This window comes from Nonomuraea sp. SBT364, from assembly GCF_001083785.1.
GTDB lineage: Bacteria > Actinomycetota > Actinomycetes > Streptosporangiales > Streptosporangiaceae > Nonomuraea.
In genome coordinates this window covers 56,525-113,123 of record NZ_LAVL01000009.1, presented here as the reverse complement: position 1 = coordinate 113,123, position 56,599 = coordinate 56,525, and the positions used below count along the sequence as shown (strand labels likewise).

The window sequence follows — 56,599 nt, the reverse complement described above, 5'->3', positions numbered from 1 at the left end:
GGCGAAGGCGAACCCGGCCAGCGTCGAGAAGAACATCACCGCGACCGAGATCGACCCGGCCACGATGAGCGAGTTCAGCAGCGCCAGCCCGAACGGCACCGTGTCGAAGACCCGCGCCACGTTGGCGAAGAAGTTGCCGCCGGGCAGCAGCGGCGGCGGCACCTGGGCCAGCGCCGAGTTGTGCCGGGAGGCCACCACGACGCTGTAGTAGAGCGGGAACGCCGAGAAGAAGGCGACCCCGGTCAGCGTCAGATAGCGCAGTCTCATACCAGCCCGCCCTTCACCCTGCGGGTCAGCAGGAAGTTGATCCCCGCGACGATCACCACCGCCAGGAACATCAGCCAGGAGGCGGCCGAGGCGTAGCCGAAGTCGAAGGTCGAGTTCGCGAATCCCTGCTCGTAGACGAACAGCGCCAGGGTCTGGAACTGCCGGTCCGGGCCGCCGGTCGCCAGGCCGCCCCCGCTGCCGGTGCTCTGCCCGAACAGCATGGGCTCGGCGATGATCTGCATCGCGCCGATGGTCGAGACGATCACCACGAAGATGATCGTCGGCCGGATCATCGGAATGGTGATCTTGCGGAGCTGCTTGAGGTTGCTCGCCCCGTCGAGCGTGGCGGCCTCGTACAGCTCGCGCGGCACGGCCTGCATGGCGGCCAGGAAGATGAGCGCGTTGTAGCCCGTCCACCGCCACATGATCATCACTGAGAGCGCCAGGTGCGAGGTCGCGGTGCCGGCGGCCCAGTCGATCTGCCCGGCGCCGAGCCCGCCCAGCACCCAGTTGATCAGCCCGAAGTCCCGGCCGAAGAGCTGGCTGAAGATCACCACGACCGCCACCACGCTCGTCACGTTCGGCAGCAGCAGCGAGATCCGGAACAGCGTGGCGAAGCGCAGCCTCTTGTTCAGCAGGTGCGCCAGCCAGACGGCCAGCACGAGCTGCGGCACGGTCGACAGGATGCCGATCGACAGCGTGTTGAACGTGGCGTTCCAGAAGTAGCCGTCGGCCAGCAGCGTCCCGTAGTTGCCCAGCCCGATGAAGGTCTGGGTGTCCGACAGCAGGGTCCACTCGTGCAGGCTCACCCAGGCCGTGTAGACCAGCGGGAACAGCCCGAACGCGCAGAACAGCAGGAAGAACGGGGCGACGTAGGCGTACGGCGACACCCTCGTGTCGAGGGTGTGCCGCACACCGCGCCTACGCCGTCGCGTGACCGCGAGGGGAAGCGTGCTCATTTGATCTTCTTGACGTCCTCGAGCACCTGCGCCCACGCCTCGTCCGGGGTCTGCTTGCCCTGCTCGACGCGGCCCAGGCCGTTGCCGATCGCGACGCGGACGTCGGCCTCCTTGGGACCGAGGTGCTGTGGCTTGAGCGCCTTGGCGGCCTCGGAGTAGATCTTGCCGATCGGGGCGTCACCGAAGAACGGCTTGGTGAAGTTCTGGATCGACGGGTCGTCGTAGAGCGACGGGATCGACGGGAACGTGCCCTCCTCCTTGAAGACCTTGGCCTGGTTCTCCTTGGAGGTCAGGAAATTGATCAGCTCGGCGGCTTCCTTCGGGTGCTTGCTCTGCTTGGGCACCATCAGGTGGGAGCCGCCGCTGTTGCCCGATCCGCCGGGCACGGTGGCGATGTCCCACTTGCCGGTCGCGTCCTTGGCCTGCTCCTGGATGAACCCGGTCATCCAGGCCGGGCAGATGATCGTGGCGAACGAGCCCTTGGCGAAGCCGGTGTTCCACGGCGGCGAGAAGGCGGCCAGCTTGGCCGTCAGGCCCTCGGCGGTGAGCTGGTTGGACAGGTCCCAGGCTTTCTTCACGTCGGGGTTGGAGTCCACGATGATCGTGTCCTGGGCGTCGTAGAGCCCGACCGGCGCCTGGTTCACCATGGCGCGGAAGATCTCACCGGGGGAGTCCACGAACTTCGCGCCGGCCACGTCGGCGGCGGCGAACTTCTTGCCCGTGGCGATGTACTCCTCCCAGGTGGGCCAGAGCGCCGACACCTCGTCGCGGTCCTCGGGCAGCCCGGCCTTCTTGAACAGGTCCTTGCGGTAGCACATGGCCAGGCCGCCGACGTCGGTGCCCAGGCCCAGCACCTGGCCGCCGTCCTTGCTCAGGCCCTGCTGCCACTTCCAGTCCAGGTAGTCGCCCTGCCGCTGGTCCAGGCCGTACTGCTTGAGGTCGTTGAACTTCTGCGGCTGGGCGGTGAAGGTGCTGACGTAGCCGACCTCGACGGCCACGACGTCCTCCGCGCCGGCGTTCGTGGCCAGGCGCTTGACCAGGTTGTTGTGGTGGTCGTTGAACTGGGTGACGTTCTCGACGATCTCGATGTTGGGGTGGGTCTTCTTGTATTCCTCGTAGAGGGGCTTGAAGCCGAAGTCACCGAAGAGCCCGACGGTCAGCTTGATCTTCTCGGTCGGCGCGGCCGCCGGCGTTGCGGTGTCGCCGCCGCCTCCGCAGGCCGTGAGGCCGAGCAGCGATGCGGTGATCAACGGAATGATCCGCCGGATACGAGGGGTCATGGAACTCTCCACGGGTTCGGGCCAGGGGGTAGGTGAGAGAGCGCTCTCTCACGAGAGTCGTGGCCGTCGCCCGGGTCTGTCAACGACGTATCGGTAACGATCGCTGTTATCAAGAGAGCGATCTCAGGACTGGGAGAGCTCCCACAGCCGGGTCGCGGCGCGCTCCCGCCAGCTCGGCTCGGCGACCAGGTCGAGGCAGCGCCGGAAATGCTCGCGCGCCTCCGCGCGCAGGCCCCGGCGCAGGGCCAGCTCGCCCAGCGTGTAGCAGGTCAGCCCCTCGCCGTACGCGTCACCGGCCGCGACGAACATCTCCCGGCACCGCTCCAGCGTGGTGACGGCCAGGTCGAGGCGGCCCAGCGCGCCGTACGCCTCACCGAGCCGGCGCAGCGCGATCCGCTCGTTCGGCCCCCAGCCCTGCTCGCGGGCGAGCCTGATGCTCTCCTCGTAGTGCCGGATCGCCACCTCGATCTGGCCCTTCTCGAACGCCGCGATGCCGAGCGCGCGCCGGAACTTCGCCCCGTACTCGCCCAGGGAGCGCTCTCTCAACAGGTCAAGGGCGCGCAGGCTCACCGATTCGGCCGCGTCGTGCTCGCCGCGTTCGAGGTGGCCCCCGCTCAGCGTGATCAGGCTCTGCAGCACCCCGTTCGCGTCGCCGAACTCCTCGAACCGGGCCGTCGCCTCGGTGGCACGCACCAGCGCGCTGCCCGTCGCACCGGACATCAGGTCGTAGGCCGCCAGCCCGATCAGCGCGTACGCGGCCGCGTGCCGCTCGCCGCGCTCCTCGAAGTGGCCGAGCAGCAGGCGCAGCTCGGGGCCGGCCGCGTGGAAGTGGCGGCGCTCCAGCGCGAGGTCGGCCAGCAGCAGCCGGGTCAGCATGTCGGTCCCGGTGCCGGCCGTCCGCCGGACCACGCCCTCCAGCAGGCGGACGGCCTCGTCGATGAAGGCGTGCGCGACCAGGAAGGGCGTGAGCCGGTGCGCCAGTTCGGCCGCCGTCTCCGGCTCGGCCAGCTCGACGGCCGTCTCCAGCGTCTCCCGTTCGGCCAGCAACCAGGCGCGCGCCTGCTCGGCCGCCCCGCCGTCCGGGGGATGCGGGTCCATCGGCGGGATGTTGGGCGGCGGGTAGGTGGCCGACGCGACGCGGACCCGGTCCACGCACGCGGTGACGAACCCGGCCAGCGCGGCGCGCCGCGCCTGCTCGCTCTCCTCCGCCCGCGCCCGTTCCCCGGCGAAGGCGCGCAGCAGGTCGTGCATGCGATAGCGGGGCTGGCCGCTGCCGTCGACCTCGTTCGCGGTGATCAGGCCGGCCAGCGCGAGCGCCTCCACGGCCGCCTCCGCCTCCCGCAGCGGGACGCCCATCAGGGCGGCCACGGACCAGTCGGCGGAGCTCTCCAGCCCGGCCAGCCCCACCAGCCGGAACGCCCGCCGCGCCGGCTCGGGCAGCACCTCGTACCCCATCGCGAAGTGGGTGCGCAGATCCTGCCCGGCCAGCGCGAGCTCGTCCAGCGGCGCGCCGGGTTCGGCCAGCCGGGCGGCCAGCGCCTTCAGCGGCCAGGCGGGCCGGGCGGCCAGTCTGGCCCCGGCGATCCGGATCGCCAGCGGCAGCAGCCCGCAGGCCAGCAGGATCGTGCGCGCCGCCGCCGGATCGGCCCGCACCCTGGCCCCGCCAGCCACGCTCTCCAGCAGCTCCCGCGCCTCGTCCTCCGAGGGCGCGCCGAGCTGGATCGTGACCGCGCCCGGCAGCGCTGTCAGCGGTCCCCGGCTGGTCACCAGCACCGCGCTGCGCGGCGTCCCGGGGAGCAGGTCCCGTACGTGCGGGCCGTCGGCGGCGTCGTCCAGGACCACGAGCACGGCCCGGTCGGCGAGCAGGGAGCGGAACAGCGTGGCCCGTTCCTCGGCGCTCTCGGGCATGACGCCGCCGTCCACCCCCAGCGCCCGCAGCAGCTCGGCCAGCAGCGCGCCCGGCTCCCTGGGCGCCGTCGACGCGCCGGACAGCCGCAGGTAGAGCTGGCCGTCGGGGTAGTGCGGCCGCAGGAGGTGCGCCGCGCGGACGGCCAGGGTGCTCTTGCCGACGCCGGGCGGCCCGGTGATGGCGGCGATGGGCAGCACCGTGCCGTCGGCGGGACGCAGCGCGTCCAGGAGCGTTTCCAGTTCGCGGGCCCGCCCGACGAAGTCGGCGATGTCCGCGGGAAGCTGGCAGACCACGCCCTTCCCCGGCCGGGCGGCCTGCGACGGCTCCGCGCCCGGACTTGCGGCCGCCGACGGCCGCGCGCCCGGTTCGGTGGCGTGTGACAGCTCCGGCCAGCCGGTGCGCGGTGGCGGGGGTTCGTCGCCGGACAGGATCGCGGACTGGAGACGCCGCAGGTCCGGGCCCGGTTCGAGGCCCAGCTCGGTGACCAGGGCGTCGCGCGCCTGCCGGTAGGCGTCCAGCGCCTCGCCCCGCCGCCCGGAGCGCCACAGCGCCAGCATGAGCTGCTGCCACCCCCGCTCACGCAGCGGCTGCTCGGCCGCGAAGGCGCGTAACTCGCCGATCACCTCGGCGTGCATGCCCAGCTCCAGTTGCGCCTGCGCCCAGTCGGACCGCGCCTCGGCCAGCCGCTCCTCCAGCTCCGCCAGCCGGGCGGCCATGACCGGGCCGAGCGGGGCGTCCTCGGCGGGCCGCCCGCGCCACAGGGCGAGCGCCCGCTCCAGCCGGGGGGCGGCCGCCGCCGGATCGGGCTCCACCCGGGCCAGCCGCACCTCGTCCTCGAAGACGAGCAGGTCGACGTCGTCCCGGGCGGCCTCCAGCACGTAGCCGGGGGCCTTGGTGAGCAGCCGGGTGCCGACGGGCAGGGCCCGGCGCAACTGGGTGATGTGGGTCTGCACGTTGGCGACCGCCGAGACGGGCGGTTCCTCCCAGAGCGCGGCGATGAGCCGGTCGCGGGACACCGTGGAGTTGACGTGGAGCAGCAGGGCGGCCAACGCCGCACGCCGCTTGCCGCTCAGATGGATCTCCCGCCCGTCCGCGTGAACCACGACGGGGCCGAGGATGCCGAACGTCGCTGTCGCCAAACCCCTCCGTTCCCTGTGTGGCTGGTATGTGGCGATTCTATGGCGAAGGGGAGAACGATCTATCTCGAACCAGCGCAACGGAAGGAGTTCCCCATGAAGATCGAGGTCCGCAAGGTCGAGGCCGTCAAGGCCACCGGCTTCGCCGTCTGAGCCGAGTGCTCCTGCCGGGTGGGAACGGGAGTCTCCGTTCCCACCCGCTTTTTCGTCTTCGAGGAGGGGCTGTGCGGATTGCGCTGAAGGAATGCGTGTGGGAGTCGCAGGGCGGTGACCTGTTCGTCATCACCGATCCCCGCGAGGTGGTGACGCTGGCCGACGAGGAGGGCCAGGTGGCCGCGCTCTTCGCGGCGCTGGAACGCGGCCCGTGCACGGCGACCGAGCTGCGCGAGCGGCTCGCCGGAGCCGGTGTGGAACTCGCCGAGGCCGACGTCCGGGGCGCCGTCGAGGCGCTGGACTCGCTCGGCCTGGTCGAGTGCGAGGCCGACCGCACGCTCGGCGACCCGGACCTGGACGCCAGGCACTTCTCCAACCTCGCCTTCTTCGGCACGTACGCCAGGCTCGACCGGCCGCGCGCGGAGTTCGTCTCCCGGCTGCGGCGCTCGCACGTGCTGGTGCTGGGCGTCGGCGGAGGCGGCTCCTCGGTCGTGCAGGCCCTGGCCGGGCTGGGCGTGGGCCGCCTCACCCTGGTCGACAGGGACGAGGTCGAGCCGCGCAACTTCGCCAGGCAGTTCCTCTACCACCACGCCGACATCGGCCGTTCCAAGGTCGAGTGCGCGGCCGCGTGGGTGCGCGACTTCGACCCGGAGATCGAGGTGCGCCCGGTGGAGCGCTGGATCTCCGGCCCCGACGACCTGAAGGACCTGCTCGACGGCGTGGACCTGATCGCGGGCGGTCTGGACGGGCACCCGGACGCGAACCTGTGGATCAGCGACGCCGCCGTGCGGGCCGGGGTGCCGCTCGTGGTGGGCGGGATCACCCGCTCCGAGGTCGTGTACTACTCGGTGTCACCGGGCCGGAGCGCCTGCGTGCGGTGCGACTGGAGCGACCGGCCCTCGGCGGACGAGGCGGGCAGCGGCGGCTTCGTCGAGCGCAACCGCGACCGGCTGGCCCTGAGCAACACGCTCATCGGGCCGCTGGCGATGCAGATCGGCTCGCTGGTCGCCTACGAGGCGCTGCGTTACCTGACCGGGTTCGAGGAGCCGAGGGCGGCCGGCACGTACATCAGGCTCGACCTGCGTGAGGGCCTGGTGCCGGCGCTGGACCCGTTCACCCGCGACCCCGACTGCCCGGTGTGCCCGAAATGAGCGGTCAGACGGTCGCGCTGCGCCCGCTCAGCCTGGTCGAGGAGGGTGACGAGGTCCTCGTCGGCGACCCGGAGACCGGCACGTTCGTGGCGCTCCCGGCGGTCGGCGGCGTGGTGATCGCGGCGCTGCGCGACGGCGCGAGCGTCGAGGAGGCCGCCCGGCGCGCCGAGGAGTTCGCCGGCGAGCCGGTGGACGTGCCGGCGTTCGTGGAGGCGCTGCGCGAGCTGGGCTTCCTCGACGAGGGCGAGCGGGCGCCGGTCGCGACCGCGCCCGTACAGGGCCGCCGCTGGCTGCGCGGCGTGCCCGCGTGGGTCGCCAGGCCGCTGTTCGGCCGCGTGGCCTGGACGCTGTACGGCCTGGCCGCCGTGTTCGACGTGGCGATGCTCGTCCTCGTGCCGTCGCTGCGGCCGATGCCCGCGCAGGACGCCTTCGTCCTGGACGACGTCGGGCTGAGCTCGGTGCTGCTGTACGCCTTCCAGCTCGCCCTGGTCGCGGTGCACGAGTGCTGGCACTGGCTGGCCGCCCGGTCGCTGGACATCCCGGCGCGGTTCGGGGTGGACCGGCGGATGGCGTTCCTGGTGTTCGAGACCGATCTGTCGCAGCTGTGGTCGGTGCCGAGGCGGCAGCGGTACGGCCCGTTGCTGGCCGGGCTGGCGGCCGACGCGGTGATGCTGGCCGTGCTGCTGGCGGGGCAGCTCGTCGTGACGTCGCCGCTGCTCGCGGCCTGGGCGTTCGTGCTGCTGTTCCAGATGGCCTGGCAGTGCATGGTCTTCCTGCGCACGGATCTGTACGCGGTGCTGGCGACCTGGCTGGGCTGCAAGGACCTGTGGCGGGTGAAGTCGCTGATGCTGCGCCGGGCGTTCGGCCGGCTGACTCCCGCCGAGGAGGCGGAGCTGGCCGGGGCCGATCCGGCCGACGTGCGGGCCGGGCGCTGGTTCCGGTGGGTGTGGCTGGGCGGGCTGCTGGTCGTGGTGGCCTGGCTGGCCTACTTCGTGCTGCCGGTCGTCTCCGGGCTGCTGGCGTGGACGGCCGCCGAGGTCGCGGCCGGGCCGGGGACGTGGGGGTTCTGGTGGGCGCTCGGCTGCGCCGCCGTGACGCTGGGCCCGTGGCTGATCGTCGGCGCGCTGGCCGTGAAGGAGAGGACTGCCCGGTAGTGCTCATTAGGTAAGGCTGCCCTAATATTACTTAGGCTTTGCTTACCTAACATGGGAGTCGACTGTGGCATCCTCCATCCGCACGAGCCTGATCGCGCTCCTCGCCGCCGTGAGCCTGGCGGCCTGCGGGTCGGGCGGGGCGCCCGCCGAAGGCGGCCAGGCGGCGCCGGCGAAGGCGCAGACGCGCACGGTCCAGCACGACGCGGGCACCGCCGAGGTGCCCGTCGCACCCAAGCGCGTCGTCTCCGTCAGCGTGACGATGACCGGTCACCTGCTCGCCCTGGAGGCGCCGGTGGTCGCTTCGCAGGCCACCGCGCCCGGCCCGATCACCGACGGCAACGGCTTCTTCAAGCAGTGGGCCGACGTGGCCGCGCAGCGCGGTGTCCAGGTGCTCTACCAGGGCTTCGAGCCGGACCTGGAGAAGGTCATCGCGGCCAGGCCGGACCTGATCGTCGGCGCGGCCACCGGCGCCGACAGCGCGGCCAAGGTCTACGACAAGCTCCAGGCCATCGCGCCGACCGTGCTGTTCCGCCACGACAACCTGAGCTGGCAGGACCTCAGCGCCAAGCTCGGCCGGGCCCTCGGCCTGGAGGCGGGCGCCACCGAGCTGGTCGGGACGTACGACGCCCGGGTCGCCGAGGTCAAGGGCAAGATCAAGGCGCCGGAGCAGGAAGCGGTGCTGGTGCGCGACAACAACACCGACATCCCGGTCTTCACCGACAAGTCCGCGCAGGGCGGCCTGCTCGCCTCCCTCGGCTTCGCCATCCACCCGATCGACGCGTCGATGGCGGCCGAGTCCAGCAAGGAGGGCGGCGGCCGCACCGACATCGTCAACGTCGCCCAGGAGAACGTGGTCAAGGCGTTCGGCGACAGCTCGATCTTCTTCGTCTCGCACAGCCCCGAGCAGATCGCCGCGACCAGCGCCAAGCCGCTGTGGAAGGACCTGCCGGCCGTCACCGGCAAGCGCGTCTACGACCTGGGCCTGGACTCCTTCCGGATCGACTACTACAGCGCCACCAACATCGTGGACCGCATCGAGCAGCAGTTCTCCTGATGCGCGATCTGCCTCCCCGGGTTCCCAGGCCCGCGCCGCCGCAGGTCGTGCCCACCCCGCCGGTGGACGGCACGACCTCGCCGGTGATCACCGAACCGGTCCCCGGCCACCGCGCCGTCACGTTCCTGTGGCGGGGCCCGGCCGAGGAGGTGCGGGTCCGGGCCAACAAGCTCACCCACCAGACCGACGCCGCCCTCATGGAACGCGACGGCGACCTGTGGCACCGCACCTACCTGGTACGGCCCGGCTGGCGCTCGTCCTACCTGCTGACCGTCGACGGGCAGGACGTCCCAGACCCGCTCAACCCGCACCGCTGGCGGGGCTTCTCGATCGCCGAGACCCTCCCGCCGTCCCCCTGGCTCAGCCCGGGCGAGCCGCGCCACCGCCTGTCCCGCCTGCCGCTCGGCTGGCGCTACGATCCGGTACGTCCCGCCGCCGCCGGCCTCGTCATGCTGGACGGCGAGCACTGGGTGGACGACCTGCCCGTCATCCTCGACAACCTGATCGGGGCGGGCGCGATCCCGCCGGTCACCGCCTGGCTCGTCGAATCGGGGCCGGACCGGGCCGCCCGCCTGACCTGCGACCCGGCCTTCACCGACGCCCTGCCGTACGACGGCCGTACCGTGATCGCCGGGCAGAGCTTCGGCGGGCTGGCGGCCGTCTACGCCGCGCACCGGCACCCTGACCGGTTCGCGGCGGCGCTGTCGCAGTCCGGGTCGTTCTGGTGGCCCAACGGCCCGGAGCCCGAATGGCTGACCGGCCGGCTCGGGACGCCGCCCCGGGTGCACCTGCAGACCGGGACGCTGGAGTGGGCGCTGCACGGCCCTGCCGAGCGGATGCGGCAGGCCCTCGGCGACGCGGGCACGCACACCTGGTTCGAGGGCGGCCACGACCGCTACTGCTGGCGCGCCGAGCTGGCCGGCGGCCTGATCGCCCTGCTCGGCTGACCGCTACGACCGCCATTCGCGGTAGAGGAGCCAGGCCAGGTAGATCCCGCCGAGGCCGCCCGTCAGGACGCCGACCGGGAGCTGACCGGGGGTCGGCAGCCGCTGGACGAGCAGGTCCGCGGCGGCCAGGAGCAGGGCGCCCATCGCGGCGGACGAGCCGACCCCCGGCCCGGGCGCCCGCGTGACGCGCCGGGCGAGCTGCGGCGCGGCCAGCGCGACGAAGCCGATGGGCCCGGCGCTCGACACCGCCACCCCGGACAGCCCCACCGCGACCAGCAGCAGCACCAGCCGCAGCCGCTCCACCCGGACCCCGAGCGCCCCGGCGGCCGAGTCGCCCATCTCCATGAGCGCCAGCGCCCGGCTGAGCGCCAGGGCGACCGGCAGCCCGATCGCCAGGGCCGCCGCGACCGGCCAGACCTTCTCCCAGCCGGTCCCGGCCAGGCTGCCGATCAGCCACACCTTGGCCCCCTGCGACTCGTACAGGTCGGCCCTGGTCAGCAGGTAGGCGATGAGCGACTGCAGCATCGCGGTGACGCCGATGCCGACGAGCACCAGCCGAGTCCCCTTGACCCCGCGCTGGAACGACAGCACGTACACCAGCAGCCCGGCTCCCAGCCCGCACGCCAGCGCTCCCAGCGAGATCGCCTGCGTGCTGGCCGTGCCGAGCACGAGGAGCATGAGCACGGCCCCGGCGGCGGCGCCGGCGTTCACGCCGATGATGTCGGGGCTGCCGAGGGGGTTGCGCGACAAACTCTGCACCACCGCGCCGCCCACCCCGAGGGCGGCCCCCACCAGCAGCGCGAGCAGCACCCGGGGCGCCCGCAGCGAGTAGACGACCATCTCGCTGGTGGCGTCGCCCTGGCCGAACAGCGTGCGCAGCGCCTCGCCGACGCCGACGGCCGAGCCGGTGCTCAGCCCGAACAGGCCGACCGCGAGACCGGCGGCCGCCAGGCAGAGCACCACCACGGACGCGCGCGGGTGCACCCGCACCGCGATCCCGGACAGCCGTACCGTCTTCACGCCGGGATCGCCTTCCGCCTGCGCAGGAGATAGATGAAGATCGGCGCTCCGACGAACGCCGTCACGATGCCGCTCTCCAGCTCGGCCGGCCGGACGACCACGCGCCCGAGCACGTCGGCGGCCAGCAGCAGCGCGGGCGCGAGCACCGCCGAATAGCCGAGCACCCACCGGTGGTCCGGCCCGGTGAAGGCGCGCACCGCGTGCGGCGCCATCAGCCCGATGAACCCGATCGGGCCCGCCGCCGCCGTGGCCGCGCCGCACAGCAGCGTGATCGCGATCCCGGTCAGCAGCCGGATGCGGCCCAGCCGTACGCCCAGCGCCTGGCCGGTCTGCTCGCCGAGCGCGAGCGCGTTCAGCCCGCGCCCGAGTCCCAGCGCCAGCAGCGTCCCGGCCAGGACGAACGGCGCGACCTGCTCGACCACGGCGAGCGAACGCCCGGCGAGCGCCCCCACGTCCCAGAACCGCCACTGATCGAACACCCCGGCGTCCAGCGAGAGCACGCCGTTGATGGCGGCGATCAGCGACGCGCTGACGGCGGCCCCGGCCAGCACCAGCCGGGTGGGATGGTGCGCGCCCAGCGCGTACACGACGACCGCCGCGATCAGCGCCCCGGCCATCGAGAACCACACCCAGGTCGACATGTCCGACGCGCCGAAGAAGAGGATCGAGCAGACCACGGCCAGCGAGGCCCCGGAGTTGACGCCGAGCAGCCCGGGGTCGGCCAGCGGGTTGCGGGTCAGCGCCTGCATGAGTGCCCCGGCCAGGCCCAGCGCCGTGCCGACGCAGATGCCGAGCAGCGTGCGCGGCACCCGCAGCTCGTGGATCACGGCGGCCGTCTCGCCCCCGTCGGGGTGCCAGAACTGCTGCCATACCTCGCCCAGAGGGATCTCCTGTGCGCCGATCGCGAGACTCAGAACGCTCATACACAGGAAAACTGCACTCAAGACCACAAGTCCCGTCAAGCGCATGAAATCCCTCTCTTTAGGCAAGGCTTACCTTATCTTGAACGCCGAGCCGTCTCGCTCTAGATTAGGCAAGCCTTACCTAAGGAGTGAGATGGAGTTTCGGGGGAGTCATGCTCTCGTGACCGGCGCGGGCCGGGGCATCGGCGAAGCCGTCGCGTCCCAGCTGGCCGGGCTCGGCGCCGCCGTCACCGTCGTCGACGTGGACGCCGGGCCGGCCGGACGGGTCGCCGCCCGGCTGCGCGACGCCGGACACCTGGCCACCGCGCGGCCCGCCGACGTCAGCGACGCCGCCGCCGTCGAACGGGCGGTCGCCGAGGCGGAGGCCGAGTTCGGGCCGCCGGGCATCCTCGTCAACGTCGCCGGCGTGCTCGCGCTCGGCCCGGTGCTGGAGTTCGGCGACGCCGACTGGCAGCGGCTGTTCGCGGTCAACGCCGACGGCGTCTTCCACACCAGCCGCGCCGTCGCCCGCCGGATGGTCGCCCGGGGCGACGGCGTCATCATCACCGTCGGCTCCAACGCGGCCGGCGTGCCCCGCGCGCACATGGCCGGCTACGCCGCCTCCAAGGCCGCCGCGACCATGTTCACCAAATGCCTGGGGCTGGAGCTGGCCCCGCACGGGATCCGCTGCAACGTGGTCGCGCCCGGCTCCACCGACACCGCCATGCAGCGCGCCATGACCGCCGACCCGATCAAGGGCGCGCCCGAGATGTACCGGCTGGGCATCCCGCTCGGCCGCATCGCCGACCCGGCCGACGTGGCCGACGCGGTCGTCTTCCTCGCCTCCGACCGGGCCCGCCACATCACGCTGCACGACCTGTACGTGGACGGCGGGGCCTCACTGTGAAGGACAAACCCATGGACGAGTTCTTCCTCGCCTCCCCGCGCGGCACGGTGCTGGCCGGCGGGTCGTACTTCGCGGTGCCCCCATCGGCCCGCAAGAACGCGCTCGCCGACCTGCCCGCACGGGCGAGCGGCGCGCTCGGGGTGGCGCTGGCGGCGGGCCACACCGCGCCGGTCGTGGTGGGGGCGATCCCGTTCGCGCCGGACGCCGACGCCGGCCTGTTCGTCCCCCAGTGGGTACGGCACGGGCCGCCGCTGCGGGCCGGCGCCCCGGGGCCGCCGCTCCCCGCCGACCCGGCCGGCACCGAGCAGATCCCGCCGCCCCCGGTCTACGCCGAGGCGGTACGGCTGGCCGTGAAACGGCTGCGGGCCGGTGACCTGGACAAGGTCGTGCTGGCCCGGTCGCTCACCATCCCGTTCGAGGGCGACCTGGCGCCGCTGGTCGAGGCGCTGGCCGAGCGCGACCCCACCGGTTACACGTTCGCCGCCGCGCTGCCCGGCGGGCGCACCCTGCTGGGCGCCAGCCCCGAACTGCTCGTCTCCCGCTCGGGCCGGACCGTGGTGGCCAACCCGCTGGCCGGTTCGGCGCCGCGCGGCGCGGACCCCGGCCACCTGATGACCTCGGCCAAGGACCGGCGCGAGCACGCCCTGGTGGTGGACGCCGTCGCCGCCGCGCTCCGGCCGTACTGCAGCACGCTGTCGGTGCCCGAACAGCCGTCGCTGGTGCCGACCGCCTCGATGTGGCATCTGTCCACCCGCATCGCCGGCGAGCTGGCCGACCCCGCGACCACCTCGCTGGAGCTGGCCGCCGCCCTGCACCCCACCCCCGCCGTCTGCGGCACCCCCACGGACGCCGCCAGGCAGCTCATCGCCGAGCTGGAGCCGTTCGACCGGGGCTTCTACACCGGCCTGGTCGGCTGGCAGGACGCCACCGGCGACGGCGAATGGGTGGTGGCCATCCGCTGCGCGGTCGCCGACGGCACCGCGCTGACCCTGTACGCCGGGGCGGGCATCGTGGCCGACTCCGACCCCGACGCCGAACTCGCCGAGACCTCCGCCAAGTTCCGCACGACGCTGGGAGCGCTGCATGTGGCCCGATGACTACGCCGCCCGCTACCGGGCCGCCGGCTACTGGACCGGCCAGACCTTCGGGGACTGGCTGCGCGAGCTGGCCAAGGAGCACGGTGACCGGGAGGCGGTCGACAGGCTGACCTACGCCGCGCTGGACGCCCGCGCGGACCGGCTCGCCGCCGGGTTGCACGGGCTGGGGCTGCGGCGCGGCGACCGCGTGGTGGTGCAGCTCCCGAACGAGCCGGTGTTCTTCGAGGTGATCTTCGCGCTGTTCCGGCTCGGCGCGCTGCCCGTCTTCGCGCTGCCCGCCCACCGGCTCAACGAGATCACCCACCTGGTCACGCACAGCGAGGCCGCCGCCTACCTGACGACCCGGGCGCTGGAGGTCGCCGCCCCCGCGCCCCGCGTCCTGCACGCCGACGCGCTGCCGTACGAGGACCCGATCGACCTGGACGGGCCGCGCCCCGACGACGTGGCGTTCCTGCAACTGTCCGGCGGCAGCACCGGGCTGCCGAAGCTGATCCCGCGCACCCACGACGACTACCTCTACAGCGTGCGGGCCAGCGCGGAGATCTGCGAGCTGTCCCCGTCCACGGTGTACCTGTGCGCGCTGCCCGTGGCGCACAACTTCCCGATGTCCTCGCCGGGCGTCCTCGGCGTGCTGCACGCGGGCGGGCGGGTGGTGCTGGCGCCGAGGCCGTCGGCGGAGGTCGCGTTCTCGCTGATCGAACGGGAACGGGTGACGATCACCGCTGTGGTGCCGCCGCTGGCGCTGCTGTGGCTGGACGCCGCCGGGCGCACCGGCCGCGACCTGTCCAGCCTGGAGGTGCTGCAGGTGGGCGGCGCGAAGCTGGCCGCCGAGACCGCCCGCCGGGTGCGGCCCGAGCTCGGCTGCCGGCTCCAGCAGGTGTTCGGGATGGCCGAGGGGCTGGTCAACTACACGCGCTCCGACGACCCGGACTTCATCGTGGAGACCACCCAGGGCCGGCCCATCTCGCCCGACGACGAGATCCTCGTGGTCGGCGCCGACGACAGGCCCGTCGCCCCCGGCGAGGTCGGCCACCTGCTCACGCGCGGCCCGTACACGATCCGCCGCTACTACCGCGACTCCGACCCCGGCGCGTTCACCCCCGACGGGTTCTACCGGACCGGCGACCTGGTCCGCCTCACGCCCACCGGCCACCTCGTCGTCGAGGGGAGGGCCAAGGAGGTCATCAACCGGGGCGGCGAGAAGGTGTCGCCCGAGGAGGTCGAGAGCCACCTGCTGGCACACCCGCGGGTCCGGGACGCGGCCGTGGTCGCCGTGGCGGACCCGTACCTGGGGGAGCGCAGCCACGCCTTCGTGCTCCATCGCGGGCCCGTCACCGTGGCCGAGGTCAGGGCGTTCCTGCGGGAACGCGGGCTGGCCGCGTACAAGATCCCCGACCGGATCGAGTTCGCCGGCGAGTTCCCCGTCACCGGGGTCGGCAAGACCAGCAAGAAGGACCTGCGAGCCGCGCTGCGCGCGCGTGCGGAAGGAGAATCCTGACATGGGACTGCCCGTCATCGAGCCGTACCCGCTGCCGACGCGACCGCCCGAGGGCCGGGTCGGCTGGCAGCTCGACCCCGGCCGTGCCGCGCTGCTCGTCCATGACATGCAGAACCACTTCCTCGCCCCGTTCCGGGCCGCGCCCATCCCTGAGGTGATCGGCAACATCCAGCGGCTGCGCGAGCACTGCGCCGACGCCGGGATGCCGGTGCTGTACTCGGCCCAGCCGGGGGCGCAGCGGCCCCAGCAGCGCGGGCTGCTGACCGACTTCTGGGGGCCGGGGCTCGGCGCCGAGCCGTTCGCGGCGGCGATCGTGGACGAGCTGAAGCCGGAGGACCCGGGCGCCGTGCTGACCAAGTGGCGCTACAGCGCCTTCGTCCGGACCGACCTCGCCGAGCGGCTGGACGGGCGCGACCAGCTCATCCTGGTCGGGGTCTACGCGCACATCGGGGTGCTGACCACCGCGCTGGACGCGTTCATGCGCGACATCCAGCCGTTCGTGGTGGCCGACGCCGTGGCGGACTTCTCGCTCGGCCATCACGAGTCGGCGCTGGACTACGCCGCCTCGCGGTGCGCGCGGGTCGTCAGCACCGGGCAGATCGTGGGGGGCTCGTGAGCGACGAGGAGTTGCGTTCGTACCTGGGGGAACTGCTCGGCGAGCCGCCCGGTCCCGACGACGACCTGCTGGAGCTGGGGATGGACTCGATCCGGCTGATGGCCGTCGCCGACCGGCTCGGCGCGGACTTCGCCGACCTGGCCGAGCGGCCCACGCTGCGGGCCTGGGGAGAGCTGATCCGTGGCTGAGCCGCTGACGGCCGCGCAGCACGGCATCTGGACGGGGCAGGCGCTGTCGCCGGGGAGCCCGATGTACAACGCGGGGGAGTACGTGGACATCCGGGGCTCTCTGGACGTCCGGCGCTTCGAGGCCGCGCTGCGGGAGGTGATCGGGGCGGCTCCGGCGTTGCATGCCGTGTTCTCCGAGGCTGGACAGGTTGTCCGGGTGGTGGACGGGTGGCCGTTGCGCCGGGTCACGGTGTCCTCCGTGGAGGAGGCCGAGGGGTGGATGCGGGAGGATCTGGAGGTCTGCGCGGATCTGGCCGCCGGGCCGCTGTTCGCGCAGGCACTGATCCGGGTCGCGGAGGATCGGCACCTCTGGTACCAGCGGATTCATCACATCGCGGCTGACGGGTACGCGTTCTCGCTGCTGGCCAGACGGGTGGCGGACGTGTGTTCGGGGCGTCCCGGCGGATTCGGGTCGTACGGGGCCGTGCTGGAGGAAGCGGCCGTTTACGAGCACGGTCTGGCGGCCGGCGACCGGTCCGGGAGGCTGGAGCGGTTGACGGGCCAGCGGGAGCGGGATCGGCGCTACTGGGAGGAACGGTGTGCCGGGATGCCGGCGCCGCCGCTGACGGCCCCGGCCGCGCCGGTGAGCGGCGAGGTCCATCGGCGCACCGCGAAGCTGCCCGGCCGGGTGCCGCCGGAGGTCGCCGTCGCCGTCACCGCGGCCTACCTGCATGCCCGGACCGGGGCGCCCGAGGTCGTGCTCGGGCTGCCGGTCATGAACCGGCTCGGCTCCGCGGCGCTCAAGGTGCCGTGCATGGCCATGAACATCGTGCCGCTCCGGGTGCCCGTCTCGCCGTCGGCCACCCTGTCCTCGCTGGCCGCGCACGTGGCCGGGGAGATCAGGCTCGGCCGGCCGCACCACCGCTACCGGTACGAGTGGCTGCGGCGCGACCTGGGGCTCGTGGGCGGTGACCGGCGGCTGTTCGGGCCGGTGGTGAACGTGCTGCCGTTCGGCTACGACCTGCGGTTCGGGGAGGCTCGCGGGACCGTGCACAACGTGTCGGCCGGGCCCGTGGAGGACCTGTCGATCGCCGTGTCGGACCGGGGCGGGCCGTGCGCGGACTTCGACGCCAGCGCCGCCGCCTACTCCCGCGAGGAGCTGGACGCCCACGCCGACGCCTGGCTCTCCCTCCTCCAGGAGCTGACCGCCGACCCCGGCCAGCCACTGTCCCGCGCGTGGACCCCGCCGCCCGGCGTCGTCGGCGGCGCCGCGCCCGCGGGCACCGGGCCCGCGGTGCTCGACGGTGGGCCGTTGCCGGTGCCGGCCGTGCCCGTCGCGCACCTGATCGCCGCCCAGGCCGCCGCCACCCCCCATGCCGTCGCGGTCGAGCAGGCGGGCCGGCGCCTCACGTACCGGGACCTGCTGACGTCGGCGAGGAGCTTCGCCGACGAGATCGCCGGGGCGTCCCTGGTGGCGATCATGCTTCCCCGGGGCTTCGACGCCGTCACCGCCATCGTCGGCGCCATCCTGAGCGGCGCCGCGTACCTGCCGCTGGACCCCGCCTGGCCGCAGTCCCGCATCGACGGCATCCTCGCCGCCGCCCGCCCCGGCGTCCTCGTCACCGCCGCCGGGGTGGAGCGGCTGGAAGGGGCCCGTTCGGGCCCCGGGCTCGCGTACGTCATGTACACCTCGGGCTCCACCGGCCGCCCCAAGGGCGTGGCCGTCGGTCAGGAGGCCCTGGCCCACTTCGTCGCGGGCGCCACCAGCGTGTACGGGATCGGTGCGGACGACCGGGTGCTGCAGTTCGCGCCGCTGCACTTCGACGCCTCGGTGGAGGAGATCTTCCTGACCCTGTGCGCCGGGGCGACACTGGTGCTGCGGACCGACGAGATGCTGCAGTCCGTCGGGCGGCTCCTCCAGGCGTGCGCCGACCTGGGCGTGACGGTGCTCGACCTGCCGACGGCGTTCTGGCACGAGGTCGCCTACGCGCTGTCCACGGGGACCGCTGGATTGCCGCCCGGCGTCCGCACGGTGATCATCGGGGGTGAGGCGGCTCTGCCGGAGCGGGTCGCTCGCTGGCACGCCGCGGTGCGCGGCTCCGCACGCCTGTTCAACACCTACGGCCCCACCGAGGCCACGGTCGTGGCGACGGTGGCGGAGCTCGTCCCCGGGGATCCCGACGTGCCCATCGGCAAGCCCCTGCCCGGGGTGCGGGCGGCGGTCGTGGACGGTGAGCTGGTGCTGATGGGCGGCGGGCTGGCCCGCGGCTACCTGGACGCGCCGTTCGACGGTCATGAGGGTGAGGCCGCCTACCGCACCGGTGACCGGGTCCGGCTCCGGTCCGATGGGCAGTTGGTGCATCTGGGGCGTATCGACGACGAGTTCAAGATCAGCGGGCACCGGGTGGACCCGGGCGAGGTCGAGTCCGCCCTGCTCCTGCACCCCGGCGTCCGCGAGGCGGCGGTGGTGGGGCAGGTGCTCGACGGCGGAGCCAAGCGCCTGGTGGCCCACGTCGTCCCGGTCGAGCCGGTCCCGGCGGCCGATCTCCGGCGGCACCTCGCCGGGCTGCTGCCCGCGGCGGTGATCCCCTCCGCTTATGTCTTCGCCGCCGCCCTCCCCAGGACCACCTCGGGCAAGATCGACCGGTCCCTCCTCCGGGAGACGGCGGCCGAGGCGGCCCCCCAGGGCGGCGACGGCCTGGAGCGGGTGGTGATAGGCGTGTGGGAGGAGGTCCTGGGAGCCACCGGGATCACCCCGGCCGACGACTTCTTCCAGCTGGGCGGCCAATCGCTGCAGACCATCCAGGTCGTCAACCGGCTCGCCGCCGAACTGGGCCACGACGTACCGGCGACCCTGCTCTTCCGCCACCCGACGGCCTCGGCCTTCGCCGCCGCCCTCCCCACGCGTACCCCGACCACGCCCGCCCCGGCCGAGGCCGCCTCACCCGCGACCGCCACGGCGGAGTCCGCCGGTACGAGCGTGCCGGCGCACGTCGCGGACGCCGTGCTCCCCCCGGAGGTCCGCCCCCGCGCGATCCCCTCCACCCGGCCGCCGACGTACCTGCTCACGGGCGCGACCGGCTTCGTGGGCGCACACCTGCTGTCGGAGCTGCTCAGCGCCACGGACGCCCGCATCGCCTGCCCCGTCCGAGCCGCCGACGAGCCCGCAGCCCTCCGACGCCTGGCGGACGCCCTGGCGGCCCAGGACCTGCCGGAGATCCCCCGAGGACGAGTCCTCCCCATCCCCGCAGACCTCACCCGGACCGAACTGTCCGGCGACTACCAGGCCGTCTACCACAACGCCGCCGTCGTGAGCGTGACGCGCCCGTACAGCAGCATGCGCGCCGCCAACGTCACCGCCACCCTCGACCTGCTCCGCCTGGGAGTCCCGTTCCACTACATCTCCACCCTGGCCGTTGCCGCCCCAGGACCGGACGTGCCCGAGGAGTACGTCCCCCCGCATCCCGGCCTGCGCGACGGCTACACCCAGTCCAAGTGGGCGTCGGAAGAGCTCGTCCGCCAGGCGGCGGAACGCGGCCTGCGCGCCGCCGTCTACCGCCTGGGCCGGGTCGCGGGCGCGCACGGTCACGTCAACCCGGGCGACCTGTTCTGGCGCATCGTCCGAGCCGCCGTCCTCGCCGGCGCCCGCCCCGACCTGGACCTCGCCGAGCCCTGGACCCCCGTGGACTACGCGGCCCGCGCCGTCGTCACCCTCTCGCGCACGGGCTCCACCGGCGTCCACAACCTGGCCCCGCTCCCGCCCATCCACCTCGCCGAGGCCATGGACTGGATCGCGCAGGACGGCTACGACCTGCCGGTCGTCCCGCTGCCGGACTGGGTACGCCGGGTCAGGGACGGCGACCCCGAATCCGCGGCCACGGCCACCTTCTTCGACCTGACCACCGGACCGCCCCCCGCCATGGGACACATCCACGCGGAACGATCGGCAGGGATCGCCTGCCCGCCCATCGACCGCGACACGATGCGCCGCCACCTCGCCCACTGCCGGGCGACCGGCCTCCTGCCTCCGAAGGGAACCGCATGCTGACCAGCACGTCCCGGGTGGAAACCGACCGCGCCTCCCGCTACCTCGTCCAGCTCTGCAAGCACTTCGCCCGCAAGGTGCCGGCGGAATGGACGGACGAGAAGGGCACGGCCACGTTCGACTGGGGCACCTGCGCCCTGCTGGCCCGGCCGGACGCCCTCCACCTGGCCATCGAGGCCCCGGACGAGGAGAGCCTGGACCGCGTACGGTACGTGGTCACCGACCACCTGGAACGCTTCGGCACCCGGGACAACCTGACGGTCGTCTGGTCCGCTTAGCCGGGCACGGGCTGCGACACGGTCGCATCAGGGACGTCCCTGATCTGTACGGTCCCCATGCCATCAATGGTGCCCGCGAACGGCCTTTGTGCATGATCCCTAAAGGGGAAGGTGGGGGCGGAAGGGGTGGATGCCCGGCTCGACGAAGGAGTAGTCGCGCGCTTCGGCGACCAGGCCGTCTTCGTCGAAGCGCAGCAGCGTGATGCCCGCGATCGCCAGCGGCCCGTCGGCGTAGTGGCTCTGCGCCCAGTACTCCACCGCCGCGTGGCCGTCGGTCACCAGCGGCTCGCCGAAGCGGCACACCGTCGGCTCGACCTCGTCCTTGAACACGTCCTCCAGGTAGCGCCGCAGCCCGTCCCTGCCCTCGTGGACGGGACGGAAGGGGGAGGCCCAGTGCAGGCCGTCGGGAGCCTGCAGCGCCACGATGGCGTCGGCGTCCTTGGCCGGCCACGCCTCCTGCCACACCCGCGCCCACCGCCGAGCGGCCTCCATGACGTCCATGCGTGATTCCTTCCGTCGAGTTCGGAGGGCACCGACGCTACTTGGGGAACTCTCAATGCTCCTCAAGGAGTTCGGCAGCGGCCTTGGAATCCATGACATTGGACCAGGCTTGTTCGGCAGGGAGCAGGTCACGTCCGGGCAACGCGTACTCAGGAAACCAGCCACCCGGATCGCAGCCGGGAACCCGTTCAAGAATCATCGCAGTCAGGTTGACCGGAACAGAGCCGGTTATCCGGATAGCCACGTAGGTCTCATTGCCGTCGTCGCCGCGTATCAGGACGCCGAGCCGGAAGCCCGGGTAGTCAGCGGTGTGCTCGTGACCGTCCTGCAGAGAGCCGCGGGCCAGATCACGGATCTCGGTATTGAGCCGCAGAATGAAGCGCGTGGCGGCTTCGAGCCGATAGCGATCGTGATCGTCGTCATTCGGAAGCAGATGGCGACTGCAGGTGGAGGTAGTGAGGCGCTGGTCGTGCTCGCTGTTGTAGCGCGATCGAGCCGCCTTCCCGCGGCTTTCCAATCTGGCGTAGAAGTCATCGCTGGAGCCGTCCTCACGACTGCCGGCAGCAACCAACCAGCTCCGGACCTCATCGTCGGGTCCGCTGGTCCAGACGGCGCCGCGCCAGCGCCGCACTTTCACCTTGAACAGGACGACGTCGTCAATGGCGCGGATGCGCTCATGCGTGGTGCCGGGCTCGGCGAACTGCTCAGATGCCTTATCCAGCAGGGGGTGGGTGATCGAGTCCAAGGAAACCTGGGCGGATGGGAGGGGCAGACCCAGGTCGTTGCGCAGGGCGCGGATGGTGGGGCGTACGCGCCGCACAGGAGTCATTCCTCCCAGTCGCCCGTACCACCGAGTTCGCTGATGCGCTCGGGGGGCAAATCCGTGAGCAGGGACACGCTGGAGCTCAGAGAGCCGTCCAGCACTTTCATCGACTCGAGCATGCCGCGGCGGATGTTCTCCCGCTGCTGTTCCAGATAGACGCGGACGGCGGCCGCGACAAGGTCCTTCTTTGTCACGCCGAGGAAGTGGGCGCCTTGGGAGATGAGCTCGTCGGTCGCTGGGTCAACTTTCAGAGGCGATTGACGCTGCGGTGCGTGCGGTGGAGCCATGGATACCATGATACCCAAGTACCTCAGGCGCAGCCGTTGAGAGTGCCCTTCGGGCGCCCTTCAGGAGATGATCAGCTCCGCCTGCCGCGAGTCCTGGGACTTGCCGGCCGGCCACAGGTACGTCCCGGGCCGGCGGCGCTCCAGGCGCAGCGAGCCCACGGTGAACCGGCACACCTGCTCCTTGACCCACGCCGCGACCCGCCCCCGCAGCACCAGTTCCTTGGGCGAGTCGTCGTACCGGACGAACTGGATGACGCCGTCGCGGCGGCCGATGCTGACGCACTGGATGAGGTAGCGGAACCGGAACGGCCGGGCCGGGCGCCCGGCGGCGCGGGCGTTGACGACGTCGGCGGCGTGCGCGGCGATCGGCATCCCGACCGCGCAGGACATGCGGGACTCGCCGGCGCCCGGGATGGGGACGGCCGCCGCGTCGCCGACGACGTAGACGTCCGGGTGCGACACCGACCGCATCGTCGCGTCCACCAGCGCCCGGCCCCGGGAGTTCACGGCCAGGCCGGCCTCGGCGGCGAGCGCCGGGACGGTGAACGAACCCGCCCAGACGATGACATCGGCGGAAATGTCGCCACCAGATGTGTGGACGGTCCCCGCCGACACGCCCGACGCGCGGACGCCGTACCTCGTCGCGACCCCGAGCCGGGCCAGCGCCCGCGCGAGGTGCCTTCGGCCGCGCGCCGACAGCCTCGGCTCCGCCGCCGACACCAGCGTGACCTTCCACGCCGGGTACGCCTCGGCCAGCTCGGCCGCCATCTCGACGCCGGTCAGCCCACCGCCGACCACCGCCACCTCACCCCCGGTCGCCGCCCCACCGACGGCCGCCGTTCCGCCGGCGGCCGCCACCGCGCCTGCCCCTGTCCCTGTCCCTGTCCCTGCCGTGAGCCGCGTCCGCAGGGCGGCGGCCGACTCGGCGGTGTAGGCGTGCTCGGCCACCCCGGGCACGCCCACGTCGGTGCGGCTGCCGAGCGCGTACACCAGCGTGTCGTAGCCGAACTCCCGCCCGTCCTCCGTGCGCACCACGCGCGCCGACGGATCCAGCCCGGCGACCCGGGCGACGACCGTCTCGATGCCGGTGCCGCGCGTCAGCTCCGCCAGCGGCACCCGCACGGTCGGCCGGCCCGCCGCCAGCTCGTGCAGCCGGATTCGCTGCGTGAAGTGCGCGTCGGCGCTGATCAGGGTGATGTGATGGGTCCGGTCCAGCCGCAGCGCCGCTGTCAGACCCGCGTATCCCGCTCCGATGACCACGATGTTCATACAAGGGAGACGCCGGTGCGGGACAGGACGTCTGAGTGAGGCGTGTCACACGTCCCGCAGCTTGGCGGGATTGCGGACGACGTCGACCCGGACGACGCGGCCGTCGGCGACGCGGAAGGCCATCACGCTGTCCGGGACCCCGTCGGCGTCGCGCACGACCACGCCGGGCGCCCCGTTGACCTCGCGGAACTCGGCCGTCATGCCGTCGAACCAGCGCTCGACCAGGCCCTGGACCAGCTTGGCGACGCGCCCGGAGCCCACGACGGGGACCATCGCGGCCGTGACCACGCCCCCGCCGTCGGCACGCCACTCCACGTCCGGGTCGAGCACCTCGACCAGCCCCTGCAGGTCGCCCGAGGTCGCCGCCGCCGCGAACGCCTCCACCACCTTCAGGTGCGCCGCGCGATCGGCCGTCCCGCGCGGCGCGTACTCCTGGACCCGCGCGCGGGCCCGCGACGCGAGCTGCCGTACGGCCCCGGCGCTGCGCCCGAGGATCTCGCCGATCTCCTCGAACGGCACCGCGAACGCGTCGTGCAGCACGAACGCCGTCCGCTCGGCCGGGGACAGCCGTTCCAGGACGGCGAGCAGGGCGAGGCTGATCGAATCGTCCAGGGTCGCCCGGTCCTCGGGCCCCAGCTCGGTGACGACCGGCTCCGGCAGCCACTCGCCGACGTAGGACTCCCGGCGGGCGCGGGCCGACGTCAGCAGGTCGTAGCAGATCCTGCTGACGATCGTGGTCAGGTAGGCGCGGGCGTCGGTCACGGCCTGCTGGTCGGCCTGCCGCCAGCGCAGCCACGTCTCCTGCACGGCGTCGTCGGCGTCGGTCACGGTGCCGAGGATCCGGTACGCGACGGCCCACAGATGCTCGCGGTGCTCCTCGAACATCAGCTCAGCACCCGCCCCACCATCCGCGCGTACATGCGCCCCGGGCTCGGGGTCTGTGCCAGAAAGCCCGGCAGCATCGGCAGCGACACCGCGAACGGCTCCAGCAGCCGGTAGAGCTCGTCGGCGTCGCGGGGCCGGTCGCCGGGCTTCTTCTCCAGCAACTGCCCGAGCAGCGCGCCCAGCCCGGCGGGCACCCCGGGGACGGCCGGCGGCCGTTCCTTCACCTGTTTCTCGAACACCACGTAGTCGGTGGGCCCGGTGAACAGCTGCCTGCCGGTCAGCATCTCGTGCATCACGCAGCCCAGCGCGTAAAGGTCGCTGCGGGGCTCGGCGATGCCGTGCTGGATCTGCTCGGGTGCCATGTAGGCGGGCGTGCCCAGGATCTGGCCGATGCGGGTGAACGTCGTCACGTCGGCGTCCCGCAGCATCGCCAGCCCGAAGTCCAGCACCTTGACGCTGCCGTCGGGGCACAGCATCAGGTTGGTCGGCTTCAGGTCACGGTGGCAGATCGACAGTGCGTGCGCCGCCGACAGCACCGCGCACGCCTGGGCGGCGATCGCGGCGGCCCACGACACCGGCAGCGGCCCGTGCTCGCTGACCACGTCGGCCACCGTGACGCCCTCGATGAACTGCATCACCTGGAAGAGCCGCTGCTCGTGGGTGCCGAAGTCGTACAGGACGGGCGCGCCGGGGTGCTCCAGCCTGGCCAGGATGCGGGCCTCGCGGATGAAGCGGCGCTCCAGCTCCTGGTCGGGGCCGCTGGGCAGCCTGAGGAGCTTGACCGCGACGCGGCGGTCGAGGTGACGGTCGTGGCCCGCGTAGACGGCGCCCATGCCGCCCTGGCCGAGGGGGAGGTCGTCGAGCTCATAGCGGTCGCCGATGACCATAGTCCCCCTCCCGCTGCCTTCCGGGAAAAACTACACCGTCACGACTGCGGGTGCAGGTGGCCGCCGGTGAGCCCGTCGAGGCCCAGCCGGATCAGCGCCTGGCCCAGCGCGGACGTCTCGCGCAGCGCGTCCTCCAGCACCGCGAGCTGCCTGAACGCCTCGCCGTACGCGCGCTGATCCTTGAGCGAGAGCCTCGGCAGGCGGGTGCGCCGTACGTCGAACCTGCTGGAGCCGGTCGTCGCGCGGCTGCCCGCCGCCCGCAGGAACCCGGCGAGGAAGTCGGCGTCGAGCCGCCGCGAGTCCACCCGGTAGAGCGTGAGGTGCGGGCCCAGCACCATGCCGCCGCCGGTCATCACGCGCACGCTGGAGTAGGAGGCGACGACGTCGCCCGGCTCGATCGCCACCAGCCCCTTCTGCGCGGTGGTCAGGCTCGACGGCGACGTGTCGCCTGCCACGTCGTCGGCCGTGAGCACGGGCACGTCACCGCCCTCGGCGGCCATCCGCGGCGGCGCCTGGAAGACGGTCACCAGGCCCTCCTTGATCAGGTCGCCGATCGTGGTGGCGGGCTGGTCGAGCGGCTCGTCGAGCACCTTGAGGTCGGGCGGCACGGCGGCGGCGGCCAGGAAGCGGTCGCGGGCCTCGGCGAACGCCCGGCCCAGGTCGTCGCGGCGCTGGTGGCGGGCCGGGGTCATGTCGACCTCGTCGGCCAGCAGGTCGATGATCCGCACCGCCTGCCCCGAGCCGTCGGCCAGATAGGCGCGCCAGGCCGGCTCGACGGCGGACATGTCGGCCACCGCGTCGAGGATCAGCACGTCGGACGGTGGGCGCTCGCCGGTCGCCGGGCGGCGCAGCAGCCACAGGTCGGAGCCCGGCAGCGCGATCACCGCGCGCAGCGCGCCGGCCCTGAGCAGGTTGGCGCGGATGCGGCGGCCGGCCTTGCGGCTGGCGGCGGCCGGGGGCATGAGGATGGCCACCAGGCCGCCCGGCTTGACGTGGGTCAGGCAGTGCTGGACCCAGGCCAGCTCCGGCTCGCCCCGGGGCGGCAGCCCGTACTCCCAGCGGGGATCGCCGACCAGTTCCTCGTAACCCCAGGCCCGCTCGTTGAACGGCGGGTCGCAGAGCACGGCGTCGGCCCGGTCGCCGGGGAAGCCGTCGTGGCGCATGGCGTCGCCCGCCACGACCGTCGCCTCGACGCCGCGCAGGCGCAGCCGGGCGGCGGTGATGGCGGCGGACGCCTCGCTCATCTCCTGCCCGAGCGCCCGGACGCCCCCGGCGGCCAGCAGCAGCGTGCCGACCCCGCAGGCGGGATCGAGGACGAGGGGGCCGCCCTCGCCTGCCGAGACCAGGCGGACCATCAGCTCCGCGATGTCGTCGCGGGTGACCGACAGCTGCCGGGAATGGGCCTCCAGATAGCGCTCCACCAGGAACTCGTACGCCGTCAGGGCCCCGTGCCGCTCGGCCAGCTCCGACACGAGCGAGGCGGGCTCGGGCTCCAGGTCGCTCTCGCCGGTGGTCAGCAGGGCCCCGGCCTGCGCGACGACCTCGCCGAGCCGCAAATCGCCCGCCGCTTTCAGGCGTTGCCATGCCCGATCTCCCAGGGAGACCTGGTAGGACTTCCCATAGCGGCGCAGCCACTCCTCGACCTGAGGCAGCGAGAACAACGGCTGGTTGGCGGTGCCGCCGATGGGGGCAGGGAAGTCGTCGTGGCGGCGGCGCCAGTTGCTCACCGCGGCACGCCCGACACCGGCGAGCCGGGCGATGTCCCCGGCGTTCAGGGTCGGGTCGTGGCTCATGGGGCCCAGACTAGTTCAATGGAGTCTTCAGCGCATCTGCTTGTGAAGTCTTTCAACCAGTGATTTACTGCAGGTATGAAGCACAACATCCGCTATGCCGCCGGATCAGACGTGGGCCGCCGCAGGGAGCAGAACGAGGATTCTGGCTACGCGAGCGGCCGGTTGCTCGTGGTGGCTGACGGGATGGGCGGACACGCGGCGGGCGAGCTGGCGAGTTCGGCGGCGATCGCGGTGATGCGCGAGCTGGACGTCACGCTTCCCGAGACGGGCACCGACCTGGAGGCCGCGCTCGAAGGCGCCGTGCACGAGGCCGCGCGCAGACTGGTCGAGCTGGCCGACATCGACCCGGCGCGCAGGGGGATGGGCACCACGGTGACCGCCATGCTGTGGGACGGCTACCGCTTCGCGCTGGCTCATCTCGGTGACTCCCGCGGCTACCTGCTTCGCGATGGTGCTCTCTACCAGATGACCAAGGATCACACACTTGTGCAGTCGATGGTGGACGAAGGCCGCATTACGGAGGATCAAGCCGCAGTGCACCCCCGCCGGTCGATGGTGCTGAGAGTGCTGGGCAGCGAGGGCAGGGCGGAGCCCGACATGGCGCTGCGCGAGGCCGACCCGGATGATCGCTACCTCCTCTGCTCCGACGGGCTCACCACCGTGCTCGGGCCCGAGGTCCTGCACGAGGTGCTGACCACGGTGGCAGACCCGGCGGCGGCCGTCCAGAGGCTGATCGATCTTGCCAACGAGGGCGGTTCGCCCGACAACGTGACGGTCATCGTGGCCGACGTGGTCGCGGCCGGCGCGGGCGACACGCAGGTCTACCGGGTGGGCGCTGGGGCATAATCCGGACACCTGTCCCACCAGCCACAAGACCGTTATTTCCCCTCATGGCTAGACACTTTCGGAATGCTGTGCGCGTGGTCGTGATGCCGCTATTACAGTCCATCGTGATCTGCCACATTTCTGGGGGGAGTCGAGCTGGACCCGATCGCGGAAGAGTTACTCGCCACCGTCCGTAAGGAACTCGGCTACCGGGAGAAGTCCGGCCAGCACACCAAGTTCGGCCACTGGTATGCCGGACACGTAGGGGATCCGCAGTACAAGAACGCCGCCTGGTGCGACATGTTCATCGCCTGGGCCGCCGACAAGGCGGACATCGGCGCATACGTAGGCCAGTTCGCCTGGACACCCTCCCACGCGGTCTGGTTCATCAAACAGGGCGCCTGGACGCGCGAACCCGAGCCCGGAGCCCTGGTCTTCTTCGACTGGCGCGGCGGTGACAGCTACAAGGGCGTCGACCACGTCGGGATCGTCGAACGCGTCGAAGGCAAGAAGATCCACACGATCGAGGCCAACGTGGACCGCGTCTGGCTCAAGCGCAAGGTTCGCGAGACGGACAAGGTCGTCGGCTACGGGCTGCCGCGCGTCGTCAAGGCCAACGCCGAACTGAGCGAGATCCGCACCACCCAGCAGCCGTTCCCCCTCCGTGAGCGCCGCGAACCGCCGGCCGCCTCGCCGCTCGACGCCCTGGGCGGGCCGCTGGCGCTGCTCGCCGTCATCATCGTGACCACCGTGGTGGTCGCCTTCCGCGTCGCCGGCCGCCGCGGTGGCCACCGCCGGCTCACCCGCCCGTGGAACGCGCCAACCGCCCCGGAAAGCCCCCGGTCACCGGCGGGGGGGGGGGGGGGGACGGGCGAAGCCCCGTACCACCCGGAGCCCGAGGCCCGGCGGGCGCGCGTGCCCGTGGGCGCGGCCCCGGCCAAGGGCGGCCCCACCCGCCGCAGACCGTACGACCCGAGGACGTAGGGCGTCCGGGCGGAGGTCAGGGGGCTTCGGCGCAACCTGTCGCCGAGAGGGTGCCGTTCCAGGAGAAGGCCGTGCGGCAGACGTAGTCACCCGCCGCGGCGCCCGAGAAGACGCTGACCGCGACGTCGACGTACCCGGCGCCGGTGCAGCTCCAGGCGTTCAGGGCGCCCTCCTGTGAGCCGGGTTCGCCGAAGAAGCACGCGTGCGATCCGGCCGCCTGCGCCGGGCTCGCGAACGAGAGCGAGGCCAGCCGTGCGGCGGCGGCGACGGGGACGAGGCGATGGACGCGCATGCCCCGACGGTACGAGCGGCGGCCGGGCCGGTGAAGGTGCGTCCGTCACCACTACGTGTGTGTTTTTCACGTTTGGCGGAGCTCACTCGCCGAGTTCGATGACCACCTTCACGTCCTGGCCGCGGTCGAAGGCCTCCGGGGCGCGGTCCAGGGGGAGGCGGCGGGTGATGAGGCGTTCCAGCCAGGCGGCGTCCGCCTGGGAGAGGGCGTCGGCGGCGGCGCGGTAGTGGCGCAGGTTGGCGTTGACGGTGCCGAACACCACGTCGTTCTCCAGCACGATGTCGCGGTTGATCTGCCCCGCGTCGGCGCTGAGGAGCCGGCCGCCGCTGGAGACGCCGGCCAGGCAGACGATGCCCGCGGCCGCGGTGTTGAGCATGGCGTCGAAGACGAGAGGCCCGGCGCCGGTGCATTCGAGGATGATGTCCGGCTTGAAGCCGACGGCCTTCAGGTCACTGGCCGCGTGGTAGGTGGCGCCGAGATCGGCGACGAGCGCGGGTTTGAGGCCGTCCGCGGCGCGGTCCAGGACGTGCACCTCCAGACCGCGCTGATGGGCGAGCAGGGCGGCGAGCAGGCCGATGGGCCCGGCGCCGGTGACGAGGACCGTGCGCGGCTCGAACCAGGCGCGGGAGCCGATGCGTTCGATGTGCTCCCACGCCTTGGCCACCACGGAGGCGGGCTCGACGAGGACGCCGAGGGTGCCCAGCCCGGGGTCGAGCTTGACGGCGTAGGCGGCCTCGACGGTCCAGCGTTCGCTGCCGTAGCCGTCGCGCTCCTTGATGCCGCGTTCGGTGTATTCGCCGTTGCGGCACATGTCGAACTCGCCCCGGGCGCACGCGCCGCACGGCTCGGGGTCGGGGCGGCGGACGACGCCGACGACCAGGTCGCCGGGGGAGTAGGCGGAACCTTCCGGAACCTGGAGCACCCGGCCGAGCGATTCGTGGCCGAGGATCATCGGATCCTCGCGCGGCCAGCCGTACTCGCCGGAGATCAGCTCCCGGTCCGTCCCGCATATGCCCAGCGCCAGGCCCTGGACGAGCAGGTCGCCCGCCCCCGGCTCCGGCTCGGGAACGTCTGTGATGCCGAGCGTGCCCTGCTTGCCCGGCACGAATGTGATCGCACGCATGCCTCACCCCTACCCACCGGGGCGCCTTGGGAATTAATAGGACGTCCTAGTATCTTCGAATCAGGGCCCCACGAAGGAGTGATCAGGCGTGCACGTTCCGGTCAACCCGGTCCGATTCGTGACAGCGGCAGCGCTGTTCGACGGCCACGACGCGGCCATCAACATCATGCGGCGCATCCTGCAGACCCAGGGCGCCGAGGTGATCCACCTCGGGCACAACCGATCGGTGGACGAGATCGTCACCGCCGCCATCCAGGAGGACGTCCAGGGCGTGGCGATCAGCTCGTACCAGGGCGGGCACGTGGAATTCTTCTCCTACCTGGTGGATCTGCTGCGCGAGCGCGGCGCCGGGCACGTCAAGGTGTACGGCGGCGGCGGCGGGGTGATCGTGCGGGACGAGATCGACCTGCTGCACGCGCGCGGCGTCACGCGCATCTTCTCCCCGGAGGACGGGCAGCGGCTCGGCCTGCCCGGGATGATCAACAAGCTGATCGAGGAGTGCGACACCGAGCCGGCCGGCGCCCCGTCGGTCGAGGCCGTGGTCTCGGGCGACCAGGCGGCGCTGGCCAGGACGATCACCCTCATCGAGGCGGGCCGCGCGCCGGCCGGGCTGGTCGAGGGGGTGCGGGCGGCGGGCCGGACGGCGCCGGTGCTGGGCATCACCGGGACCGGCGGGTCCGGGAAGTCGTCGCTCACCGACGAACTGGTGCGCCGGCTGCGTGTGGACAACGACGACAAGCTGCGCATCGCGGTCATCGCCATCGACCCGACGCGGCGGCGCGGCGGCGGCGCGCTGCTGGGCGACCGGATCAGGATGAACAGCCTGAGCCCGCAGACGTACTTCCGGTCCCTGGCCACCCGGGGCGCGCCCAACGAGGTGCCCGCCTGCCTGGACGACGTGATCGCCGCCTGCCGGGCCGCCGGGTACGACCTGGTGGTGGTGGAGACGCCCGGCATCGGCCAGGGCGACGCGGGCATCGTGCCGCACGTGGACGTGCCGATCTACGTGATGACGCCGGAGTTCGGCGCGGCGTCCCAGCTTGAGAAGATCGACATGCTGGACTTCGCCGAGGCCGTGGTGATCAACAAGTACGAGCGGCGCGGGGCCGAGGACGCGCTGCGCGACGTGCGGCGGCAGCTCGTGCGCAACCGGGAGGCGTTCGGCGTCTCCCCGGACGAGATGCCGGTCTTCGGGACGATCGCGGCCCGCTACAACGACGCCGGGGTCACATCGCTGTACCAGTATCTCAAGGAGCTGCTGGTGGACAAGGGCATGCCGGCCGGCCCCGGGCTGCTCGCGCCGGTGCGCGGGCGTACGTCCCAGGCGTCGGCGGCGATCGTGCCGCCGGGCCGGGTGCGCTACCTCGCGGAGATCGCCGAGACCGTGCGCGGCTACCACGAGGAGACCCGGGCGCAGGCGGAGGTGGCCCGCCGCCGCCAGCAGCTCGCCGCCGTCAGCGCGCTCCTCGAGGACGGCCGGCTCGACGAGCTCTCCGCCAGGGCGGAGGCGGAGCTGAGCGACGAGAGCCGCGCCCTGCTGGAGAGCTGGCCCGCCACCAAGGAGCAGTACACGGCCGACGAGCTCGTGGTGAAGGTGCGGGACCGGGAGATCCACACGCCGCTGTGGCGCGAGACGCTGTCGGGCAACCGCATCCCGAGGGTCGCGCTGCCGCGTTACGAGGACCACGGGGAGCTGATCAGGTTCCTGCGGAGCGAGAACCTGCCGGGCAGGTTCCCGTTCACGGCGGGGGTGTTCGCGTTCAAGAGGGACGACGAGGACCCGACCAGGATGTTCGCCGGAGAGGGCGACCCGTTCCGCACGAACCGGCGCTTCAAGCTGCTGTCCGAGGGCCAGCCGGCGACGCGGCTGTCGACGGCGTTCGACTCGGTGACGCTGTACGGGAACGACCCGGACCTGCGGCCCGACATTTACGGAAAAGTCGGTACGTCGGGGGTGTCGATCGCGACGCTCGACGACATGAAGGCGCTCTACGACGGCTTCGACCTGTCCGCACCCAGCACGTCGGTGTCGATGACCATCAACGGCCCGGCCCCGACGATCCTGGCCTTCTTCCTCAACGCCGCCGTCGACCAGGCGCTCCAGCGCTTCCGCGACGAGCACGGCCGCGAGCCCGGGGGCGAGGAGGCCGCCGCGCTGCGGGCCGGGACGCTGGCCACGGTCAGGGGCACGGTCCAGGCCGACATCCTCAAGGAGGACCAGGGCCAGAACACCTGCATCTTCTCCACCGAGTTCTCGCTGCGGATGATGGCCGACATCCAGGAGTGGTTCATCCGCAACGGGGTGCGCAACTTCTACTCGGTGTCGATCTCCGGCTACCACATCGCCGAGGCGGGCGCGAACCCCATCAGCCAGCTCGCCTTCACCCTGGCCAACGGCTTCACCTACGTGGAGGCGTACCTGGCCAGGGGGATGGACATCGACGACTTCGCGCCGAACCTGTCGTTCTTCTTCTCCAACGGCATGGACCCCGAATACAGCGTGCTCGGCCGGGTGGCGCGCCGCATCTGGGCGGTGGCGATGCGCGAGCGCTACGGCGCGGCCGAGCGGTCGCAGAAGCTGAAGTACCACATCCAGACCTCGGGCCGCTCCCTGCACGCCCAGGAGATGAACTTCAACGACATCCGCACCACCCTGCAGGCCCTGATCGCCGTCTACGACAACTGCAACAGCCTGCACACCAACGCCTTCGACGAGGCGGTCACCACCCCGTCGGCCGATTCGGTGCGCCGCGCGATGGCGATCCAGATGATCATCAACCGCGAGTGGGGCCTGGCGCGCAACGAGAACCCGCTGCAGGGCGCGTACATCATCGACGAGCTCACCGACCTGGTGGAGGAGGCGGTGCTGCGCGAGTTCGAGCGGCTGTCGGACCGCGGCGGCGTGCTCGGCGCGATGGAGACCGGCTACCAGCGCGGCAAGATCCAGGACGAGTCCATGCTGTACGAGACCCGCAAGCACGACGGGTCGCTGCCGATCATCGGGGTCAACACGTTCCGCAACCCGGGCGGCGACGAACCCGGGCCGCACAAGCTGGAGCTGGCCAGGGGCACCGAGGAGGAGAAGCGCTCGCAGCTCGACCGGCTGCACGCCTTCCACGAGAGCAACCGGGCCGAGGCCCCGGCCGCGCTGGCCAGGCTGCGGGAGGCGGCGATGTCCGACGGCAACGCGTTCGAGGTGCTGATGGAGGCGGCCCGGGTCTGCTCGCTGGGGCAGATCACCGACGCGCTGTTCGAGGCGGGAGGCCAGTACCGGCGCAACGTCTGAGTGGCGGGCTCGCGCCAGGGCGGGTTCTCGCCAGCGGAGGAATATTCCGGATCTACCGGCATTGCCGGTAGATCCATCTCATGCCCCTCAACAGGAAGCTCCCCGGCGTGCTCGCCGTCGCTCTCGCGGCGAGCGCGCTGGCCGCCCCGCCGGCGGCGCACGCGGAAACACCACCGGAGCCCGCACCTCAGGGCTCCGGGCACACCGTCACCCTCCTCACCGGCGACCGCGTCCATTACGTGGACGGCCCCGGCGACCAGGACGTCGTCACCGTCGAGCGCCCCACCGGCGCGCAGGGCGGCGTCCAGGTCCAGCGGTCCGGCGGCGACACCTACGTGCTGCCGGACGAGGCGCTGCCGCTGGTCGCGGCCGAGCGCCTGGACCTGCGGCTGTTCAACGTCAGCGACCTGGTCGAGATGGGCTACGACGACGCCCGCGTGCCGGGTCTGCCCGTGATCACCACCTACGAGGGCGCGGCCCCGCGCTCGGCTCCCGCCGGGGCCGAGGTCGTGCGCCCGCTGCCCAGCGTCGGCGGCGCCGCGCTGCGCGTGGGCAAGGACCCGCGCCCGTTCTGGAACGCGATCGCCGGTGGGCGCACCAGGCTGGCCGGCGGCCTCGGCAGAATCTGGCTGGACGGCAAGGCCAGGGCCTCGCTGAAGGAGAGCGTGCCGCAGGTCGGCGCACCGCAGGCGTGGGCCGCCGGGTTCGACGGCACCGGCGTCAAGGTCGCCGTGCTCGACACCGGCATCGACACCGCGCACCCGGACCTGAAGGACCAGATCGCCGAGACCACGAGCTTCGTGCCCGGCGAGGAGGTCACCGACGTCAACGGCCACGGCACGCACGTCGCCTCCACGGTCGCGGGCACCGGCGCGGCGTCCGGCGGCGCGAACAAGGGCGTCGCGCCCGGCGCCGACCTGGTGATCGGCAAGGTGCTCGCCGACGACGGCTACGGCCAGGACTCGTGGATCATCGCGGGCATGGAGTGGGCCGCGGCCCGGGCCAAGGTCGTCAGCATGAGCCTGGGCAGCGACATCCCCGACGGCGGCGACGACCCGATGGCGCTGGCGGTGGACAACCTGTCCAAGCGGACCGGCGCGCTGTTCGTGATCGCGGCGGGCAACAGCTACGGCGAGGGCACGATCGGCGCCCCGGGTTCCGCCGCCTCCGCACTCACCGTGGCCGCGGTGGACAAGTCGGACAACCGTGCCGACTTCTCCAGCATGGGGCCGCTCTACAAGACCTACGGGCTCAAGCCGGACCTGTCCGCGCCCGGCGTGGCGATCAACGCCGCGCACTCGTCGCACCACACCGGGTCGAGCGGGCCGTACTGGAGCCTGGACGGCACCTCGATGGCCACCCCGCACGTGGCCGGGGCGGCCGCCATCCTGGCCCAGCGGCACCCGGACCGGACCGGGCAGCAGCTCAAGGACACGCTGATGAGCTCGGCCAAGGAGCTCGCGTACACGCCGTACGAGCAGGGCGTCGGACGGCTGGACGTGGCGGCGGCCGTCGGGGCCGCGGTGACGGCGACCGGCTCGGTGCCGGCCGCCTTCTTCGACTGGCCGCACGCGGCCGACGACCCCAAGGCCGAGCGGAAGATCGTCTACCGCAACGACGGCGACGCCGACGTGGCGCTCGACCTGGCGGTGACCGGCTCCGGCGCGGTCACGCTGTCGGCGCCGAAGGTGACCGTGCCGGCGCGCGGCACGGCCGAGGTCACGCTCACCGTCGACCCGGCGGGGCTGGCTCCGGACACCAGGGTGTCGGGCCTGGTGACGGCCACCGCCGGCGACTTCGTGGTGCGTACCGGGTACGGCGCGGCCAAGGAGCGCGAGCTCTACGACCTGACGCTGAAGCTGCGCGACCGCGACGGCGAGCCCGCCTCCGGCACCGTGGTGCTGGGCGACGCCAGGACCGGCGACATGTACCCGTACGCGGTGGAGGGCGAGCGCTTGCTGCGCCTGCCGCCCGGCAACTACCTGGCCTTCTCGCTGCTGGAGGTCAAGGGCGAGCGGCCGGACGCGCGCGGCATGGCGATGCTGGTCGCCCCGGAGACCCTGCTCGACGGCGACACCGAGCTCGTGCTCGACGCGAGCGAGGCCAGGCCGGTCACCGTCACCACGCCCAAGCCCACCGAGCACCGCCAGCAGCACCTGGACTTCGTCCGGGCGCTGCCCGACACCCCGGGCATGCGGCTCGGGTACATGCTGCCCATCTGGTACGAGAGCGTCTACGTCTCGCCCACGAAGAAGGTCACGCAGGGCTCCTTCGACTACCTGACCCGCTGGCGCCGGGGCGAGCCCGCGCTGACGCTGGACGTGCCCGGCCGTCCCGAACTGGTGGCGACCGTGCAGGGTGGCGGCCCGCTCACCGAGGGCCGCACCCGGCTGGTGACGGTCGCCGCGGGCAAGGGCGCGGCGCAGGACTACGCCGGCATCGACGCCAAGGGCAAGGCCGTCGTCGTGACCCGCAGCGCCGAGGTGCCCGCCGAGGAGCGCGCCAGGCAGGCCATGGCGGCCGGCGCCGCGCTGCTCGTCGTCGTCAACGACGAGCCGGGCCGGCTCTACGAGTTCTACGGCGAGGGCGTGACGATCCCGGTCGTCCTGGTCCCGCGTGACGGCGCCGGAGGGCTCGCCGGCACCCGTGCCGTGGTCGAGCAGCGGCCCTACGCGTCCTACCTGTACGACCTGGTGGACGTGCACCGGGGCGCCATCCCGGACCGCGACCTCGATCACCGGCCGCGCGACCTGGCCCGGGTGCGCGGCGTCTACAACGGCGGCGCCGCCGGCCAGGAGGGCGGCGGGTTCCGCTACAACCTCGTGGACGGCTGGGGTCCGGCCATCGGCTTCCGCGAGCGCGAGTTCTTCCCCGCCGAACGCACCGAGTGGGTCTCCACGCCCAAGGGCGTCAGCTGGTACGAGTCGCACTTCATCGGCGACGACGGCTGGGAGATGCGCCAGACGCCGCAGACCTACCGGGCGGGCCAGCGGGTCACGCACGAGTGGTTCGGCCCGGTCGTCAGGCCGAGGCTCGGCACCGAGTACTGGGGCCCGTTCCGCGAGCCGGACGGCGGCTTCCAGTTCAACATCCCGCCGCTCTCGGACGGGACTCCCGGCCACTCCGGTGGCGGCGGCGACGAGTACGGCACCATGTCCATCGGCTTCTACCAGGGCGACAAGCTGCTCAAGAAGGCCGCGGGACGCGCGATGGTCTACTGGGACGGCCTGCCCTCGGAGGCGACGCCGTACAAGGTGACCCTCGACGTCGACCGGGACGCCGCCACGTGGCGTACCTCCACCCGCACCCACACGGAGTGGAGTTTCGTCTCGGCGGCGCCCGACCCGGACGGCCCCTACCGGACCGACGTCCCGATGATGCAGCTCGACTACGACGTCAAGCGGCTCGGCCCGCTGGCGAAGATCACCATCTCCGGCACCACGCAGGAGTGGCTGCCCTCGCCCAGCAGGGCGACGAAGGCGACGCTGTCGGTCTCCCATGACGACGGCGCCACCTGGCGGAAGGCCGCCCTGGTGCCCAGCGGCAAGGGCACGTGGACGGCGCTGGTGCGCGGCGGCACGCTCTCGCTGAAGGCCACGGCCGCCGACGGGAAGGGCAACACCGTCAGCCAGGAGATCATCCGAGCGATTGTCGGCTAGATAACCGTGTTGTCACGATTCGGGGCCGAAGGCGGCTTTGTCGCCTTCGGTCCTGTCTTCTCTCCCATACTGATCGGCGATCGGAGGGAGGGGGACACCGTGCTGGAGGCTTTGGGGCTCACAGCCGGTGAGGAGACCGCCTACCGCCGCCTGATCGACGGCCCCGGCACCGCCGCCGAGCTCGCCGCCGCCCTGGAGCGGCCGGTTACCGCCGTGGCGGAGGACCTGGCCGCCCTGGTCGGGCGCGGCCTGGTCTCGCGCCTGCCCGGCGTCCCCGCCCGCCACGTCGCCGCGCCGCCCGCCGTCGCGCTCGGCGGCCTGCTCACCGCGCGCCGCGAGGAGCTGCGCACCGCCGAGCTCGCCCTGGTCGCGCTCGCCGAACAGCACCGCATGGCCGCCGCCGACCGCGCCGTGGGCGACCTCATCGAGGTCGTGACGGGCGTGGAAGCGGTACGGCAGCGCTTCCTGCAGATCCAGTGGGCCGCGGCCGAGCAGGTGCGCTCGTTCTCCACGGCGCCGTTCGTGGCCGTGCCGCCGGACGACAACACGGCCGAGGACCAGGGCGTCGACCGCGGCGTGGAGTATCTGGTGCTGGTCGAGCGCGAGGTGCTGGCCACGCCCGGCGTGGCGACCGGGACCATCGCCTCCATCCGCCGGGGCGTCCAGGTCAGGGTGGCCGACAAGCTGCCGATCAAGCTGATGATGGCCGACAGCGAGCTGGCGCTGGTGCCGCTGACCACCGAGCCGGGCGGCGAGCCGGCCGCTGTGCTGCTGCACCGCAGCGGCCTGCTCACGGCGGTCGAGGCGCTGTTCGAGTCGATCTGGCTGCGCGCCTACCCGCTGCGCGTGGACGCCGGAGAGCTGACCGAGGAGCGCGAGGCCGTGATCGGCGAGCTCGACAGGAACATCCTCGGGCTGCTGCTCGCCGGGCTGACCGACGAGGCCGTGGCAGGCCAGCTCGACCTGTCGCTGCGCACCCTCCAGCGCCGGGTGCGGGCCCTGATGGACCTGGCCGGCGCCCGCACCCGGGTGCAGCTCGGCTGGCACGCGGCCCGCAACGGCTGGGCCTGAGCACGGGCGATAAGATCCCGACGCGGGATCTCACTGCCATCAGGAGGCTTCATGTCCGACGTCACGTTCAAAGGAAACCCGATCACCGTGGGCGGCTCCTTCCCCCGGCCCGGGGACGCGGTGCCCGGCTTCAGCCTGGTCGGCGCCGACCTCGGTGATCGCACGCTGGCCGAGTACGGCGACGCGGTGAAGGTGCTCAACATCTTCCCGAGCGTCGACACCGGCGTGTGCGCCGCCTCCGTGCGCCGCTTCAACGAGATCGCCGCCGAGCACCCCGGCGTGACCGTGCTCTGCGTCTCGGCCGACCTGCCGTTCGCGCAGAAGCGGTTCTGCGGCGCCGAGGGGCTCGACAACGTCACCATGCTGTCGCTCATGCGCGGTCGCGGGTTCCTCCAGGACTACGGGATCGCCCAGGAGAGCGGCCCGCTGGCCGGCCTGGCCGCGCGCGCGGTGATCGTGCTCGACGGCGCCAACAACGTGCTCCACTCCGAGCTCGTCCCGGAGATCACCCAGGAGCCCGACTACGACGCCGCGCTCGCCGCGCTCAAGTAGGACCTGAACTCCCCGGCCAGCTCCAGCAGGTGCGGGGCGTTCTCGGCGGTGTGCTGGAGGTCCAGGACGCACTCGTGGACCCCGGCCGCCGCCGCCTCGTTCAGGTAGTCCGCGATCTGCGGCACAGGGCCGCTCCTGGGCGGCGAGCCCCCGGCGGTGACGACCGGGTTGGCGCGCAGGACCATCCGCAGCGCCCCCGGGTCGCGGCCGGCCTCCTCGGCGGCCCGCAGCACCGTGTCCCACATCGAGGTCAGCATCCGGATCGGCAGCGACGCGGTCAGCCAGCCGTCGGCCCGGCGGCCGACGCGCCGCAGCGCCTCGGGGGCGAACCCGCCCAGCAGCACCGGCGGGCGGCCGACCGGCTTGGGCCGGATGCGGCTGGGCGCCACCGTCCACAGCTCGCCGTCGTAGGCGACCGGGTCGGTGTGCCAGATGGCCTCCAGCGCGTCGAGCGTGGCCTCGTACCTGGCGGCCCTCGACTTCCACGGCACGCCGACGGCGGCGTACTCGTCCGACGACCAGCCGAGCCCCAGCCCCACGTCCAGGCGGCCGCCGCTGAGCTGGTCGATCGTCGTCAGAGAGCGGGCCAGCAGCGGGGGAGCGTACCAGCAGGCGTTGAGCGCGCTGGTGCCGAGCCGGATCCGCGAGGTCAGCGACGCGGCCACCGACAGCACCGCGAACGGGTCCAGGAACACGCCGTGCGCCTCCGGGATCGAGCCGTCGCCGCCGGGATAGCGGTCCTTCGGCTCCAGCGGCGTCAGCAGCCGGTCGCCCACCCACAGGGAGGCGAACCCCATCGCCTCGGCCTCCCGCGCCACCAGGCCAAGGCTCTCCAGCGAGGCGAACCTGCCGTACTGGGGCGCGGCCAGGCCGATCCGCATCGGGTCAGTCCCTCCTGCCCACGCCGCACAGGATGAGCGACGAGGCCGGGTCGTCGGTGAAGTCGATCGTGTCGGTCTGGCCGGGACGCCACTCGGGCAGCCAGACCAGCCCCGGGTCCACCAGGTCGAACCCGTCGAACAGGGCGGCGATGCCCGCCCGGTCGCGCAGCACCAGCGGCGAGGTGGCGTTCCGGTAGACCTCGGTGCCCTTGCGGACGGCGTCGCGCCGGGCGTCGCTGGTGCCGTGCGACAGGACCAGGTAGCTGCCCGGGGCCATGGCCTCGCGCAGCGTCCGCAGGATGCCCGCCGGGTCGTCGGCCTCGGCGATGAAGTGCATGACGGCGACCAGCAGGACCCCGACGGGCTGTCTGAAGTCGATGGTCTCCAGCACCTGCGGGTCGTCGAGGATCTGCCGGGGCTTGCGCAGGTCGCCCTCGACGGCGATCGTGCCGGAGCCGGAGGCGAGCATGGCCCGCGCGTGCACCATGACGACCGGGTCCCGGTCCACGTACACGACGCGGTTGCCGGGGGAGACGGCGCCGGCCACCTCGTGCACCGCGCCCTGTGAGGGCAGCCCGGTGCCGATGTCGAGGAACTGGCGGATCCCCTCGCCCGCGAGGAAGCGCACGGCCCTGCCGAGGAAGGCGCGGTTGGCGCGGGCGGCGGCCCGCACCTCGGGCGCCACCTTGAGGATGCGCTCGGCCGCCTCGCGGTCGGCCGGGAAGTGGTCCTTGCCGCCCAGGTAGTAGTCGTACAGGCGGGCGACGTTGGGCTTGGACGGGTCGAAGCCCCGAGGTTCCTGCTGGTGATCCCCCAGATTCACAGTTCAAGATTGTATGGATATGTGTCCCGCTGTGGGGGGATTTAAGGTGTTCTTATGAGCGATTCCGTCGACGACACCGGAACGCGCGTCGCCGTGCCCCGGGTCGTGGGCCGGATCGTGTCGCTGGTGCCGTCGCTGACGGAGTCGGTCGCCGCGACCGTCCCGGGCGCGCTGGTGGGCGCCACCGACTGGTGCTCGCACCCGCCCGGCCTGGACGTGACCAGGGTCAAGGGCACCAAGAACCCCGACCTCGCCGCGATCACCGCGCTGCGCCCCGACGTGGTCCTGGCCAACGCCGAGGAGAACCGGGCCCCCGACATCGCGGCGATGCGCGCGGCCGGGCTGGCGGTGTGGGTCACCAGGATCGAGACCGTGGACCAGGCGTTCACCTCGCTGGCCCGGATGTTCGAGCTGGCCTGCCGGGTGGCCCCGCCCGGCTGGCTCACCCGGGCCGGGGAAGCCTGGCGGGAGCCGTACCGGGGGCCGCGCAGGACCGCGATCGTGCCCGTGTGGCGGCGGCCGTGGATGGTGGCCGGCCGCGACACCTTCACCGGCGACGTGCTCGCCCGGCTCGGCGTGGACAACCTGTACGCCGGCCACCCGGAGCGCTACCCGAAGATCCCGCTCGCGGAGCTCGTCGAGGCCCGCCCCGACCTGGTGGTGCTGCCCGACGAGCCATACGCCTTCAGCGCCGGCGACGGCCCCGAGGCGTTCCCCGGCCTGCCGTGCGCGCTGGTCAGCGGGCGGCTGCTCACCTGGTACGGGCCGTCCCTGGTCACGGCGAGAGCGGAGCTAGCCGGTCAGATCGGGGCGCGCCCGCCCGCGTGAGGAGGCCAGCGCCGCGTCGACCGCCTCCGGCGACAGCACGTGCTCCATGACGATCACCGCCGTGCCCACGATGCCCGCCCGGTCGCCCAGCGAGCTCGTGACGATCTCCAGGTTGCGCGTCGTGTACGGCAGGCTGCGGCGGTAGACGCTCTCCCGGATGCCCGTCAGGTAGTGCTCGCCGGTCTCGGCCATGTCACCGGCCAGCACCAGGACGCCCGGGTTGAGCAGGCTGACGGCGGTAGCCAGCACGATGCCCAGCGTGCGCCCGGCCTCCTGGGTGCGCGCGATGGCCACCGGGTCGCCCGCCTGCACCAGCCGCACCACGTCGCGGCTGGTCTCCATGCCCAGGTCGGTGGCCAGGGCGTGGCCGCTGGACAGCGAGGCCACGCAGCCGCGCGAGCCGCACGTGCACACCCGGTCGTCGGCCTCGTGCAGCCGGACGTGGCCGATGTTGCCCGCGGCCTCCTCCACGCCCCGGTAGATGCCGCCGTTCAGCACGATGCCGGTGCCGATCCCGGTCGACACCTTGACCAGGACGAGCGCGTCGCTGTGCCGCCAGGACGTCCACCACTCGCCCAGCGCCATCGCGTTGGCGTCGTTCTCCACCAGGATCGGCACGTCGAAGTCGGCCCCGACGGCCGGGCCGATCGGGTGGTCGTCCCAGCCGGGCATGAGGAACGATCTGATCGCCCGGCCGGAGGTGTGGTCGACCGAGCCCGGCAGGTCCACGCCGATCCCGCACACCTGGGCGGCGGGGCGGCCGGTGCGGTCCAGCAGCCGCCGGAACGCCTGCCGTACCCAGGACAGCACCGCCTCGGGGCCCCGCTCGATGCGCATCTCGGTGTGCTCCTCGGCCAGCGGCCGGGCGGCGAGGTCGGTCAGCGCCACCCGGGCGTGGCTGGCCCCGAGGTCGGCCACCAGCACCAGGCGGCTGGTGGCGTCGATGTCGAGCACCGAGGGAGGCCGGCCGCCCCCGGAGCTCGCGACGCCGGACTCGTGGATGTAGCCCGCCTCGATGAGCCGGTCCACCCGGTCGGTGATCGTCGACCGGGACAGACCGGTGAACTCGATCAGCTGCTTGCGGGTGCGGCAGGAGCCGTCGCGGATGAGCTGGAGGACCTGCCCCGCCGTCAGCATGGTCTATCCCTTCTCCGCTCCTGCCGTGAGGCCCTCCGTCAGCAACCGTTCGCCGGCGAAGAAGACGATCACGATGGGCAGCGTCAGCACCACGGATCCTGCCATGAGCACCGTGGTGGGAATCTCGATGCTGCCCGCGAGCTGCGAGAGCCCCAGCGAGACCGTCCAGCTCTCCCGCCTCTCCACCAGGAAGAGAAGGGCGAACAGGAACTCGTTCCAGGCGATCATGAACGCGTAGAGCCCGGTCGCCATGAGCGCCGGTTTGGACAGCGGCAGCACCACCCGCCAGATGGTCGACAGGCGCGTGCAGCCGTCGATCGCGGCCGCCTCCTCGACGCTCTGCGGCACGGTCTCGAAGTAGTTGCGGAGCATGTATACCGTGACTGGCACCGTTTGCGCGATATAGACGAGGATCAGGCCCACCAGCGACCCCCGCAGCCCGAGCATGGTGAACAGCACGAACAGCGGGATGGCCAGCACGATCGCCGGGAACAGGTAGACGGCCAGGAACAGGAAGTGCACCTGCCGCCGCCCGAAGAAACGCAGTCGCGCCACCGCGTAGGCGCCGGGGATCGAGATCAGCAGCGTGACCGCCACCGAGGCGACCGCCACGATCGCGCTGTTACGCATGAAGATCAGGAAACCCTGCCGGTCCAGCACGTTCACGTACGTGTCGAGGGTGAACGCCTTCGGCCACAGCGAGCCCGGCTCCAGGATCAGCTCCTGGATGTCGCGGAACGACAGCATCACCATGTAGTAGAACGGGAACGCGGTGATCACGAAGAGGAACAGGATCACCAGCGGCTTGAGCACCTTGAGCAGCGCCCGCTCGAACCTATCCCTGCTCACGTTCGCCACCCCCGAAGAAGCGCAGGTACAGCACCAGGAACACGACCAGCGCGACCGCCAGCACGATCGCCTGCGCGGCCGAGGCGCCGATGTCGTCGCGCGCGGTCAGGAAGTTGTAGACCCGCACGCTGACCACCTCGGTACCCGCTCCGCCGCCGGTCAGCAGGTAGACGTCGTCGAACTTGGTGAAGGTGAAGACGAATCGCAGCACCGACAGCAGCGCGATGATCCGCCACAGCTGCGGCAGGATCACGTACCGGAAGCGCTGCGTCGGCGTGGCCCCGTCGACCACCGCCGCCTCGTCCAGCTCGGCCGGCAGCGCCTGGATCCTGGCGAGGATGAACAGGAACGCGAACGGGAAGTAGCGCCACGCCTCGAACGCGATCACCGTCAGCAGCGCCACCGGCACCTCCATGCCCAGGAACGTGCCCCTGGCCTGGGTGAGGAAGGCGATCGGCTCGTCCAGCCAGGAGTTCACGATGCCGTACTGCGGGTTGAGCATCGTCTCCCAGAGGAACGCGACGGCCACCACCGGAGCCACGTACGGGATCAGGATCGAGGCCCTGACCAGCGTCCGCAGCCGGAACCTGTCGCGCAGCGCCAGCGCCGTGACCAGCCCGATGACGATCGACAGGGCGGTGCCCGCGACCGTGTAGACGAGCGTGTTGACCAGCGCGGACCAGAACCCCGGCTCGGCCATCACGTACGCGAAGTTCTCCAGCGTGTAGTTGCCGAAGAGCCCCGCCTGGCGGATGTTGATCAGCCGGACGTCCTGGAAGGCCAGCATGATCGCCCACAGGAGCGGCAGGACCACCACGACCAGCGTGATGATCAGGGTCGGCGAGATCAGCGCCAGCCCGGCCCGCCCCTCCTGCTCGCGCAGCGTGCGTGCGCGGCTCATTCGCGGATCCCGCGCTTGATGGTCTCGACCTCGGTCCTGGCCTGCGTCGCGGCGGCCTGCGGGGTGAGCGAGCCGTCGACCACGCCGGCCAGCGCCTTGGGCACCGGCAGCTCGCCCATCGTGGCGCCGACCAGCTTGCCCTGGCCCTGCGGGATGCCCCACCGGCCGAACGTGTCGGGGCTGGTGCGCAGCGCCTCCAGGACCTCGGCCGGGTAGACGTCGGCCAGCGGCTTCTTGGTGTCGACCCCGGCGGGCAGCGCCTTCCAGGTGTCGGCGAACCCCTTGCGGGTGGGGAACTTGCCCTCCGGCGCCATCCCGATCCACCGCTCGTAGCCCTCGTTCATCATGTACGTGACGAACTTCGACGCCGGGTCCGTGGCGGAGTCACGCATGACGGCCCAGGAGACGATCTCCCCGAACTGGGCCGGGGCGCTGCCGTCGGGGCCCTTCAGCGCGGTGACCACGCCGGTGTTCCTGGCCAGCCATTCCGGGTCGTCGCGGCACTCCGGGCAGCTCGGCAACGCGTCCTTGCGCAGCCCGGCCAGCTCGTCCAGGATGAACGACGACCAGATCATCATGGCCGCCTTGCCGGAGAAGTAGGTGGCCCGGGTCGAGTCGACGTCCTGCATGCCCTTGACCGAATGGTTCCTGGCGAGCTCGCCGTAGAACTCGAAGGCGCGCACGCACGGCGGCGAGTCGAGCGTCACGTTGCCGGCGTCGTCCACCAGCCCGCACCCGTTGGCCAGGGCGACGTGCTCGAAGCTCTGCGCGGTGAAGGAGTCCTTGGGCGCGATGGCCAGCGTGATGCCGGCGACGCCGCCGGTGTTGAGCTCGGCGGCGGCCGCCCGCAACGCCTCGTAGGTGTCGGGCGGTCGCAGCCCGGCCTTCTCGAACAGGTCCTTGCGGTAGAGGATGAGCTGCGCCCAGCCGTCGCTGGGCACGGCCAGCAGCTTGCCGCCGGAGGAGTCGAGCTCCAGCGCGCGGGCCGAGAACGTGTCGCGGCCGAGCTGGTCGACGATCCTGCCGGCCGCCTCGGTGTCGAGCAGGTCGTTGGACTCCAGCTCGCGGACGGAGGCCAGGGGCAGGGCGCCGATGACGTCGGGGAGCTCGCCCGCCGCCGCCGCCGAGGTGACCACCTGGCTGAACTGGTCCTCGGCCACGCCGACCAGCTTGACCTTGATCCCCGTCTTCCGGGTGAACTCGTCGATGATCTTCTGTTGCACGGCCATCCGGTCCTCGAGGTTCTCCTCGGTCCAGACGGTGATCTCGTTGGCGGCCTGCTCGCCGTCGTCGCCGCAGGCCGTCAGGCAGGTCGCTGCCAGCAGCGCGGCGGAGAGGACGGCGGTTACCTTGTGCGGCATGACGCGCTCCTCGAATCGGGATAAGGCACCTGTACCCCTGAGGCAAAGGGCCGGTCTGATCTCGGCGAAGATTTTTCCGCCCCGGATCACGCCTGATATCCCTGCTGGACCAGGGGGTGTGTAATGCCGGTAAGGTCGCTTTCCTGAAGCCGGGCGACCAGAAACCCCAAGGTAATACGGAGCTCTCGGCGGAAGTCGTAGACTTACGAGTGTTCCAAGCGCAACTATGGTGTGCAAACAAGCACTAAATCTCTTACTTTTGTTTGATCAAAAAGCGTAAGTGTGGGGCATGCGCGTCATCACCTTCCAAGAGCCAGGTCACGTTTCCGTAAGCCTGGAGCAGCCCGCCGAGCTCGTCCCGGGCAGTGTGCGGGTTCGTACGATGTACTCGGGCGTCTCCGCGGGCACCGAGCTCACCGCCTATCGCGGGACCAATCCATACCTCAACCACAAGTGGGACACCGAGCAGCGTCTCTTCCTCGATGGCCAGACCCACGCCTATCCGCTGACCGGCTGGGGCTACCAGGAGGTCGGCGAAGTGGTGGAGGCGGCGCCCGACGTCGCCGACCCGCCCGTCGGCAGCCTCGTGTGGGGCATCTGGGGTCATCGGGCCGAGGCCGTGCTGCCCGCCCACAAGCTGGTCGGGCATGTGATGCCGCCGGGCGCGGCTCCGCTGAGCGGCGTCTTCGCCCGCGTCGGCGCCATCGCGCTCAACGCCGTGCACGCCGCCGACATCCACCTCGGCGACCAGGTGGCGATCTTCGGCCAGGGCGTCATCGGCCTGCTCGCCACCCGCCTGGCCGTGCTGAGCGGCGCCCGCGTGGTCGCCGCCGACGCCATCCCGGCCCGGCTGGAGCTCGCCAGGCGCTACGGCGCGGCCGAGACCGTCGACGTGCAGGCCGGCTCCGTCGCCGAGCTCATGCGCAAGCGCGTCGAGGGCGCCGACACCGCGATCGAGCTGAGCGGCAGCCACCAGGGCCTGCACGAGGCCATCCGCACCGTCCGCAGGGGCGGCCGGGTCGTGGCCGCCGGCTTCTACCAGGGCGACGGCATCGGCCTGCGGCTCGGCGAGGAGTTCCACCACAACCAGGTGCAGCTCGTCTCCTCGCAGATCGGCGGCGTGGCCTCGTGGCTCGCGCACCGGTGGGACGTCGAGCGGCTGCAGCGCACGTTCATGGAGACCGTTCACCGGGGCGACGTCGAGGTCGACGACCTCATCAGCCACGTCGTGCCGGTCGACGACGCCGCCGGCGCCTTCGACCTGATCGACAAGCACCAGTCCGAGGTGCTGCAGCTCGTCTTCACCTTCGAGGAGTCACAGTGAAGCTCGCCGCCCAGGAGCAGCTCCTGCCGGGCCGGTCCCTGCAGGAGAAGTTCGCCTTCGCCCTCGACGCCGGGTTCGACGCGATCGAGCTGCGCGGCAAGGGCGACTTCCACTTCGCCGGCCGCCTGACCGAGCTCAAGCGGGCGCTGGCCGACGGCGTCGTCATGCCGACCGTGTGCGTCGACATGCCGCACTTCATCGGCGACTTCGACCCGGCCAAGCGCACGGACGCGATCCAGCAGCTCCGGTCGCAGCTCACGGTCATCGGCGAGCTGGGCGGCATCGGCGTCATGACCCCCGCCTCGTGGGGGCAGTTCTCGCGCAGGCTGCCGCCGTTCGAGCCGCCGCGCAGCCCCGACCAGGACCGCGAGGTGCTCACCGAGGCCCTGGCCGTGCTCGGCGAGCACGCCCAGCGCAACGGCGTGCTGATCATGCTGGAGCCGCTCAACCGGTACGAGAACCACATGGTCAACACGCTGGCCGAGGCCGTGTCCTACTGCGCCATGGACTCGATCAGGATCGTCGGCGACACGTACCACATGAACATCGAGGAGGACGACCCCTGCCGCTCGCTGGCCGAGGCCGCCCCCTACCTGGCGCACATGCAGATCAGCGAGTCCAACCGCAACCAGCCGGGCACCGGGCACCTCGACTGGGGCGCGCAGCTGGCCACCCTCGACGCCGTCGGCTACGACGGCTACCTCGCCCTCGAATGCCGCCTGCGCGGCGAACCCGAGGTCGTCCTGCCCGAGACGGCCGCCTTCATCAGGAAATTCCTATGATCCTCCGCGACGCGGTACGTGTCCTGGTCGACAACTGGGACGGCAGCTACACGGTCCCCTCCCGCCGGCTCTACCCCCACCAGTGGAGCTGGGACTCCGCCTTCGTGGCCATCGGCAACGCCCGCTGGTCGCCCCGGCGGGCCCGGTCGGAGCTGCTGTCCCTGTTCGGCGCGCAGTGGCGTGACGGCAGGGTGCCGCACATCGTGTTCAACCCCAAGGTGCCCGAGGGCGCCTACTTCCCCGGGCCGGAGTTCTGGCAGGCGCGTTCGCCCTCCGGCTCGGCCACGTCCGGCATCGTGCAGCCGCCCGTGCACGCGCTGGCCGCCTGGAAGGTGCATCAGGCCGACCCCGACCCGGCCTTCCTGCGCCGGATCTACCCCCGGCTGGTCGCGCAGCAGGAGTTCCTGCGCACCGCCCGGCGCTCGCCCGAAGGGCTGATCTCGATCGTGCACCCCTGGGAGTCGGGCATGGACAACAGCCCGGCCTGGGACCGGCCGCTCAGCGCCGTGCCCACCGGGGCCACCGGCTTCGTCCGCCGCGACCTGGGCCACGTCGCCGCCGCCGAGCGGCCCACCGACCGCGACTACGAGCGCTACACCGCGCTCGCCCGCGCCTACCGCGACTCCGGCTACCGCGCCCCGGGCGCCTTCCACGTCGAGGACCCGCTGTTCAACGCCGCCTACGGGGTGGCCGAGCTGGCGCTGGCCGAGATCGCCGCCGTGTGCGGGCACGACCCGGAGCCGCACCGCGCCGAGGCCGCCGCGATCACCGCCGCCATGATCGAGCACCTCTACGACGACGGCCTCTTCCAGCCGCGTGACGTGCGTACCGGCTGCCTGATCCGCTCCGCCAGCGCCGCCGGGCTGACGCCGCTCCTGCTGCCCGGCCTGCCCCGCGAGATCGCCAACGCGCTGATCGGCACCGGGCTGGACCGGTTCGCGCTGAAGGACGGCGTGCTGCCCAGCTTCTCGCCGACCGCGCCCGAGTTCGACGCCGCCCGTTACTGGCGCGGGCCGAGCTGGCTCAACGTCACCTGGCTGGTGTGGCAGGGGCTGCGCGACCGGCGCGCCGACCTGGCCGCCGCGCTCGCCGACGGCATGATCACGGCCGCGTCGCGGTCCGGGTTCCGCGAGTACTTCGACCCGTTCACGTTCGAAGGCCACGGGTCGCGCGACTTCAGCTGGTCAGCGGCCCTCGTCCTCGACGTGGTCGCAGAGCACGGCCTGCACGGCATGCCGCCGGCGGCCCGCGAGGTCAGCCAGCAGCTGGGGGGCCTCGGCAAAGCCGACGACGTCGGTGATCACGTGCCGGCGTAGCAGGTCGCCGCGCCGCCTCAGCAGGTCCACGGTCTCGTGGGACAGCCGCTCCCTGTCCCACGCGTGCGCCAGCCCGCGCGGCACCCGCCCGATCTGGGCGCAGCGCAGCGACAGCCCGTTGTGGTGGAACTCCTCACCGAGCCGCACCTCGTCCGCGCCGTGCGTGTAGAAGGCCAGGTCGATCGCGGTGCCCTGGGGCCGCAGCAGCTTGAGCGCCAGGGCCAGCGCCCTGGCCTGGCCGCGGCACTGGAAGACCACGTCCGCGCCCCGGTCGTTCGGCCCGTGCCGCCAGCGGCGCTTCAGCTCGACAGCCGGGTCGTCGGCGACGGCCAGCACGTCCGCGCCGAGCGCCTCGGCGACCGCCAGCCGGGCCGGCGTCTCGTCCACGACGACGACCTCCGCCGCGCCGTACGCGAGCGCGAACGAGGCCGTCAGCAGGCCGACCACGCCGGCGCCCATCACCACGACGCGCCGGCCGCGCACGCCGTCGCCGAGCTGGTGGACGTTCTGTCCGTAGAGGTCGGCGGCGGCGTGCAGCAGGCCGTTGGCGCAGATGGGACCCATGTGGGCGACATAGACGCCGAGCATCGGGTCGAGGTCGCCGGGCAGCTCGACGAACCGGTCCTGCATCGGGTCGGCGACGTAACCGGTGCGGTGCCCGTACGCCATCGCGACCAGCGCGCCCTCCTCGACAGCCCGGGTGCGGGTCTCGACCACCATGCCGACCTGCATGTAGCCGATGCCGCGCACCGGGTAGGCCACCGAGGGCGCGCCCTGCTGGAACAGGCCGAGCGCCGGGTCCCAGGTGGAGCTCAGGTACGGGTTGTCGCCCTTGACGTAGGTGAGCTCGGTGCCGGCCGAGACGCCGCTGTGGGTGGTCTCCACCCGGAAGCCGCCGTCGGGCACCTCGCCGAGCTTGTCCTCGGCCAGCGTCACCTCGCCGGGGCCCTCGATGCTCAGCACCCAGCCGTTCCCGTTGTCAGTCATCGATCATCACCGGCTCCCGTTCCCGCGCCGACCGCGCCAGGGCGAGCGCCAGCCGGTGGGTCTTCAGTGCCTCCCGGTACGGCGCCCGCACGTCGGCGTCCTTACCCTGTACGGCGTCGATGAACGCGCGGTCCACCAGCTCCTTGGCCCGGCCGCCGTCCTGGACCAGTTCCTGGCCGTCGACGGTCAGCCTGGTCTCGCTCAGCTCCAGCGTGATGCCCTCGGCGCACACCTCCAGGCCCACCCGGTGCTTGCCGCGCAGCAGGCACGTGGTGGCCAGCAGACCCGCCGCGCCGCCGGAGAACCGCATCACCGCCGCCGTGGCCCGGTCGACCTCGCCGTCCATCGCGCCGTCGACGGGCACCGCGTGCACCATCGACACCTCGCCCACCAGCAGCCTCGCCAGATCCAGGACGTGGACGGCCTGTTCGACGGTCTGGCCGCCGGACATGGCGGAGTTCAGCCACCAGCCGACCGGGGGCACCTTGTCCATCCAGTGGCCCAGGGCGAGGCGGACGGGGCGGTCGCCGAGCAGCTGCCGTGCGCGGTCCAGGATGTCCAGATAGCGCCAGTGATGGCCGACGGCCGAGGGCAGGCCACGGCGGTCGATCTCGTCGGCGATCTTTTCTGCGGTCGCAAGGTCCAGCGAAAGTGGCTTCTCCACAAAAATGGGGATATCGCACGACAAGATGTCGTGCTCCGGGTTACCGTGCGCGAAAGGAGGCACACAGACATAGACAGCGTCGAGTTCGCCGGCCTCCAGCAGGTCGGCGTGGCCGCCGTAAGCGGGGGAGCCATGCTGCGATGCCAGTGCTTCGGCTCGATCGGGATCGGTGTCGGCGATTCCGGCGATCTTCACATCGGGGAATCCGGACAGCACTTCCGCATGTCGAGCGGCAACATTACCGGCACCGACGATGCCGACTCGGGTCGTGGGGAACATAACCCGGCATATCCCACGTATTGAAGAAAACAAACAGACATGTTCGAAGACTCGTAGAGCGGGCAGCTGTCGCCGACCGTGACTCCAAAGATCGGGGCTGACTGTATGGAGACAGATCTGCGAGCCTTGGCAAGGGTCGAGGAATGGTACGGACCGCATTCGAGCACCGCGGCCGACTGGCCCGTAGACGCCCTACTCCTCGCCAAGGGGACGACCACGGTGAGCGTCGTGCTCCCGGCGCGCGACGAGGAATCCACCGTGGGTGACATCGTCACCGAGATCCGGCGTGACCTGGTCGAGCGGTCGCCGCTCGTGGACGAGATCCTCGTCGTCGACTCCCACTCCACCGACGCCACCGCCGTCCGGGCGGCCGCGGCCGGCGCCCGCGTGGTGGCCCAGGACGCGGTGCTGCCCCACCTGCCCCCGCTGACCGGCAAGGGCGAGGCGCTGTGGAAGGGGCTGGCCGCCTCCACCGGCGACATCGTCGTCTTCGTGGACTCCGACCTGCGCGACTTCGGTTCGCATTTCGTCACCGGCCTGGTCGGGCCGCTGCTCGTGGACCGGAGGACCCAGTTCGTCAAGGCCGCCTACGAACGGCCCTACACCGGTGAGGACGGCGTCGCGCGGCGCGGCGGCGGCGGGCGCGTCACCGAACTGGTCGCCAGGCCCCTGCTCAACATGTTCTGGCCCGAGCTGGCCGGCTTCTGCCAGCCGCTCGGCGGCGAGTACGCGGCCCGCCGCCGGATCCTGGAGCAGGTGCCCTTCGTCACCGAGTACGGGGTCGAGTTCGGCCTGCTGGTCGACCTGCTCCAGACGGCCGGGCTGGACGCCATGGCCCAGGTCGACCTCGGCTGCCGCACCCACAGCCACCAGTCGGTCACCGCGCTGGGCCGCATGGCGGGACAGATCATGGCCACGGCCTGGTCCCGGCTGGAGCGGCAGGGCCGGGTGCTCACCTCCGAACCTCCCTCGCACACGCTGCTGCAGTTCGGACTCGAAGGGCGGGCCGACGTGGTGGATGTGGCCGTGGCCGAGCGGCCTCCACTGGCCTCGCTCGTACTGGAGGAGGATGTGGCATGAACGTCCTGGTGAACGCGGGGCCGTGGCTCGCGGTGCCGCCCCCCGGCTACGGCGGGATCGAGAACGTCGTCGCCACGCTCGTCCCCGCGCTGCGCGAGCGCGGTGTGCGGGTCGTGCTCGCGACGGTGGGCACGAGCACGCTGGAGGCCGACGAGCACATCACCGTCTTCCCCGAAGGCCAGTTCGCCCACCTGCAGAAGCCGTACAACCAGGTCATGGGCCTCGCGCACGCCCACCAGACGCGGCTGGCCGGCGAGCTGCGCCGGCGCGACGACATCGACCTGGTCCACGACCACCTGGAGGTGGTCGGGCCCGCCGTCCTGTCCGCGCTGGGCGGCCCGCCCGTGCTGCACACGCTCCACTGGGACCTGCGCAAGCACCCCGAGTTCTACTCGGCCTTCCCGCCGTCGATCGCGGTCAACGGCGTCTCGCACTCGCAGCTCGCCCGCGCGCCCCAGGCGCTGCGCGAGGCCGCGCTCGGCGCCGTCCACCTGGCCACCCCGCTCGCCGACGAGGACATCCGGGCGGAACGGGGCGAGCACCTGGTGGTCATGGGCCGGGTCTGCGGGCTGAAGGGCCAGCACATCGCGGCCCGGGTGTGCCAGAAGCTCGGGCTGCCACTGGTGCTGGCCGGCCCGGTGAGCGGGCTGAACTCGCCCGCCGAGCTGGACGCGGTCGCCCAGGACCCGGGCCACCCGCTGCACGGCCACCCCGACGTCCGCTACCACCTCGAACGCGTCACCCCCTATCTGGACGGCGACCTCATCCGCTGGATCGGCTCGGTCGGCGGCGCGGAGCGGGACGGGCTCTACGCCTCGGCCCGCGCCTCGCTGTTCCCCATCCAGTGGGACGAGCCGGGCGGCACCGCGATCGTCGAGGCGCTGGCGCTCGGCGTCCCGCCGGTCGGGCTGCGGCGCGGCTGCCTGCCGGAGATCATCGAGCACGGCCGCACCGGCTTCCTCGCCGACACCGAGGAGGAGCTGGCCGAGTGGGTGCTGCGGGTGGACGAGCTGGACCCGGAGGAGTGCCGCCGCGAGGCCCGCCGCCGCTTCTCCCCGGCCGTCATGGCCGAGCGCTACCTGGAGCTGTACGAGCGGGCCCGGCGCGGCCGGGAGAAGTCTTAGGAGAAGCCGCGCGGCAGCACGATGACCGGCCAGGCCGAGGCGCGCAGCAGCTTCATCGACAGCTCGCCGATGAACACCCGGTGCGGCTGGGCGTCCTCGCTGGCCGCGCAGACCAGCAGCTCGCCCGGCAGCCACCCGGCCGCGCCCACCGCGGCGGCCACGTCATGCCCCTCGGCGACCTCCGCCTCGGCCTCGATGCCGGTGCTCTCCCAGGCCAGGCGGACGGCCAGGGCCAGGTCGTCCCTGATGCGCTCGGGATCGTCCGTGCGCAGGTCGAAGGTGATCAGCCGGAGCGGCACGCCGAGCCGCAGCGCGGCCTCCGCCACCCTGCCGACCGCCGCGTCGCACTGCGGCCGGTGCACGTACGCCAGAGTGAGCCGGGAGGGCCGCTCGGGCGGCTCGTAGCCGGCGGGCACCGCCATCACCGCCTCCGGTGACAGGTGCAACAGGTGGGAGGCGGTGCTGCCGAGGGAGATCAGCCCGTGCTGCCCGCCGTCGGCCGATCCGACGACGACCAGGTCGGCCCTGATCCGGCTGGCCAGCACCGCCAGCCCGCGTCCCGCGCCCCGGCTCTCGAACGCCATGAACCCGGCCGGGGTGTCCTCCAGGAGCCCGGCCGCGTGCGCGAGGGCGGCCTGCGACTCGACCGCCAGCCCGGGGCTGCCCGGAGGGTAGATCGCCGCCACCGTGAGCTCACCGCCGGTGATCCGCGTGATCGCGGCGCCGTAGGCGAGAGCGTCACGTCCACCGGCGTCGTCGGTATAGCCGACGATCACGTGCTCTCCGATCACGCATGCCTCCTTACCCGCTCCCACCAGGGAATACGCCGCCTTTTCCGGACGTTCCAAACATACGGAGGCGTAAGGAAGTGAAGATCACTCTCGACACCAGATTCACCGGTTCCCTCGGCCCCGTCACCCTTCGTGACGCCGTCGCCCAGCTCAAGGCGCAGGATCTGGCCTGCAGCGTCGCCCCGGACTCCGTGGAGCGCAAGGTCAGCGTGTTCGCCGACTGCGTGACACGCGGCTTCACGCCCCTGCGCAGCGAGATCATGGCCGCGTGTTACGTCGCCGAGCGCGACGCCACGACCGAGGCCTTCGACCGCGGGCTCATCACCGAGGGCGAGCTCAAGCAGCAGTATCTCGACCTGGATCGCAGGTTCCTCGCCTAGATCGTCCATTCGGCTGAAGCGAAGCCCAAGATCCGTTCCATAATGTCGTGTCCATACCCTGTTTATGGATTGGACATGAGTTGTACCGCGACATCGTCGACTTCGCTCTCTCCACGCCCGCCTGGCTGCACGTGCTCGCCGAGGTCGGCACGGACGCCGGACTGTTCGTCTTCGCCGGGCTGTTCATGCTCTGCTGGTGGCGTTCCCGGCATGCCCCGGCCCGCGACCTGGCCATCTCCATCGCCGGACCGGCCGGCGTGGTCTGCGCGTACGTGGTGAGCGAGGTCGTCAAGACCGTCGTGCGCGAGGACCGGCCGTGCCGGGGCGGGATCGCGACGATCGCCGCGTGCCCGCCGGTGGACGACTGGTCGTTCCCGAGCAACCACTCGGTCATCGCGGCCGGCGCGGCGGGGGCGCTCATCCTGGCATGGCGCTCGCTCGCCTGGGTGGTCGTCCCGCTGGCCGCCGTCATGTCGTTCTCGCGGGTGTTCGTCGGCGTGCACTACCCGCACGACGTGGCCGTGGGGTTCGTGCTCGGCCTGGCGCTCGCGCCGCTGTTCGCGCTGCTGCTGGTGGGCGCCGTCACCCCGGCCGTCCGGCTGGCCCGACTGCGCCTGGCGTCCCGCTAGGCCGACCACTCGTGACGGGTCAGGAATCCCCGCTCGCCCGTCGCGTACTCGTGGAAGGCACGCCGCACCTCCTCCAGGTCGTCCACCATGGTGCGGACCAGCGTGCCCTCCTTGTACTCCAGCTCGAAGCCCGGCGACACCTGGACGAAGTGCCGGCCGAAGGTGACCAGGGCCGTGAACGGGTTCTGCGGCGACATCGTCGCGAGCACGTCGTGCACCAGGCCCAGGTCCGGATCGTGCACGATCAGCCCGTCGCCGGTGTGGAGCTGCATGCCCTCGTAGACGCCCAGCGGCGCGACGTTGTGCACCAGGTCGCGCTGCGGGTCGTAGCACACCAGCCCGTGCGCCCGCGCGGCCGTGAACACCTGCGCGGACATCTCGTCCATGGTGTCCAGGTCCATCGTCACCAGCACGTGGTCCCGGTAGACGGTGACGATCCCGGGCAGCTCCTTGGCGATCTCCGGCAGCTCCCCGCTGACGGGCTCGGTCTTCTTGACCTCCAGGTACGCGGCCCGTGCCCGGTCTCTGGAGATTGGGGTGGCCTCGTCCCAGACCATCAACTCAACGCTCACCCGTCCATCTTGTCGAACTGTCGCCGCACTTGGTGCGGTAGTGGCCGTAAGAACACGAAACCCACGCCCAGACCGCCCATCACCAGCGTGGCGTCCCGACCGTCTTCGACAGGTATTTCCCGCTATTACGTCATTTGCCCCCCACCGGGCTTCTCCGACGCCGGCACCAGCTCCACCGTGCAGTGCATGCACCGCCGCGCCTCGGCCGGGATGTCGCCCACGCACTCGGGGCACTGCTTGGTGGCCGCCGCCTCGTTCCGGTCGAACAGGCTGATCAGCCGCGTCATCGGCATCACGACCAGCCAGTACACGACCGCCGCGATGATCAGGAACGTGATCAGATGGTTGACGAAGTCGCCGTACTTGAACTCGCTCCCGTTGACGGTGAAGGAGTATTCGGCGAAGTCGGGCTGCCGCCCGCCGGTGACGGCCCCGATCAGCGGCGTCACCAGATCCCTGACCAGGGCCTGCACGAGCCCGCTGAACGTGGCCCCGACGATCACGGCGACGGCCAGCTCCACGATGTTTCCGCGTAACAGGAATTTCTTGAAACCACCCATGAGAGGGCTACGTTGCCGAGCAGCTCTCGGTCAAACCCGCACGATTTTCCATGTGGGCAAAAGGGCCTTTTCCGGCATTCTGGAAGGGTGAGCCGCCTCCCGTGCCGCGCCGCGGGAGGCGGCTCACCCTTTTCTCCGGTCTGAGGTGATCGCCCGGAGGGCCGGGGAAGGAAGGTGGTGCCCGACGGCTTGTCCGGGGGAGCGGGGGAACGGAACATGGGAGAGACCGTGAGGGAGCCTCGATGATCGAAGTCTGGCCGGGAGATCCTTACCCGCTCGGGGCGACCTACGACGGCGCGGGCACCAACTTCTCGCTCTACACCGAGGTCGCGAAGGCCGTGGAGCTGTGCCTGTTCGACGACGACAACAAGGAGTCGCGCGTCAAGCTGAGCGAGGTCGACGGGTTCATCTGGCACGGCTACCTGCCGGGCATCGGCCCGGGGCAGCGCTACGGCTACCGGGTGCACGGGCCCTACGAGCCGGCGCGCGGGCTGCGCTGCAACCCGGCCAAGCTGCTGCTCGACCCCTACGCGATGGCGATCGAGGGCGGGGTG

General features: G+C 72.0%; 51 protein-coding genes and 1 pseudogene (2 of these 52 cut by a window edge). 26 read left to right on the top strand and 26 right to left on the bottom strand.

All coding sequences use genetic code 11. The features are described from left to right. From ADY59_RS07200 to ADY59_RS07185, 4 genes are all read right to left on the bottom strand, one after another. On the bottom strand, positions 1–267 hold the 5' portion of the coding sequence (locus ADY59_RS07200) for a carbohydrate ABC transporter permease (RefSeq protein WP_049559238.1). Its footprint begins 537 nt before the window's first position; the window shows 267 of its 804 coding nt (coding positions 1–267); its start codon is at positions 265–267; the stop codon falls past the left edge of the window. Continuing rightward, positions 264–1,226, bottom strand: a complete 963-nt coding sequence (locus ADY59_RS07195; protein WP_049559235.1) for a carbohydrate ABC transporter permease — start codon at positions 1,224–1,226, stop codon at positions 264–266. Before ADY59_RS07195 ends, ADY59_RS07200 begins: the two co-directional genes overlap by 4 nt. Then, positions 1,223–2,506, bottom strand: coding sequence for an ABC transporter substrate-binding protein (locus ADY59_RS07190; RefSeq protein ID WP_049559232.1), 1,284 nt, complete (start codon positions 2,504–2,506; stop codon positions 1,223–1,225). The genes ADY59_RS07195 and ADY59_RS07190 overlap by 4 nt, the downstream gene beginning before the upstream one ends. A gap of 123 nt (positions 2,507–2,629) precedes the next feature. Continuing rightward, the gene (locus ADY59_RS07185; RefSeq protein WP_049559229.1) at positions 2,630–5,554 is read right to left on the bottom strand and encodes an AfsR/SARP family transcriptional regulator; all 2,925 of its coding nucleotides are present in this window, start codon (positions 5,552–5,554) and stop codon (positions 2,630–2,632) included. 221 nt (positions 5,555–5,775) lie between these two features. On the opposite strand from ADY59_RS07185, the gene ADY59_RS07180 reads away from it, so the two are divergent. The 4 genes from ADY59_RS07180 (at position 5,776) to ADY59_RS07165 (ending at position 10,010) form a co-directional block, all read left to right on the top strand. After that, the gene (locus ADY59_RS07180) at positions 5,776–6,855 is read left to right on the top strand and encodes a HesA/MoeB/ThiF family protein (protein ID WP_049559228.1); all 1,080 of its coding nucleotides are present in this window, start codon (positions 5,776–5,778) and stop codon (positions 6,853–6,855) included. Continuing rightward, the gene (locus tag ADY59_RS07175) at positions 6,852–8,009 is read left to right on the top strand and encodes a PqqD family protein (protein WP_049559226.1); all 1,158 of its coding nucleotides are present in this window, start codon (positions 6,852–6,854) and stop codon (positions 8,007–8,009) included. Before ADY59_RS07180 ends, ADY59_RS07175 begins: the two co-directional genes overlap by 4 nt. Before the next feature lie 64 nt (positions 8,010–8,073). After that, positions 8,074–9,063: a Fe2+-enterobactin ABC transporter substrate-binding protein gene (gene fepB, locus ADY59_RS07170; protein ID WP_049559224.1), complete on the top strand. Its 990-nt coding sequence runs from the start codon at positions 8,074–8,076 to the stop codon at positions 9,061–9,063. Then, positions 9,063–10,010, top strand: a complete 948-nt coding sequence (locus tag ADY59_RS07165; RefSeq protein ID WP_049559222.1) for an alpha/beta hydrolase-fold protein — start codon at positions 9,063–9,065, stop codon at positions 10,008–10,010. Before fepB ends, ADY59_RS07165 begins: the two co-directional genes overlap by 1 nt. A gap of 3 nt (positions 10,011–10,013) precedes the next feature. Here ADY59_RS07165 and ADY59_RS52340 read toward each other — a convergent pair whose 3' ends face one another. Together ADY59_RS52340 and ADY59_RS52335 are read right to left on the bottom strand one after the other, a co-directional pair. Next, the gene (locus ADY59_RS52340) at positions 10,014–11,030 is read right to left on the bottom strand and encodes a FecCD family ABC transporter permease (RefSeq protein ID WP_049559220.1); all 1,017 of its coding nucleotides are present in this window, start codon (positions 11,028–11,030) and stop codon (positions 10,014–10,016) included. Further along, complete coding sequence (locus ADY59_RS52335; protein ID WP_231618584.1) at positions 11,027–11,953, bottom strand: FecCD family ABC transporter permease; 927 nt, start codon at positions 11,951–11,953, stop codon at positions 11,027–11,029. Before ADY59_RS52335 ends, ADY59_RS52340 begins: the two co-directional genes overlap by 4 nt. Before the next feature lie 133 nt (positions 11,954–12,086). Between ADY59_RS52335 and ADY59_RS07150 the strand changes: the two genes are divergently transcribed. Genes ADY59_RS07150 through ADY59_RS07120 form a run of 7 tightly spaced genes read left to right on the top strand, consistent with a single transcriptional unit; the run spans position 12,087 to position 20,540 of the window. Beyond that, the gene (locus ADY59_RS07150; RefSeq protein WP_049559216.1) at positions 12,087–12,839 is read left to right on the top strand and encodes a 2,3-dihydro-2,3-dihydroxybenzoate dehydrogenase; all 753 of its coding nucleotides are present in this window, start codon (positions 12,087–12,089) and stop codon (positions 12,837–12,839) included. Positions 12,840–12,850: 11 nt separating this feature from the next. Beyond that, positions 12,851–13,936 (top strand): isochorismate synthase, encoded by a 1,086-nt coding sequence (locus ADY59_RS07145; protein WP_082309920.1) that lies wholly within the window; start codon positions 12,851–12,853, stop codon positions 13,934–13,936. Further along, positions 13,923–15,434, top strand: coding sequence for a (2,3-dihydroxybenzoyl)adenylate synthase (locus tag ADY59_RS07140; RefSeq protein ID WP_049559212.1), 1,512 nt, complete (start codon positions 13,923–13,925; stop codon positions 15,432–15,434). Before ADY59_RS07145 ends, ADY59_RS07140 begins: the two co-directional genes overlap by 14 nt. A 1-nt stretch (position 15,435) precedes the next feature. Then, the gene (locus tag ADY59_RS07135) at positions 15,436–16,050 is read left to right on the top strand and encodes an isochorismatase family protein (protein WP_049559209.1); all 615 of its coding nucleotides are present in this window, start codon (positions 15,436–15,438) and stop codon (positions 16,048–16,050) included. Continuing rightward, the gene (locus tag ADY59_RS07130; RefSeq protein ID WP_082309919.1) at positions 16,047–16,238 is read left to right on the top strand and encodes a phosphopantetheine-binding protein; all 192 of its coding nucleotides are present in this window, start codon (positions 16,047–16,049) and stop codon (positions 16,236–16,238) included. Before ADY59_RS07135 ends, ADY59_RS07130 begins: the two co-directional genes overlap by 4 nt. Continuing rightward, positions 16,231–20,265, top strand: coding sequence for a thioester reductase domain-containing protein (locus tag ADY59_RS07125; protein WP_049559206.1), 4,035 nt, complete (start codon positions 16,231–16,233; stop codon positions 20,263–20,265). Before ADY59_RS07130 ends, ADY59_RS07125 begins: the two co-directional genes overlap by 8 nt. After that, complete coding sequence (locus ADY59_RS07120) at positions 20,259–20,540, top strand: DUF2218 domain-containing protein (RefSeq protein ID WP_049559204.1); 282 nt, start codon at positions 20,259–20,261, stop codon at positions 20,538–20,540. The genes ADY59_RS07125 and ADY59_RS07120 overlap by 7 nt, the downstream gene beginning before the upstream one ends. A 99-nt stretch (positions 20,541–20,639) precedes the next feature. Here the strand turns inward: ADY59_RS07120 and ADY59_RS07115 are convergent, their stop codons facing one another. The 7 genes from ADY59_RS07115 to ADY59_RS07085 are packed head-to-tail and all read right to left on the bottom strand — an operon-like array spanning position 20,640 to position 26,985. After that, positions 20,640–21,041: a nuclear transport factor 2 family protein gene (locus ADY59_RS07115; protein WP_049559201.1), complete on the bottom strand. Its 402-nt coding sequence runs from the start codon at positions 21,039–21,041 to the stop codon at positions 20,640–20,642. Between the two features lie 52 nt (positions 21,042–21,093). Then, complete coding sequence (locus ADY59_RS07110) at positions 21,094–21,861, bottom strand: hypothetical protein (RefSeq protein WP_049559199.1); 768 nt, start codon at positions 21,859–21,861, stop codon at positions 21,094–21,096. Between the two features lie 5 nt (positions 21,862–21,866). Further along, positions 21,867–22,151, bottom strand: a complete 285-nt coding sequence (locus tag ADY59_RS07105) for a hypothetical protein (protein ID WP_049559271.1) — start codon at positions 22,149–22,151, stop codon at positions 21,867–21,869. A gap of 60 nt (positions 22,152–22,211) precedes the next feature. Beyond that, complete coding sequence (locus tag ADY59_RS07100) at positions 22,212–23,420, bottom strand: NAD(P)/FAD-dependent oxidoreductase (RefSeq protein ID WP_082309916.1); 1,209 nt, start codon at positions 23,418–23,420, stop codon at positions 22,212–22,214. A gap of 45 nt (positions 23,421–23,465) precedes the next feature. Continuing rightward, positions 23,466–24,305 carry an RNA polymerase sigma factor SigJ gene (gene sigJ / locus ADY59_RS07095; protein WP_049559193.1) on the bottom strand — a complete coding sequence of 280 codons (840 nt, stop codon included), beginning with the start codon at positions 24,303–24,305 and terminating at the stop codon, positions 23,466–23,468. Then, positions 24,305–25,192, bottom strand: coding sequence for a serine/threonine-protein kinase (locus ADY59_RS07090; RefSeq protein ID WP_049559190.1), 888 nt, complete (start codon positions 25,190–25,192; stop codon positions 24,305–24,307). Before ADY59_RS07090 ends, sigJ begins: the two co-directional genes overlap by 1 nt. Positions 25,193–25,230: 38 nt before the next feature. Next, positions 25,231–26,985, bottom strand: a complete 1,755-nt coding sequence (locus ADY59_RS07085; RefSeq protein WP_049559187.1) for an HsdM family class I SAM-dependent methyltransferase — start codon at positions 26,983–26,985, stop codon at positions 25,231–25,233. A 75-nt stretch (positions 26,986–27,060) separates the two neighbouring features. Between ADY59_RS07085 and ADY59_RS07080 the strand changes: the two genes are divergently transcribed. Continuing rightward, complete coding sequence (locus tag ADY59_RS07080; protein WP_049559184.1) at positions 27,061–27,831, top strand: PP2C family protein-serine/threonine phosphatase; 771 nt, start codon at positions 27,061–27,063, stop codon at positions 27,829–27,831. 120 nt (positions 27,832–27,951) lie between these two features. Continuing rightward, positions 27,952–28,794 (top strand): CHAP domain-containing protein, encoded by an 843-nt coding sequence (locus tag ADY59_RS47425; protein WP_331459472.1) that lies wholly within the window; start codon positions 27,952–27,954, stop codon positions 28,792–28,794. A gap of 16 nt (positions 28,795–28,810) precedes the next feature. Here ADY59_RS47425 and ADY59_RS07070 read toward each other — a convergent pair whose 3' ends face one another. Together ADY59_RS07070 and ADY59_RS07065 are read right to left on the bottom strand one after the other, a co-directional pair. After that, positions 28,811–29,086, bottom strand: coding sequence for a hypothetical protein (locus ADY59_RS07070; RefSeq protein ID WP_049559181.1), 276 nt, complete (start codon positions 29,084–29,086; stop codon positions 28,811–28,813). Between the two features lie 82 nt (positions 29,087–29,168). Continuing rightward, positions 29,169–30,209 (bottom strand): glucose 1-dehydrogenase, encoded by a 1,041-nt coding sequence (locus ADY59_RS07065; protein ID WP_049559179.1) that lies wholly within the window; start codon positions 30,207–30,209, stop codon positions 29,169–29,171. 88 nt (positions 30,210–30,297) lie between these two features. Here ADY59_RS07065 and icmF point away from each other — a divergent pair, with 88 nt between their 5' ends. From icmF to tpx, 4 genes are all read left to right on the top strand, one after another. Next, on the top strand, positions 30,298–33,495 hold the full coding sequence (gene icmF, locus ADY59_RS07060; protein WP_049559177.1) for a fused isobutyryl-CoA mutase/GTPase IcmF: 3,198 nt from the start codon (positions 30,298–30,300) through the stop codon (positions 33,493–33,495). An 80-nt stretch (positions 33,496–33,575) separates the two neighbouring features. Continuing rightward, a complete protein-coding gene (locus tag ADY59_RS07055) occupies positions 33,576–37,154 on the top strand; it encodes a S8 family peptidase (RefSeq protein WP_049559175.1) in 3,579 nt (1,192 codons plus the stop codon). A 99-nt stretch (positions 37,155–37,253) separates the two neighbouring features. After that, positions 37,254–38,225: a helix-turn-helix domain-containing protein gene (locus ADY59_RS07050; RefSeq protein WP_049559173.1), complete on the top strand. Its 972-nt coding sequence runs from the start codon at positions 37,254–37,256 to the stop codon at positions 38,223–38,225. A 51-nt stretch (positions 38,226–38,276) separates the two neighbouring features. Further along, the gene (tpx, locus tag ADY59_RS07045; protein ID WP_049559171.1) at positions 38,277–38,777 is read left to right on the top strand and encodes a thiol peroxidase; all 501 of its coding nucleotides are present in this window, start codon (positions 38,277–38,279) and stop codon (positions 38,775–38,777) included. Here tpx and ADY59_RS07040 read toward each other — a convergent pair. Together ADY59_RS07040 and ADY59_RS07035 are read right to left on the bottom strand one after the other, a co-directional pair. Next, positions 38,747–39,658, bottom strand: a complete 912-nt coding sequence (locus tag ADY59_RS07040) for a TIGR03619 family F420-dependent LLM class oxidoreductase (protein WP_049559168.1) — start codon at positions 39,656–39,658, stop codon at positions 38,747–38,749. The genes tpx and ADY59_RS07040 overlap by 31 nt on opposite strands. A gap of 4 nt (positions 39,659–39,662) precedes the next feature. Continuing rightward, entirely contained in the window at positions 39,663–40,481 is an 819-nt protein-coding gene (locus ADY59_RS07035; protein WP_231618583.1) for an SAM-dependent methyltransferase, read from the bottom strand. A 54-nt stretch (positions 40,482–40,535) separates the two neighbouring features. On the opposite strand from ADY59_RS07035, the gene ADY59_RS07030 reads away from it, so the two are divergent. Next, complete coding sequence (locus ADY59_RS07030; RefSeq protein WP_049559165.1) at positions 40,536–41,309, top strand: helical backbone metal receptor; 774 nt, start codon at positions 40,536–40,538, stop codon at positions 41,307–41,309. On the opposite strand, the gene ADY59_RS07025 is transcribed toward ADY59_RS07030, so the two are convergent. The 4 genes from ADY59_RS07025 to ADY59_RS07010 are packed head-to-tail and all read right to left on the bottom strand — an operon-like array spanning position 41,274 to position 45,557. Beyond that, positions 41,274–42,446: an ROK family transcriptional regulator gene (locus tag ADY59_RS07025; protein WP_049559164.1), complete on the bottom strand. Its 1,173-nt coding sequence runs from the start codon at positions 42,444–42,446 to the stop codon at positions 41,274–41,276. The two genes, ADY59_RS07030 and ADY59_RS07025, sit on opposite strands and share 36 nt — an antisense overlap. Positions 42,447–42,449: 3 nt before the next feature. Next, positions 42,450–43,295 carry a carbohydrate ABC transporter permease gene (locus tag ADY59_RS07020; protein ID WP_049559162.1) on the bottom strand — a complete coding sequence of 282 codons (846 nt, stop codon included), beginning with the start codon at positions 43,293–43,295 and terminating at the stop codon, positions 42,450–42,452. Further along, positions 43,282–44,196 (bottom strand): carbohydrate ABC transporter permease, encoded by a 915-nt coding sequence (locus ADY59_RS07015; RefSeq protein ID WP_049559160.1) that lies wholly within the window; start codon positions 44,194–44,196, stop codon positions 43,282–43,284. Before ADY59_RS07015 ends, ADY59_RS07020 begins: the two co-directional genes overlap by 14 nt. Beyond that, positions 44,193–45,557, bottom strand: coding sequence for an ABC transporter substrate-binding protein (locus tag ADY59_RS07010; protein WP_049559158.1), 1,365 nt, complete (start codon positions 45,555–45,557; stop codon positions 44,193–44,195). Before ADY59_RS07010 ends, ADY59_RS07015 begins: the two co-directional genes overlap by 4 nt. A gap of 289 nt (positions 45,558–45,846) precedes the next feature. Between ADY59_RS07010 and ADY59_RS07005 the strand changes: the two genes are divergently transcribed. The 3 genes and pseudogenes from ADY59_RS07005 to ADY59_RS53910 form a co-directional block, all read left to right on the top strand. After that, complete coding sequence (locus ADY59_RS07005; protein ID WP_049559155.1) at positions 45,847–46,881, top strand: zinc-dependent alcohol dehydrogenase; 1,035 nt, start codon at positions 45,847–45,849, stop codon at positions 46,879–46,881. Further along, positions 46,878–47,663, top strand: a complete 786-nt coding sequence (locus ADY59_RS07000) for a sugar phosphate isomerase/epimerase family protein (protein WP_049559151.1) — start codon at positions 46,878–46,880, stop codon at positions 47,661–47,663. The genes ADY59_RS07005 and ADY59_RS07000 overlap by 4 nt, the downstream gene beginning before the upstream one ends. Continuing rightward, positions 47,594–48,838: pseudogene (locus ADY59_RS53910) on the top strand (MGH1-like glycoside hydrolase domain-containing protein); the annotation flags it as partial. The gene ADY59_RS07000 and the pseudogene ADY59_RS53910, both read left to right, overlap by 70 nt. Before the next feature lie 9 nt (positions 48,839–48,847). Here ADY59_RS53910 and ADY59_RS48465 read toward each other — a convergent pair. Together ADY59_RS48465 and ADY59_RS06985 are read right to left on the bottom strand one after the other, a co-directional pair. After that, positions 48,848–49,966, bottom strand: a complete 1,119-nt coding sequence (locus ADY59_RS48465; RefSeq protein ID WP_049559148.1) for a zinc-binding dehydrogenase — start codon at positions 49,964–49,966, stop codon at positions 48,848–48,850. After that, entirely contained in the window at positions 49,959–50,909 is a 951-nt protein-coding gene (locus ADY59_RS06985; RefSeq protein ID WP_049559145.1) for a Gfo/Idh/MocA family protein, read from the bottom strand. The genes ADY59_RS48465 and ADY59_RS06985 overlap by 8 nt, the downstream gene beginning before the upstream one ends. A gap of 105 nt (positions 50,910–51,014) precedes the next feature. Here ADY59_RS06985 and ADY59_RS06980 point away from each other — a divergent pair, with 105 nt between their 5' ends. Next, positions 51,015–51,989 carry a glucosyl-3-phosphoglycerate synthase gene (locus tag ADY59_RS06980; protein WP_049559143.1) on the top strand — a complete coding sequence of 325 codons (975 nt, stop codon included), beginning with the start codon at positions 51,015–51,017 and terminating at the stop codon, positions 51,987–51,989. Beyond that, the gene (locus ADY59_RS06975; protein WP_049559141.1) at positions 51,986–53,113 is read left to right on the top strand and encodes a glycosyltransferase; all 1,128 of its coding nucleotides are present in this window, start codon (positions 51,986–51,988) and stop codon (positions 53,111–53,113) included. Before ADY59_RS06980 ends, ADY59_RS06975 begins: the two co-directional genes overlap by 4 nt. Here ADY59_RS06975 and ADY59_RS06970 read toward each other — a convergent pair. Further along, complete coding sequence (locus tag ADY59_RS06970; protein ID WP_063780586.1) at positions 53,110–53,904, bottom strand: universal stress protein; 795 nt, start codon at positions 53,902–53,904, stop codon at positions 53,110–53,112. The genes ADY59_RS06975 and ADY59_RS06970 overlap by 4 nt on opposite strands. Before the next feature lie 77 nt (positions 53,905–53,981). Between ADY59_RS06970 and ADY59_RS06965 the strand changes: the two genes are divergently transcribed. Both ADY59_RS06965 and ADY59_RS06960 read left to right on the top strand, forming a co-directional pair. After that, positions 53,982–54,284: a hypothetical protein gene (locus tag ADY59_RS06965; protein WP_049559139.1), complete on the top strand. Its 303-nt coding sequence runs from the start codon at positions 53,982–53,984 to the stop codon at positions 54,282–54,284. 80 nt (positions 54,285–54,364) lie between these two features. Further along, complete coding sequence (locus tag ADY59_RS06960) at positions 54,365–54,913, top strand: phosphatase PAP2 family protein (RefSeq protein WP_082309915.1); 549 nt, start codon at positions 54,365–54,367, stop codon at positions 54,911–54,913. On the opposite strand, the gene ADY59_RS06955 is transcribed toward ADY59_RS06960, so the two are convergent. Next, complete coding sequence (locus ADY59_RS06955; RefSeq protein ID WP_231618582.1) at positions 54,910–55,485, bottom strand: hypothetical protein; 576 nt, start codon at positions 55,483–55,485, stop codon at positions 54,910–54,912. The genes ADY59_RS06960 and ADY59_RS06955 overlap by 4 nt on opposite strands. A gap of 125 nt (positions 55,486–55,610) precedes the next feature. Further along, the gene (gene mscL, locus ADY59_RS06950) at positions 55,611–56,045 is read right to left on the bottom strand and encodes a large conductance mechanosensitive channel protein MscL (protein ID WP_049559134.1); all 435 of its coding nucleotides are present in this window, start codon (positions 56,043–56,045) and stop codon (positions 55,611–55,613) included. Between the two features lie 242 nt (positions 56,046–56,287). Here mscL and glgX point away from each other — a divergent pair, with 242 nt between their 5' ends. Beyond that, a protein-coding gene (glgX, locus tag ADY59_RS06945; RefSeq protein WP_049559131.1) for a glycogen debranching protein GlgX crosses the window boundary here: on the top strand, positions 56,288–56,599 show its start. The gene runs 1,782 nt beyond the window's last position; 312 of the gene's 2,094 nt are visible here — the first part of the coding sequence; it begins with the start codon at positions 56,288–56,290; the stop codon falls past the right edge of the window.

Excerpts from the sequence above, each read along its gene's own strand:
- ADY59_RS07195 (WP_049559235.1), bottom strand. The coding sequence starts at position 1,226 with ATGAGCACGCTTCCCCTCGCGGTCACGCGACGGCGTAGGCGCGGTGTG.
- ADY59_RS07190 (WP_049559232.1), bottom strand. The coding sequence starts at position 2,506 with ATGACCCCTCGTATCCGGCGGATCATTCCGTTGATCACCGCATCGCTG.
- ADY59_RS07175 (WP_049559226.1), top strand. The coding sequence starts at position 6,852 with ATGAGCGGTCAGACGGTCGCGCTGCGCCCGCTCAGCCTGGTCGAGGAG.
- ADY59_RS07165 (WP_049559222.1), top strand. The coding sequence starts at position 9,063 with ATGCGCGATCTGCCTCCCCGGGTTCCCAGGCCCGCGCCGCCGCAGGTC.
- ADY59_RS52335 (WP_231618584.1), bottom strand. The coding sequence starts at position 11,953 with ATGAGCGTTCTGAGTCTCGCGATCGGCGCACAGGAGATCCCTCTGGGC.
- ADY59_RS07150 (WP_049559216.1), top strand. The coding sequence starts at position 12,087 with ATGGAGTTTCGGGGGAGTCATGCTCTCGTGACCGGCGCGGGCCGGGGC.
- ADY59_RS07145 (WP_082309920.1), top strand. The coding sequence starts at position 12,851 with ATGGACGAGTTCTTCCTCGCCTCCCCGCGCGGCACGGTGCTGGCCGGC.
- ADY59_RS07140 (WP_049559212.1), top strand. The coding sequence starts at position 13,923 with ATGTGGCCCGATGACTACGCCGCCCGCTACCGGGCCGCCGGCTACTGG.
- ADY59_RS07135 (WP_049559209.1), top strand. The coding sequence starts at position 15,436 with ATGGGACTGCCCGTCATCGAGCCGTACCCGCTGCCGACGCGACCGCCC.
- ADY59_RS07120 (WP_049559204.1), top strand. The coding sequence starts at position 20,259 with ATGCTGACCAGCACGTCCCGGGTGGAAACCGACCGCGCCTCCCGCTAC.
- ADY59_RS07115 (WP_049559201.1), bottom strand. The coding sequence starts at position 21,041 with ATGGACGTCATGGAGGCCGCTCGGCGGTGGGCGCGGGTGTGGCAGGAG.
- ADY59_RS07105 (WP_049559271.1), bottom strand. The coding sequence starts at position 22,151 with ATGGCTCCACCGCACGCACCGCAGCGTCAATCGCCTCTGAAAGTTGAC.
- ADY59_RS07100 (WP_082309916.1), bottom strand. The coding sequence starts at position 23,420 with ATGAACATCGTGGTCATCGGAGCGGGATACGCGGGTCTGACAGCGGCG.
- sigJ (WP_049559193.1), bottom strand. The coding sequence starts at position 24,305 with ATGTTCGAGGAGCACCGCGAGCATCTGTGGGCCGTCGCGTACCGGATC.
- ADY59_RS07090 (WP_049559190.1), bottom strand. The coding sequence starts at position 25,192 with ATGGTCATCGGCGACCGCTATGAGCTCGACGACCTCCCCCTCGGCCAG.
- ADY59_RS07085 (WP_049559187.1), bottom strand. The coding sequence starts at position 26,985 with ATGAGCCACGACCCGACCCTGAACGCCGGGGACATCGCCCGGCTCGCC.
- ADY59_RS07080 (WP_049559184.1), top strand. The coding sequence starts at position 27,061 with ATGAAGCACAACATCCGCTATGCCGCCGGATCAGACGTGGGCCGCCGC.
- ADY59_RS07070 (WP_049559181.1), bottom strand. The coding sequence starts at position 29,086 with ATGCGCGTCCATCGCCTCGTCCCCGTCGCCGCCGCCGCACGGCTGGCC.
- ADY59_RS07065 (WP_049559179.1), bottom strand. The coding sequence starts at position 30,209 with ATGCGTGCGATCACATTCGTGCCGGGCAAGCAGGGCACGCTCGGCATC.
- ADY59_RS07055 (WP_049559175.1), top strand. The coding sequence starts at position 33,576 with ATGCCCCTCAACAGGAAGCTCCCCGGCGTGCTCGCCGTCGCTCTCGCG.
- tpx (WP_049559171.1), top strand. The coding sequence starts at position 38,277 with ATGTCCGACGTCACGTTCAAAGGAAACCCGATCACCGTGGGCGGCTCC.
- ADY59_RS07040 (WP_049559168.1), bottom strand. The coding sequence starts at position 39,658 with ATGCGGATCGGCCTGGCCGCGCCCCAGTACGGCAGGTTCGCCTCGCTG.
- ADY59_RS07030 (WP_049559165.1), top strand. The coding sequence starts at position 40,536 with ATGAGCGATTCCGTCGACGACACCGGAACGCGCGTCGCCGTGCCCCGG.
- ADY59_RS07025 (WP_049559164.1), bottom strand. The coding sequence starts at position 42,446 with ATGCTGACGGCGGGGCAGGTCCTCCAGCTCATCCGCGACGGCTCCTGC.
- ADY59_RS07015 (WP_049559160.1), bottom strand. The coding sequence starts at position 44,196 with ATGAGCCGCGCACGCACGCTGCGCGAGCAGGAGGGGCGGGCCGGGCTG.
- ADY59_RS07010 (WP_049559158.1), bottom strand. The coding sequence starts at position 45,557 with ATGCCGCACAAGGTAACCGCCGTCCTCTCCGCCGCGCTGCTGGCAGCG.
- ADY59_RS07005 (WP_049559155.1), top strand. The coding sequence starts at position 45,847 with ATGCGCGTCATCACCTTCCAAGAGCCAGGTCACGTTTCCGTAAGCCTG.
- ADY59_RS48465 (WP_049559148.1), bottom strand. The coding sequence starts at position 49,966 with ATGACTGACAACGGGAACGGCTGGGTGCTGAGCATCGAGGGCCCCGGC.
- ADY59_RS06985 (WP_049559145.1), bottom strand. The coding sequence starts at position 50,909 with ATGTTCCCCACGACCCGAGTCGGCATCGTCGGTGCCGGTAATGTTGCC.
- ADY59_RS06980 (WP_049559143.1), top strand. The coding sequence starts at position 51,015 with ATGGAGACAGATCTGCGAGCCTTGGCAAGGGTCGAGGAATGGTACGGA.
- ADY59_RS06975 (WP_049559141.1), top strand. The coding sequence starts at position 51,986 with ATGAACGTCCTGGTGAACGCGGGGCCGTGGCTCGCGGTGCCGCCCCCC.
- mscL (WP_049559134.1), bottom strand. The coding sequence starts at position 56,045 with ATGGGTGGTTTCAAGAAATTCCTGTTACGCGGAAACATCGTGGAGCTG.